Below are 57,671 nucleotides of genomic sequence, written 5' to 3' on the forward strand. Positions count from 1 at the left end.
CCTGACGGGCCATCAGCCGGTGAGCATAGGTGACCGGTGCGGGCATCAGCACGTCGGTTTCGTTGGTGGCGTAACCGAACATGATGCCCTGGTCGCCGGCGCCCTGTTCAAGCGGATTGGAGCGGTCAACACCCTGATTAATATCCGGAGACTGTTTGCCGATGGCGCTCAGCACTGCGCAGGACTGCGCGTCGAAACCCATATCGGAACTTACATAACCGATCTCCCTGACGGTTTTACGGGTCAACTCTTCAATATCAACCCACGCATTGGTGGTGATTTCGCCGCCGACCAGCACCATGCCGGTTTTCACGTAGGTTTCACAGGCCACGCGTGCTTTGGGATCCTGTGCCAGAATAGCGTCCAATACGGCGTCAGAAATCTGATCGGCAATTTTATCCGGATGACCTTCGGAAACGGACTCGGATGTAAAAAGGTGTTTAGCCATTTCTCTTCTTCTACCTTCAAAAGACGGGTTAGAAAATTACTGCGTGGCGCCAGGGAGAAGGTGGTGACCGACAAATCCTTGGGCAGCGAAAGCTTCCTGCTACGCCCTCTCAGGCAAAGCCGTTAAGCAGCATTGTGGTGTATAAGTATAGATGGATTAACATCTGGACGTCTATTTTAGGCCAGAGTGAACCCGCTTTGCCAGTAGTTTTTGTATCCGCCTTCCGGCAGGGATAACACGATGAAGTGCCGAACCACGGCAGAGTAGGGAAGTTGAAACAGTTGTTAGCGAAATTTCGTTTTGCATTTTACCCCTTTTGGCTGTATAACCTGCGCGCGGCTATGTGTCTCACTTCCGGCCGAGGAGGGCGTGGCGTTTCGTCCCACGCTGTCAGTATCAATACACTGTTAACTTTTCAGTTCTGTCACCGGCAGAACGCGGAGGTGGTTCAGAAATGACCCATGCCAAACCAACTTTTGTTATTCTCGTCGCAGCCGCCACGCTGGTTGCCCGCCGTGCCGTCGTGCGTCGTTTTTGCGCCAGGTCGTGCTGTACCGCGCGTCTTCCTTCCTTTTTGTCTTCGTTTCTTGCCTTTTCCCGAAGTTATTTCACCTTTCGGTGATGTCTTCGGTTCGACTCAGGATTCTCAGCCGCCCGGCGGCATCTGATGACTGAACAAGGGTAACCTGCTGCCTTAGCGGCGCAGGCCGGGTTTCACAGGGAAATACGGATTAATCCGTTATCCCGTCCCACGGAGTTAACTGCGGTGTTTTGCTCTTATACTACTATCAGACCGGAAGTATGTCCGGCTCTGAGCTTTGTGGTCACGCCAAAAATCCCGGCGTGCGGGTTGTTGTTGGTACATGATGCTGCGATAGTGGCTGATGCGGATAACGGCATGCTTCAACAAGGAGGATGCCGTGTCTGAGGATATTTTAAATGATCCGCGGGAAGCGGCTTATCAATTGCGTTCAATGCGGGAGGTTGCCATGAACGATCGTAATGCCAGCAAAATGCTGAGCACTTATAACGTCGCCTATTGGGGGGGCAACTATTATGACGTCAACGAACTGGGGCATATTTCCGTGTGCCCGGACCCCGACGTTCCCGAAGGACGGGTGGATCTGACCGCGCTGGTTGAGCGCATGAAAGAGGAAGGTCAGCGCCTGCCCGCGCTGTTTTGCTTCCCGCAGATCCTGCAACACCGCCTGCGTTCGATTAACGCCGCGTTCCGGCGCGCCCGTGAGTCGTTCGGCTATGAGGGCGGCTATTTTCTGGTGTATCCGATTAAGGTTAACCAGCACCGCCGCGTGATTGAGTCGCTGATTAACTCCGGCGAACCGTTGGGGCTGGAGGCGGGTTCCAAAGCGGAACTGATGGCTGTGCTGGCCCACGCCGGCATGACCCGCTCGGTGATCGTGTGTAACGGCTATAAAGACCGCGAATATATCCGCCTGGCGCTGATCGGCGAGAAGCTGGGGCACAAGGTTTATCTGGTCATCGAAAAGATGTCGGAAATCAAGCTGGTGCTGGAGGAAGCTGAGCGGCTGAACGTGATTCCCCGTCTTGGCGTACGCGCCCGTCTGGCCTCGCAAGGTTCGGGGAAATGGCAGTCGAGCGGCGGGGAGAAATCCAAGTTCGGCCTGGCTGCGACCCAGGTGCTGCAACTGGTGGAAATCCTGCGCAAGGCCGATCGCCTGAGCAGCCTGCAATTGCTGCACTTCCATCTTGGTTCGCAGCTGGCGAACATCCGCGACATCGCCACCGGCGTGCGTGAGTCCGCGCGTTTTTACGTCGAGCTGCATAAGCTGGGCGTGAATATCCAGTGCTTTGACGTCGGCGGCGGTCTGGGTGTGGACTACGAAGGCACCCGTTCGCAGTCTGATTGTTCGGTGAACTATGGCCTGAACGAATACGCTAACAACGTCATCTGGGGCATCGGGGAAGCGTGTAATGAACACGGTTTGCCGCACCCGACGGTCATCACCGAATCCGGACGTGCCGTTACTGCGCACCACACCGTACTGGTGTCCAACGTGATCGGCGCAGAGCGCAACGAGTTCAGCACGCCGCAGCCGCCGGCAGAGGACGCGCCGCGCGCACTGCAAAGCCTGTGGGCGACCTGGGAAGAGATGCAGGAGTCGGGCACCCGTCGCTCGCTGCGCGAGTGGCTGCACGACAGCCAGCTCGACCTGAATGACGTTCACACGCAGTATGCGCACGGCATGCTGGATCTGACCCAGCGCGCCTGGGCTGAACAGCAGTACCTGACCATCTGCAGCCTTATTCAGGAGCACCTGGACCCGAGCAACCGCGCGCACCGTCCGGTGATTGACGAGTTGCAGGAGCGCATGGCCGACAAGCTGTACGTCAACTTCTCCCTGTTCCAGTCCATGCCGGACGCGTGGGGCATCGACCAGTTGTTCCCGGTGCTGCCGCTGAGCGGCCTGAATCAGCCGCCGGAACGTCGTGCGGTGCTGCTGGACATTACCTGCGATTCCGACGGCACCATCGATCATTACATCGACGGCGACGGCATCGCCACCACCATGCCGATGCCGCCGTACGATCCGGAAAATCCGCCGCTGCTGGGCTTCTTTATGGTTGGCGCGTACCAGGAAATCCTGGGCAATATGCATAACCTGTTCGGCGATACCGCCTCGGTCGACGTGTTCGTGTTCGAAGACGGCAACGTGGAAGTTCAGCAATCGGAAGAGGGGAATACCGTCGCCCAGATGCTGGAATACGTGCAGTTAAGTCCGTCCGTGCTGCTGACCCGATTCCGCGATCAGGTGAAAGAGACCGATCTGGAGCCGGAATTGCAGGCGCAGTTCCTGGAAGAGTTTGAGAGCGGATTGTACGGCTACACTTATCTGGAAGACGAGTAACCGGGCTTGAAGCGCGGAAGGTTTGCGGGGATAATCCGTACAACTTTTTACGTTTTACAAAATGCGCATAGTGCGCATGCCGTAAATAGCGCGCATGCCGTAAAATGAATGCTGTAAAAGCGAATAATGATCCCTTCCTCGTCGGGCTAACGACGCGGGAGGGATTTTTTTTTCATCTGTACTTTATCCGGCGGGATGAGATCGGCCCGCGGTGACGACGATTGACAGGAGTGATTATGAGCACTTTGGGAAATAAACCCGATAACTCACTGGTTTCCAACGCGTTCGGCTTTCTGCGTTTTCCGCTGAACTTCCAGCCGTATGACGGCGACGCTGACTGGGTAATTACCGGCGTGCCGTTCGACATGGCCACCTCCGGCCGTGCGGGCGGGCGTCATGGCCCGGCGGCGATCCGTCAGGTTTCCACCAACCTGGCCTGGGAAGGCAACCGCTGGCCGTGGCAGTTCGATCTGCGCGACCGCCTGAAAGTGGAAGACTGCGGCGACGTGGTGTTCAGCTTCGGTGATGCCCAGGACATGAGTGAGACATTGCAGGCCCATACCGAAAAACTGCTGGCGTCCGGCAAACGCTGCCTCACCTTCGGCGGCGATCACTTCGTCACCTTGCCCCTGCTGCGCGCGCACGCTAAACATTTCGGCAAGATGGCGCTGGTGCATTTCGACGCCCACACCGACACCTATGCCAACGGCAGCAAATTCGATCACGGTACCATGTTTTACCATGCGCCGAACGAAGGCTTGATCGATCCTCACCACTCGGTTCAGATCGGTATCCGCACGGAATACGATCGCGACAACGGCTTCACCGTACTGGATGCGGCGCAGGTTAACGATCGCGATGTCGGCGATGTGCTGGCGCAAATCAAAGAGATCGTCGGCGATATGCCGGTTTATCTGACCTTCGACATCGACTGCCTTGATCCGGCCTTCGCGCCCGGCACCGGCACGCCGGTTATCGGCGGCCTGAGTTCCGATCGCGCCCTGAAGTTGGTGCGTGGCCTGCAGGATTTGAACATCGTCGGCATGGACGTGGTGGAAGTCGCGCCGGCTTATGATCAATCTGAAATTACCGCTCTGGCTGCGGCCACCTTGGCCCTGGAAATGCTTTATTTGCAGGCGGCTAAAAAAGGCGAGTAACTACCGCCGATGGCTCCCGGCCAGCGCCTGAAGGCCGGGAGTCACACTTCTTTTCCCTTTCCGTTTTTTTTGTGAATATTTTTGAATAACCCATAAGGTGTAATTCGTTAACAATTCACGATTATGATTAACTCTTAATGCGTAATCCCAGGAATTCCGGGATACTCATTAAGGTGTATTTCCTCTCCAAATAGTTAACTTTTTTGATTTAACTCAAGGCTGCGTTGGTTATTGCTGTTAGCGTGCAGCAATAAAAAAACAAAACCACCAAGCAATTGAGGAATGCAATGAACGTCAACCGCAGACAGTTTTTCCGTATCTGCGCCGGCGGGATGGCAGGTACTACGGTGGCGGCGCTGGGATTCACTCCCGGTGCTGCGCTGGCGGAGACGCGCAACTATAAACTGCTGCGCGCCAAAGAAGTCCGCAATACCTGTACATACTGTTCCGTTGGCTGCGGGCTGCTGATGTACAGTCTTGGCGATGGATCTAAAAATGCCAGGGCATCTATTTTCCATATCGAAGGAGACCCGGATCATCCGGTAAGCCGCGGCGCGCTGTGCCCGAAAGGCGCGGGTCTGCTCGATTACGTTCACAGTGAAAACCGTCTGCGTTATCCGGAATACCGTGCGCCCGGCTCCGACAAGTGGCAGCGCATCAGCTGGGATGAGGCATTAAACCGCATCGCCCGCCTGATGAAAGACGATCGCGACGCCAACTTCGTTGAAACCAACGCGCAGGGCGTTACGGTTAACCGTTGGCTCTCTACCGGTATGCTGTGCGCCTCGGCGGCCAGCAACGAAACCGGGATGCTGACGCAGAAGTTTGCCCGTTCGCTGGGCATGCTGGCGGTTGATAACCAGGCGCGTGTCTGACACGGACCAACGGTAGCAAGTCTTGCTCCAACATTTGGTCGCGGTGCGATGACCAACCACTGGGTTGATATCAAAAACGCCAACGTCGTCGTCGTGATGGGCGGTAACGCTGCTGAAGCGCATCCGGTCGGATTCCGCTGGGCGATGGAAGCCAAAAACAACAACGACGCCACGCTGATCGTGGTCGATCCCCGCTTTACCCGTACGGCGTCGGTGGCCGATATCTATGCGCCGATCCGTTCCGGAACCGACATCACCTTCCTGTCGGGCGTGATCCTGTACCTGATTTCCAACAACAAGATCAACGCCGAATACGTGAAGCATTACACCAACGCCAGCCTGCTGGTGCGGGATGATTTCAGCTTCGACGACGGGTTGTTCAGCGGCTATGACGCCGAAAAACGCCAGTACGACAAAACCAGCTGGAACTACCAGTTCGATGAGAACGGCTTCGCTAAGCGCGACGAGACGCTGCAACATCCGCGCTGCGTGTGGAACCTGCTGAAGCAGCACGTTGCGCGTTATACGCCGGACGTGGTGGAAAACATCTGCGGCACGCCGCAGGCGGATTTCCTCAAGGTGTGCGAAGTGCTGGCCTCCACCAGCGCCGCCGATCGCACCACCTCTTTCCTGTACGCCCTAGGCTGGACCCAGCATACCGTCGGCGCGCAGAACATCCGTACCATGGCGATGATCCAGTTGCTGCTCGGCAACATGGGCATGGCCGGCGGCGGCGTTAACGCGCTGCGCGGGCACTCCAACATTCAGGGGTTAACCGACCTCGGCCTGCTGTCCACCAGCCTGCCGGGTTATCTGACGCTGCCTTCTGAAAAGCAGCCCGATGTGGAAACCTATCTGGCGGCCAGTACGCCGAAGGCTACGCTGCCCGGACAGGTTAACTACTGGAGCAACTATCCCAAGTTCTTCGTCAGCCTGATGAAGGCGTTTTATGGCGATGACGCGCGCCGGGAAAACGGCTGGGGGTATGACTGGTTGCCGAAGTGGGACCAGGCCTATGACGTGATGAAGTATTTCCAGATGATGGAACGCGGCGAAGTGACCGGCTATTTCTGCCAGGGCTTCAACCCGGTGGCGTCATTCCCGGATAAAAACAAGGTCGTCGCTTCGCTGAGCAAGCTGAAGTACATGGTGGTGGTTGATCCGCTGGTGACCGAAACCGCTAACTTCTGGCAGAACCACGGCGACATGAACGACGTCGATCCGGCGCAGATCCAGACCGAAGTGTTCCGTCTGCCTTCTACCTGCTTCGCCGAAGAAGACGGCTCCATCGCCAACTCCGGCCGCTGGTTGCAGTGGCACTGGAAAGGCGGCGAGCCGCCGGGAGAAGCGCGCACCGACGGTCAGATCCTGGCCGGCCTGCTGCACCGCCTGCGCAAGATGTACCGCGAGGAAGGCGGCAAAGGCGCCGAGCCGTTGCTGAAGATGCGCTGGGACTACCTGATGCCGGATCATCCGGAAGCAGACGAGGTTGCGCAGGAGAACAACGGCGTGGCGCTGGAAGATCTCTATGACGCCAACGGCGTGCTGGTGGCGAAAAAGGGCCAGTTGCTGGACTCCTTTGCCCAATTGCGCGACGACGGCAGTACGTCTTCCGCCTGTTGGATCTATACCGGCAGCTGGACGTCGAAAGGCAACCAGATGGCGAACCGCGACAACAGCGATCCGTCCGGTTTGGGCAATACCCTTGGCTGGGCCTGGGCGTGGCCGCTTAACCGCCGCATCATCTACAACCGTGCCTCCGCCGATCCGCAGGGTAAACCGTGGGATCCGAAGCGGATGCTGATTGAATGGAACGGCAGCAAGTGGGTCGGGAACGATATCCCCGACTACAGCGCCGCCGCGCCGGGCAGCGGCGTTGGTCCGTTCATCATGCAGCCGGAAGGGATGGGGCGCCTGTTCGCTATCGATAAGATGGCCGAAGGTCCGTTCCCGGAACACTATGAGCCGTTCGAGACGCCGCTGGGCACCAACCCGCTGCATCCGAAGGTGGTGTCCAACCCTGCGGCACGTATTTACGATGCGGACGCCAAGCGTCTCGGCGACCACAGTGAGTTCCCTTATGTGGGAACCACGTACCGCCTGACGGAGCACTTCCATACCTGGACCAAGCATGCCCGCCTCAACGCTATCGTGCAGCCGGAGCAGTTCGTCGAGTTGAGCGAACAGTTGGCGGGCAAGAAAGGCATTGTCAACGGGGATACGGTGAAGGTCAGCAGCAAACGCGGCTTTATCCGGGCGAAAGCGGTGGTGACCCGCCGTCTGCAAACCCTGAAGGTCAATGGTCAGGACGTGGAAACCATCGGTATCCCGATTCACTGGGGATTCGAGGGCGTAACGCAGAAAGGCTATATGGCCAACACCCTGACTCCGTTCGTCGGTGACGCCAACTCGCAAACGCCGGAGTACAAGGCGTTCCTGGTCAACGTGGAAAAGGATTAAGGAGCCGAAATTATGTCCATGCAATCTCAAGACATTATCAAACGTTCGGCTACCAACGGCATCACGCCGCCGCCGCAGGCGCGTGATTACAAGGACGAGGTCGCCAAGCTTATCGACGTTTCCACCTGCATCGGCTGTAAGGCCTGCCAGGTGGCCTGCTCGGAGTGGAATGATATCCGCGCCGAAGTGGGGCACTGCGTCGGGGTGTATGACAACCCCGCCGATCTGAGCGCCAAGGCCTGGACGCTGATGCGTTTTACCGAGACGGAACAGAACGGCAAGCTGGAGTGGCTGATCCGCAAGGACGGCTGCATGCACTGCGCGGATCCGGGCTGCCTGAAGGCATGCCCGTCCGCCGGGGCGATCATTCAGTACGCCAACGGCATCGTCGATTTTCAGTCGGAACACTGCATCGGCTGCGGTTATTGCATCGCGGGCTGTCCATTCAATATTCCGCGCCTCAATCCGGACGACAACCGGGTGTACAAGTGCACCCTGTGCGTGGACCGGGTGAGCGTGGGGCAAGAGCCTGCCTGTGTGAAAACCTGCCCAACCGGCGCCATTCACTTTGGCACCAAGACGGAAATGCTGGAGCTGGCGTCACAGCGCGTGGAGAAGCTGAAACAGCGCGGTTATGCCAACGCCGGGATCTACAATCCTCAGGGCGTGGGCGGAACCCACGTGATGTACGTGCTGCATCACGCGGATCAGCCCGAGCTGTATAACAATTTGCCGAAAGATCCGCATATCGATCTGTCGGTTAACCTGTGGAAAGGCATACTGAAGCCGCTGTCGGTAGCGGGATTCATCGCCACGTTTGCCGGCCTGATTTTCCACTACGTGGGTATCGGCCCGAACAAGGAAACCGATGATGACGGGGAGGAGGATCATCATGAGTAAGAGTAAAATGATTGTCCGCACCAAATTCATCGATCGCGCCTGTCACTGGACCGTGGTGATTTGCTTCTTCCTGGTGTCGCTTTCCGGCATTGCGTTGTTCTTCCCGACGTTGCAGTGGTTGACGCAAACCTTCGGTACGCCGCAGATGGGGCGTATCCTGCATCCGTTCTTCGGCGTGCTGATTTTTATCGCTCTGATGTTTATGTTCTTCCGTTTCGTGAAGCACAACATCCCGGAGAAAGAAGATCTGCCCTGGATTAAGGGTATCGTCGAGGTGTTGAAAGGCAACGAGCACAAGGTAGCGGACGTCGGTAAATATAACGCCGGGCAGAAGATGATGTTCTGGAGCATCATGAGCATGATTTTCGTGCTGCTGGTGACCGGCGTCATTATCTGGCGGCCGTACTTCGCCGACTTTTTCCCGATGACGGTGGTGCGTTACTCGCTGCTGATTCATGCGGCGGCGGCAATCGTGCTGATCCACGCCATCCTGATCCATATGTATATGGCGTTCTGGGTGAAGGGCTCGATTAAAGGCATGATTGAAGGTAAGGTCAGCCGCCGCTGGGCGAAGAAACACCATCCGCGCTGGTACCGTAAGGTCGAGGCTGAGGAAGCGAAAGAAAAATAGCTACCCCGGGCGGATTTTAAACCGGCATTTGACTCAGAGGGCTGCACACCGCGCAGCCCTCTGTCTTATCACAATTAACGTCTTGTCAGAGATAATACCGGAGTGAGGCCGGTGTTACAGATACTGAGGGTAAACGCCCTGGGGGACAGTAATTTGTCCCACTAATGTTTTACCTCCGTTACTCACATCGTAGACTTTGACATCATCACCAGCAACAGCGCGCTGCTTAAGCGTGATGAACGCGCTTGTCTGTCCTATCCCATAAATGTTTACATTATCTTTTGTACTTTGAGAGACATACGGAGTGGGTTGGTTAAGCCCGGCAACGTATTTGTCATTAATATAGAAATGATAGTTACAGGGAACCAATGCTTTTATTGTCAAAGAAATCTCGCCACTAATGACATTAAAATCACGCAGGGGTTCTTCCTGGGTTAACAGTCCAATCTGCAATAGGGTACGTGTTGCCGTCAGGCTGGCCTGAACATTTTCTGTGCTGCCCGCCTTTTTCACGATCGTGATGATATCGTTGGTTTTTAAGTCGACAACGTCCGTCGTTACGGTTGTTACGCCATTTGATGACGCATATTTACCCTTGTTTATTTTGCCTGCCGTAATTTGGGCGACCGTATTGCCGTTGACACGAACATCATAACTATTGGCGCGGAAGTCATTTTCATCCAGATTAAACCTGATGCCCCAGTTAGAGTTCATGGTTCCCGTATTGCTCGCGTCGAAATTCAGCGACAAATAGGATAATTTCAATTCAGAAACCGTGCTGTCTCCGTCTCCACCGCCCTCATCGTCGCCGCCATCACCTCCTTCTTCCGGTTTTAACTGTGCAACGACAGCACCCAACTCATGTTCCGGCGTATCACCACTGATGTCCCAGATAATGGCGCCGCCAAAGCCCTGTTCAAGAATATAATCAACCTTGGTTTGGACAGACGTAGCATCGTCATAGGTCAGGAATTCTTTGGTTTTCGCGTTGTAGAGATAAGGGACTTTAGACTCGTTGTCCCAGTAACGTGTATATTCGCCGCTGGCCAGCTTCTGCTTCAGTAAATAGTACGGATTGGTGCCGGTAAACTGATCGGAATCATCCCAGGCGCCGTGTACGGTGGCGGAACCTGCGGCAAACAGGCCCGGCAACCCTTTGACGAGTTCCTTCGGCTCCACGCTGCCCCAGCCGCGACCATAGAACGGAACGCCCATCATCAGCTTGTTCTTCGCGACGCCCCAGGTTTGGTTATACTCCTTCATGGTCGAGGCAACGTTCAGCAGCGGATCGCTGTCTTTACCGTTGGCAAACAGCGGGGCGTTGTGCCCGGTGATCGGATCAAACGCGCCGTGAATGTCGTAGGCCATGACGTTGACGCTGTCCAGCAAGCCTGCGGTAACCGACGGATTGATGTACTGAATATTATTGTGATTGGTGGTGACGGCGGCGGAAAGTTGATAATACTTATCCTGCGATTTACCCAGCGTATCCAGTTTGCTGCGCAGCGTCTGGATCAGTTTGGTGAACTGCGTTTTCTCCGCGTCGGAGTCCGGGTATTCCCAGTCAACGTCCACCCCGCCAAAGTTATACTTCTGCATGAAGTTAATCATGTTGTCGGCAAGCGTATTAATGCCGGCATCTGTTGCGGTGGCCGCCTCGAAAACCCCCTCCTGGGAGTTATTCCAGCCGCCGAATGAAATCATATAGACAACCCCGTTTGCTGCGGCCATTTTGCCCAGGTTCGGCAGCGTTCCCATTGCCAGGGCGGCGTTGGCATCCTGAATACGGATCTCCCCGTTACTGCTGACAATACCAAACCCGTAGTTCAGGTGCGTTAATTGAGAGAAGTTAACTTTATCCGCAGTAAAATTATTATGTGCGTCGTAAACGCCCCATTCGGGGAAATAGCCGATGACTTTACGCTGGTTGGCTACTTTTGATTTTTCACTGTTCTGGAAATCTGTTGCTTTTTGGCCTGTCCAGGGCGTGAAATTGAAAGTGGCTAATGTTTTAACTGAAATGGTTCCCAGGTTTTGCCATACTTCGTTGCTTCCCGGGATTTCACCGGCGCTGGCGTACCATTTGTTACTCCAGTAAGAACCGTTATAACGCACCACTGTACCTGCCGTCGCATAATTCAGCGTGGGGTCATAGTCGATGGCTTTAATTGCGGTGTCGTCTTTTGTTGCGACGATAACGCTCACTTTTCCCGGAAAACTATTTTGTGAGGCGTCTGAATAGGCGACCCAGCTACTGCCATTATCTTTGGAAAGCATTTGACTGGCGTCAAGACCGGTAATGGTATTGGCATCGTCATTCATTGTCAGGGTAGCGGCTGATGTGGAGAATGACAGCACCAGTCCCGCCAGAAGCATTGCTGACGTTGATTTATTTAATCGCATATATACATCCCATTATGATTTACATTCTATTGCCAATAAATATTTGCTTATTGGTATCCTTTCAAAAATAAATGAGGTCGATTATTTCAATGAATCGAACCTCCTTATTAAAAGAATGAAGTATGGTGATTAATTTTATCGTTTAGTATTTATTTTATGAATTAGTAGAAACAGGACCAAAAACAGAGACGGCAGAATCATATATCAACGAATGTTAAACAATCAATACTCCGGCTAATAAATTCACTACTATTGCAATACAGTCAATTAATAAAATCTTCCGTATTAATAAGGCTGTGGTTAAATAAATTAAGAAAATAAATATTATAATGGAGGGAGGTGGCGATTATTTTATTGGCTTGAGGGATAAGTTTTTCTTTTATATTTTCTGTGAATGAATAGAAACAGAAAACGATGATGGCAGATTTTATTTGCGGATTTGCCTGCCCCATAAAAAACGGCTCCGTTCGGAGCCGTTGCGATTAAAAGCCGGAAGAGGACTATTTCCCTTCTTTAGCGATACGGGAGCGAATGTGGTCAGCACGCTCTTTTGACGGCGGGTGGCTGTCGAACATGCTGCTCTCGCGGCCTTTGTCCAGATCGGCCAGCTTGTCGAAGCTGGTGGCGAGACCGGTGGTGTCAATTTTACGCTTCTTCAGCAGATCGAAGGAGAAATCATCTGCTGCGGTTTCCTGCTTCTGGGAGAACTGCGCGTTGATGAACTGCTCAGAGATGTCGGCCAACTGAGTCTGGGACAGCTGAGCCGCGATGCCGCCGGTGGAGGCGATGGCGGTACGGGCCGCAACGGTCGCATAGGCAACCTGCATTCTCTTACGGGAGTGACCCAGCGCAACGTGGCCCATTTCGTGGCCCAGTACGCCTTCTACTTCATTGTCGTTCATCATGTCCATCAGGCCGCTGTATACGCGTACGCAACCGTTAGCCATCGCCCAGGCGTTGACGTCTTTGGTTTCGTATACTTTGTAGTTTACCGGCGTACCTTCGATGGTGTCGCCCAGCGCCTTCGCGATCTTGTTCAGACGCTTGGTGTAGGTGCTGTTAGCGGCGGCGATTTTGTTTTTCTGGTCCATGGCTGCACAGGATTCTTCACTCAGCGCTTTAACATCGCTGTCGGACAGGGTTGCTGCCTGGAAGGCCTGAGCCCCGGACTGCATCAATCCTTGCGTATTCATGTTCTGACACCCGCTCAGCAAAGCTGCTGTACCCAGCGCAATGAGCGAAAATTGAAGCTTCTTCATGATATCTTCCTTTTTTATATAAAGTTACAGTCACTGTCAGGTCTGTTCAAAAACTGTGGTAGTGTAGCCAGTACGAATTTCTGTGTCATGAGAATATGCGCACTTTTTGTATGTAGATCGGGATTAATTTGCTGAGTGTATCTTTAATTCCGCATAAAGATTGCCGTTCTCATGCCGGGTCTGAGAAAATACCCGTCCTGTTTTGTTTCAATAATCCGAAGTGGAGTAGAACATGTCCTCTCGTAAAGAGCTTGCCAACGCGATTCGCGCACTCAGTATGGATGCGGTGCAGAAAGCTAATTCCGGTCACCCGGGCGCCCCGATGGGGATGGCCGACATAGCGGAAGTTCTGTGGCGTGATTATATGAACCACAACCCGACTAATCCGGGCTGGGCCGATCGTGACCGCTTCGTGCTGTCTAACGGCCATGGTTCCATGCTGATTTATAGCCTGTTGCACCTGACCGGTTATGATCTGCCGATGTCGGAGCTGGAAAACTTCCGTCAACTGCACTCCAAAACGCCGGGCCACCCGGAATACGGCTATACGCCGGGTGTAGAAACCACGACCGGTCCGCTGGGCCAGGGCATTGCCAACGCCGTTGGCATGGCTATCGCCGAGCGCACCCTGGCGGCACAGTTTAACCGTCCGGGCCATGACATCGTCGATCACCACACCTATGTGTTCATGGGCGACGGCTGCATGATGGAAGGCATCTCCCACGAGGTTTGCTCTCTGGCCGGCACGCTGAAGCTGGGCAAGCTGATGGCGTTCTATGACGACAACGGTATCTCCATTGACGGTCATGTTGACGGCTGGTTCACCGACGACACCGCCAAACGTTTTGAAGCCTATGGCTGGCACGTGGTGCGCGGGGTAGACGGACACAATGCTGACGCCATCAAGGCCGCGATCGAAGACGCGCGCAAGGTGACGGACAAGCCTTCCCTGCTGATGTGCAAAACTACCATCGGTTTCGGTTCCCCGAACAAAGCCGGTACGCATGACTCCCACGGCGCGCCGCTGGGCGAAGCCGAAGTGGCCGCAACCCGCGAAGCGCTGGGCTGGAAATACCCGCCGTTCGTGATCCCGCAGGAAATCTACGCCGACTGGGACGCCAAAGAAGCCGGCAAAGCGAAAGAAAGCGCCTGGGATAAGAAATTCGCCGCGTATCAGTCTGCGTTCCCGGAACTGGCTGCGGAGTTCTCCCGTCGCATCAAGGGCGAGCTGCCGGCTAACTGGAATCAGGAAGCGCAGAAGTTTATTGAACACCTGCAGGCGAATCCGGCGAAAATCGCCAGCCGTAAAGCCTCCCAGAACAGCCTGGAAGCATTCGGTAAAGTGCTGCCGGAATTCCTCGGCGGCTCCGCCGACCTGGCGCCGAGCAACCTGACCATGTGGTCCGGTTCCAAACCGATCAATGAAGACCAGGCCGGTAACTACATTCACTACGGCGTGCGCGAATTCGGCATGACCGCCATCATGAACGGTATCGCGCTGCACGGCGGTTTCATTCCTTACGGCGCGACGTTCCTGATGTTTATGGAATACGCCCGTAACGCAGTGCGTATGGCCGCGCTGATGAAGATCCGCAACATTCTGGTGTACACCCACGACTCTATCGGTCTGGGCGAAGACGGCCCGACTCACCAGCCGGTTGAGCAGATGGCCAGCCTGCGTGTGACGCCGAACATGAACACCTGGCGTCCGTGCGACCAGGTTGAGTCCGCCGTTGCCTGGAAATTCGCTATCGAGCGTAAAGACGGCCCGTCCGCGCTGATCTTCTCCCGTCAGAACCTGGCGCAGATGGATCGTGATGCGCAGCAGCTGGCGAATATCGCCCGTGGCGGTTACGTACTGAAAGACTGCGCCGGCCAGCCGGAGCTGATTCTGGTTGCTACCGGTTCAGAAGTGGAGCTGGCAGTTAATGCGGCCGATCAACTGAGCGCGGAAGGGCGCAAAGTGCGCGTGGTGTCCATGCCGTCAACGGAAGTGTTCGACAAGCAGGATGCCGCTTACCGCGAAGCGGTGCTGCCGTCTGCGGTCAGCGCCCGCGTGGCGGTGGAAGCTGGTATTGCCGACTTCTGGTACAAGTACGTGGGTCTGAACGGCGCCGTGGTGGGAATGACCACCTTCGGTGAGTCCGCACCGGCGGATAAGCTGTTCAAAGAGTTCGGCTTTACGGTAGAAAACGTGGTCGCTAAGGCGAAAGCGTTGCTGAAATAAGCCCGGATTTACGAGTGAACAGACGGGGCCGCATTGCGCGGCCCCGTTTTTTTACAGACGTACCAGTTTTTTCACTTCCAGTTTGGCGAGTTTCCCGTTCAGTTCCGCGAGAAAGGCGTCATGATACGGCATCGCCATATGTTCTTTCAGAGCCTGCTCCGATTTCCAGCGTTCGATAAATACGAAGGAACCGGGGTGCTCTGTTTCTTCGTGCAGGTCGTACTGAATGCATCCCGGCTCGGTATGGGTTGGGGCCACCATGGCCCGCACTGCCTTATCCACGGCGGCGCGGTGTTCCGGTAAAGCGACAATCAGGGCAACAACATTAACTTCGCTCATTTGTCTCTCCTGCACTGCTGAACATCGTAGGACATAGCGTAATAAGCATAGATGCCTGCGAAGTAACGCACATTTTTTTCCTGACGGTATTCATCGGCGGGAGGTTTTTTCCGGCCTGCGTTCCTTTTATACAAAAAGTGCGTAAGCTGTGGGGAAATCATTCGATAAACTCAGTGACAGACCTATTAAAGCGGGGATGGGTAAATGGATTTGCTGCGTTTCATTTTGCGGTTGCCTTTTATGCTGGTGCGCGGCGTATGCCGGGTGCTTGGTTTTCTCTGGCGGCGCGTGCTGCTCAGAATTCTGAAACCGCTAATCGGCGATTTTCAGTGGCAATCGCCCGGCTGGCTGCGTGTCGTTGCCGGTGCGGGAGCGCGTACGGAGCAGTGGGTCGGGCGCCATGCGCTTGGCGTGACGTCGGGTATCATTCTGCTGCTCGCTGCGGGCGCGGCGGCGTGGTACGGCTACAACGCTTATCTGAACCGCCCCAAACCTATCGAGCCGGCGCCGCTGGTAGTGAAACACAGCGATATTAAAGTGATTCCCCCGTCATTCCCCAACTACCGGAGTGAGACGCCAAAACCCCAGGTCGTTATGCTGCGTTTTTCCGAACCCGCCGCGCCCATCGAACAGATTGGTAAAGCGGTGACAACGGGCGTTACGCTGGCTCCCCCGCAGGAAGGCGCGTGGCGCTGGCAGGATGAAAAAACGCTGGTATTCACCGCCGCCAAACATTTCCCCCTCGGCGAACGTTATCAGGTGCAGCTTGATACCGGTGCGCTGTTGGCGCCCCAGGTAAAGGTCAGCGAAAACAAACTTTCCTTTACGGTGCCGGCGTTCACTGCCCGTATCGTGGGGGATGAGTTCTATCAGGACCCGCAGGATCCCAGTAAGAAGAATGCAATTTTTCACATCCGTTTCAACGCACCGGTAGAGGTCACGAGCTTTGAGCGCCAGATCTCGCTGACGACCACGGAGGCCAGGAAACCGCTGCGCTATACCGTGAATTACGATGAGAAACGCCTGGAGGCCTGGGTTCGTTCTGAACCGCTGGCGCTGGAAAACGACGCCAGCCGCGTACTGCTGGAGATCGGCAAAGGCGTGAAAGCGGCGGTGGCAGGAAATGCGACCAGCAGCGCGCAGCGTGAAACCGTGGCGGTACCGGGCGTTTACAGCCTGAAAGTAGACGATGTGGAAACCACCGTCGTGGAGAGCGGCGACAGTTCTCCCGGCCGGCGGGCGCTGATGGTTTCCGTTAATGATGCGGTTAAAGATAAAGATATCCGCCAGGCGGTGAAGGTCTGGTTGTTGCCGCAGCACAGCGAGAAGCAAAAGGAAGCCGGGAATGATCGCCCGGACGCGTTCTATTCCTGGTCGCTGGGCGACATCGATAATGATGTGATTGCGCGAGCCCAAACCCTGACGCTGAACATGGATGACGCGGAACAAGAATACCAGCCAGCGTTCAGTTTTAACTACGATGCCCCGGCCAACCGCTGGCTGCTGGTTGAGGTTGATAACGTCATGACTTCCGCCGGCGGCTACCGCCTCAAGGACAGCGTTTACCGCGTGGTGCAGGTGCCTGATTTCCCGCAAACGCTGCGCTTCGTTTCCGACGGTTCTCTGCTTTCCATGCACGGCGAGAAACGCATCACCGTTGCAACGCGCAACGTGCCGGGTATGAAGCTGGATGTGCGCCGGGTGATTCCCGGTCAGTTGCAGCACATTGCCTCGTTTAAGAGCGGTATTTTTACCTCGGTAGACTTTAACCGCCTGGGAGCCGAATATTTTACCGAACACTTTCAGGAAAAGGTTGCGGTGAGCGGCGAAGAGAACGGCGCCCTCAATTATCAGGGGATCGATCTTTCCCGCTACCTGGCGTCCGATGCACATGCGCGGCGGGGGATTTTCCTGCTCACGCTGACGCCGTGGGACCCGGAAAAACAGGCCCGTCAAACCGAGGCGGATGAAGAAGAGCGTGAGGAAGAAGAAGAGGAGTCGCCCGCAGACTCCCGCTTCATCGTCGTTACCGATCTGGGCATCATCGCCAAGCAATCCATCGACGACGGGCGTGACGTTTTCGTGCAGTCCATCTACTCCGGCCAGCCGGTGGAGGGCGCTAAGGTTTCCGTGATCGCCAGAAACGGCACGCCGCTGTTTATCCGCACTACCGGCGCGGACGGGCATGCCGCATTCCCGTCGGTCAGGGCGTTCTCGAACGAAAAAACACCGGTGATGCTGCTGGTGGAGAAGGAGGGCGACGTTTCCTTCCTGCCGTTCCGCGTGTATGACCGCAGCCTGGATTTTTCCCGTTTTGATACCGGCGGAGAGGTTAACTCGCGCGATCCGCGCGCGCTGGGCAGCTACCTGTTCTCCGATCGCGGGGTATACCGTCCCGGCGATACTTTCAATATCGGCATGATCACCCGTACCGCGGACTGGTCTACATCGCTGGATGGCGTTCCCCTGCGGGCAGAGATCCGCGATCCGCGTGATACGCTGATGCAAACCGTGCCGGTAACGCTGGATAAAGCCGGCTTCAACGAAGTGAGCTATACCACGGAGGAAAATTCTCCGACCGGCGAGTGGAGCGTCTACCTGTACCTGAACGGTAAGAACGAGGATGACTCCCGCCTGCTGGGTTACACCACGGTGAACGTGAAAGAGTTTGAGCCTGACCAGATGAAGGTGGCGCTGACGCTGACGCCGGATCGCAAGGCCGGATGGGTGAAACCGCAGGAACTGAAGGCGGTCATCGATGTTCAGAACCTGTTTGGCACACCGGCCCAGGAACGGCGGGTAACATCCAAGCTAACGCTGCGTCCGGTCTATCCGCACTTTGATAAATATCCGGATTACGCGTTCTATGAACATCGCACCAATAACGACGGGTTTGAAAGCGAGCTGGAGGATCAAAAAACCGACGCTGACGGTAAGGCGGCGATCCCGCTGGATTTGAAGTCTTACGCGGATGCCTCTTATCAGCTGCAACTGTTGTCGGAGGCCTTCGAACCGGGCAGCGGGCGCTCTGTGGCCGCTACCGCGCGCACCCTGGTTTCGCCGTATGATTACCTGATCGGCGTGAAAGCGGACGGCGATCTGGATTACGTCAACCGTGATGCGAAACGTACGCTGCACATTATCGCCGTGAACCCGTCGCTGGAGCCGGTGGCGCAGCCTGACCTGACGATGACGCTGGTGGAGCGGAAGTATATTTCCGTGCTGACCCGCCAGGATTCCGGCGTTTATAAATACCAGTCGAAACTGAAAGAGGAAGAAATCGCGACTCAGCCTCTGTCGGTGACGGCGCTGGGCAGCGATGTTCCGCTGGCGACCGACAAACCGGGCGATTACGTTCTGGTTGTGAAAAACGGCGCGGGTCAGGTGCTGAACCGGATTGATTACAGCGTGGCGGGTAATGCCAACGTCAGCCGTTCGCTGGACCGCAACGCGGAACTGAAGCTGAAGCTGAACAAAGGCGAATACCGCCCCGGCGAAGAAATTGAGATCGCGATTAACGCGCCTTATACCGGTGGCGGTCTGATCACCATTGAGCGCGACAAAGTGTATGCGTGGCATTGGTTTAATACCGATACCACCAGCTCCGTACAGCGCATCAAAGTGCCGGAGGACATGGAAGGCAACGGCTACATCAACGTGCAGTTCATCCGCGATATTCACTCGGATGAAATCTTCATGAGCCCGCTCAGCTATGGCGTTATGCCGTTTCGCATCAGCAACGATGCGCGCCGCGCGCCGCTCACCCTGGACTCTCCGGAAGTGATTAAGCCGGGCGAGAATCTGTCGATTAAAGTGACGACGGATGGACCGCAGCGCGTTGCCGTATTCGCCGTCGATGAAGGAATTTTGCAGGTGGCGCGCTACCGGCTGAAAGATCCGCTGGAGTATTTCTTCCGTAAGCGCCAGCTGGAAGTGGACAGCGCGCAGATTCTGGACCTGATCCTGCCGGAGTTCAGTAAGCTGATGTCGCTGACTGCCGCGCCGGGAGGCGATGGCGGAGAGGGGATGGATCTGCATCTCAACCCCTTCAAGCGTAAGAAAGATAAGCCGGTTGCCTACTGGTCTGGCATTACCGATGTTAACGGGGAAGCCGAGTTCAGCTATCCGCTGCCGGATTATTTCAACGGTAAGATCCGCGTGATGGCGATTTCGGTTACGCCGGAACGTATCGGTCGCGCCCAGCGCTACACCACAGTGCGCGACGACGTCATCATGACGCCGAATGCCCCGGCGACGATCACGCCGGGGGATGAGTTTGACGTCAGCGTTGGCGTCGCCAACAATCTGCAGGATTTGCAGGGCGCCAAAGCCGATGTGAAGGTAACGGTGACGCCGTCCGGACAGTTCCGTGTGGTCGGGGAGCCGTCCCATACCCTGTCGCTGGCGGAGAAGCAGGAAGGGCTGGTGACTTTCCGCGTGCTGGCGCTGAATGCGTTGGGCGAGGGACGTTTGACCTTTACCGCGGCCTATGGCGATAAGTCCAGCCGGCGCACGGTGACGACGTCGGTACGGCCGTCTACGCCTTATCGCACCGTGTCGGTGATGGGGCGCATGGCTGGACAGGAGCAGAAGGTGAGCGATCTGCGCCAGATGTTTGACGCCTACGCCAAACGTCAGGCGATGGTATCGCATTCGCCGCTGGTGCTGGGCAACGGGCTGGCGAAATACCTGGCGGATTATCCCTATACCGGGTCTGAGCAACTGATCAGCCGGGCGATTCCGCTGATTATGCAGGACAAACATCCGGAGATGCGCTCTGCGCTCAGCCAGGCCGATATCCGCGAACAGCTCCGCAACACCCTGAGCACCCTGCGCGCGCGGCAAAACTCGCGCGGAGCGGTAGGGCAGTGGCGCTCGTCGCCGCAGACCGATCCGTTCGTGACGCTCTGGACGGTGCAATATCTGCTGGAGTCTAAAGAGGCCGGTTACCCGGCGCCGGACGGTATGTTGCGCGATGCCAATACCTACCTGCGGGCGATGGCTGCCGATGATGCCATGCGCGATCTGTACGGACTGCGTCTGCGTGCCGCCGCGGTTTACCTGCTGACGCGTCAGGGGGAAATCACCACTAACAGCCTGGCTGCCGTGCAGGCGCTGTTGCAGCGCAACGGTGGGCAGGAAGGGGCGTCTGACCTCGCTTCTCTCTACCTCTCAGCGTCTTACCGTATGCTGAAGATGGATGATGAGGCCAATCGCCTGCTGGCTCCGACCTGGAAACAACTGGGGGGAGCTTACGACAAAGCCTGGTGGACGCAGAATTACTACGATCCGCTGGTGCAGGATGCGACCCGGCTGTACCTGATCGTGCGTCATTTCCCGGAGAAAGCGCGCGAAATCCCGCCGCAGGCGCTGGAGAATATGGTGATAGCCCTTCAGGAGCAGCGTTACACCACCTACTCTTCCGCCATGAGCATTTTGGCGCTGGAGGGGTATTCCTCTGCGATACAGGCCGAGCAGGATGAGAGCAAACCGCTGACCATCAGCGCTGCCGGCGCGGAACAGGGGGGGCAGCTTCAGCGGATTTCCTCGTTGCGCGGTATGATTGCCGCCGGTGACTTCACTTCACAGGCGCGGACGATTGCGTTCAATAATCCTTCTCCGCTGCCGGCCTGGTATGTGGTTACGCAGGCCGGTTACGATCTGCAGCCGCCGCAGAAGGCCGTTTCACGCGGGTTGGAAATCGTGCGCGAATACACCGATGAGAAGGGCACTCCGGTTACGCAGGTGACGCTGGGGCAGAAAATCAATGTCCACCTGAAAATCCGGACCAATTCGGACAAAGCGGCCGGTGAGCTGGCCATCGTCGATTTGCTGCCGGGCGGTTTCGAGGTTGTTCAGCAGACTGCGCCGTCGGGGGATGCCGAAGAGGGCGACAACAACGCCGGCTGGCGTTCGCCGGTGATGGCCGCAGGTTCCAGCTGGGAGCCGGAGTTCACCGATGTACGTGAAGATCGGGTGATTTTGTTTGGTTATGGCCGTGAGAAGCTACAGGAGTTTATCTATCAGATTAAACCCACCAATCCGGGGACGTTTGTGATTCCGCCGACGTTCGCGGAAGCCGTGTATAACCGTGATGTTCAGGCGCTGTCGGCGGGCGGCGGCACGCTGACCGTAACGGCGCCGCAGTAGCGTATAACGCCCGGAAGGTTGATTTATGCCGTCCGGGCGTAAGCAGGTCTGAGTGATGAAAAGCGGTGCTTTCAGGCGGATAGTGAGTAATTTACTGGTGGGTGCCGGGCTGGTGCTGCTGGTCTGTCTGGCATTTCGCCTGTGGCCGCATCCCTCCTTATCGCAGGGAATGCCGCTGTCTGCGCTTTATCTCGATCGTAACGGCGAACTGATACGCCTGACGCTGGCGCGCGACGAGCGTTACCGGCTGTGGACGCCGCTGGAGGACGTTTCGCCGCTGGTGGTGCAGGGAATTCTGCTGCATGAGGATCGCTGGTTCTATTATCATCCCGGCTTCAACCCGGTTAGCCTGGCGCGCGGCTTTTGGCGCAGTTACGTTCTGGGCGCGCGGCAGCAGGGCGGCTCGACGTTGACCATGCAGTTGGCGCGCATGTACTGGCGTCTGAATACCCGTACTCCGCAGGGAAAACTGTGGCAGGTGGTTCGCGCTATACAACTGGAGCTGAGCTATTCCAAACGCGAGATTCTGGAAGCCTACCTGAACTATGCGCCTTACGGGCGCAACATCGAGAGCATCGGTGCGGCAAGCTTAATCTATTTTAACAAACCGCCGTCGCGCCTGGTGCTGTCCGAAGCCTTAACGCTGGCGGTGCTGCCGCAGTCCCCCAGTTACCGTATCGATCCCAGCACCGGCGTGGCGGGCGCGGCGCTGACGAAAGCGCGCAATCAGCTTTTCCGGCGCTGGCAGCGGCAGCATCCCGCACAGCCGGAGCAGGAAGTGCTGTTCCGCCTGCCGTTGACGCTGCGCCAGCCGGAGAAACTGCCCTATACCGCGCCGCATTTCGTGGAGCAATTGCAGCGGCAACTGCGCGCTGAATGGCGCACGGATACTGTTATTCGTACCACGCTGGACAGTGATTTGCAGCGTCTGGTGGAAAAACAGATCACCGCGTTTATTACCCGTAACGCCCGGCGGGGGATCCGTAATGCGGCTGTCATTCTGGTGGACACGCGCGATATGGGCGTACGGGCGCTGGCCGGATCGGCGGATTACTATAACCGGGAAATTCAGGGGCAGGTTAACGGCACCCATGCCCGCCGTTCGCCGGGGTCTACCCTGAAGCCTTTCATCTATGCGCTGGGGCTGGAACAGGGTATCCTGCACCCACAGACTATCCTCAAAGACGTACCGGCGGCCTTCGGCGCTTACGCTCCGGAGAATTTCGATCGCCGTTTCCTCGGGCCGGTGTCAGCCACGAATGCGCTCAACTACAGCCGCAACATTCCGGCGGTTTATATCTCTTCCCGCCTCCGTCAGCCCAACCTCTACCAGTTTTTACGCATGGCCGGCGTGGCGGATATGGCGAGCGAAAAACATTATGGACTGTCCCTGATTCTGGGCGGCGGAGAGGTGACGGCGCAGGAACTGGCGCGGATGTACGCCATGCTGGCAAACCGTGGTCAGCTGTCGCCTCTGGTGATGGAACTGGGGCGCAAAGCGCCGCCGCCGGTGCGCTTACTGAGCGACGAAGCCAGCTTTATTACCCTGGATATGCTGCGTCAGCACCGCCGCCCCGGCGATACGCTGGCTCAGGCGCCGTCTTCATTGCCCGTCTACTGGAAAACCGGCACATCGTGGGGCTTTCGCGATGCCTGGAGCGCGGGTATTTTCGGCCCCTATGCGTTAGTGGTGTGGCAAGGCAATTTCGACGGGCGCGGTAACAACGCGTTTGTCGGCGTGGATGCGGCGGCTCCGCTGTTTTTTAACATCATCGATGCGATTAGCGCGGACTACCCCGACCTGCGCGAGCCGAAGCGTGCGCTGCCGGAAAACGTGCGGCGGGTGGAGGTTTGCCTGACGAGTGGGGACTTGCCCACTCCCTGGTGCCAACAGCGCGGGCAGACCTGGTTTATTCCCGGCAAGTCGCCGATTAAGGTGGACACCGTTTATCGCCCGGTAGTGCTGGACAAGCGGACCGGCGAGGTAGCCTGCCCGCCTTACGATCCACAGGAAACCCGGACGGAGGTCTTTGAGTTCTGGCCCTCCGATCTCGCCAACGTGTTCGCGCAGGCCGGGCTGCCTAAACGGGTTCCGCCTTCTGCGAGCCACTGTCGCGACGGCGGCGGGCAGGTTGCCGGCGATGCGCCGCAGATTACCTCGCCGCTGCGTAATATCACCTATACCCTGCGCCGCTCTACCCAGCGTCAGGAGCGTATCGTGTTCAGTGCTGTCACGGATGCGGATACCAACACCCTTTATTGGTTCGTCGATGATATTTATCTGGGCAGTTCCGCCAGCCGGGGAGCGGTGTCCTGGCGTCCGGCGCGCAGCGGCCAGTTTCGGGTGCGCGCCATTGACGATCACGGCCGGGCGGACGGGCGTACCATCCGGGTGGAATGGGTTAACTGAAGCCGGAAAGCGTGATTTGGGTACACTTTTAGTGCGGCATTATTCACTTTATAGTGGCAATATTAAGTGTTTTTTCGTAATCTCAGGATATTAGCTGAAGCGTTTCAGGTGGCCTGTTTACGGGATATTCTGATTACCCTTCCCGTGAAAATCACCGCTGAGCGCGATTTTCACGTTTGACCGAATATGCAGTATGCTGGCGGGCGGGGAGCGGTAAAGCAGAGCGGCAGCCGTTTCATTTCGTGATATAGTTGACAGTATCGTCGATTGATTTTTCCGTCACGATTCCGCACCGCAAATACGTCGGGCGGAGTAGGGCAACCATCTGATAACGCGTTGGTCTGTCGTGACAACGAACGCGGCGTTACCGGCTGCGATGAGTAAGGGCGCCGGCGGCGCCCGTTAGCGGTTTACAGCCCGCTGCGGTTTTTCGGCCGCGGCGCTCAAGCAACTTTATGGAATCAACGAGAGGGTTCACCATGTCTGTAATTAAGATGATCGATCTGGATCTTGCTGGTAAACGTGTTCTGATCCGTGCGGATCTGAACGTACCGGTTAAGGATGGCAAAGTTACCTCTGATGCACGTATCCGCGCGTCTCTGCCGACCATCGAACTGGCTCTGAAGCAAGGCGCCCGCGTAATGGTAACTTCCCACCTGGGTCGTCCGACCGAAGGCGAATATAACGAAGAATTCTCCCTGCTGCCGGTTGTGAACTACCTGAAAGATCATCTGAGCGCGCCGGTTCGTCTGGCAAAAGATTACCTCGACGGCGTTGAGGTTGCTGAGGGTGAACTGGTTGTGTTGGAAAACGTACGCTTCAACAAGGGCGAAAAGAAAGACGACGAAGCGCTTTCCAAGAAATATGCTGCGCTGTGCGACGTTTACGTTATGGATGCTTTCGGCACCGCGCACCGCGCTCAGGCCTCTACTCACGGCGTAGGCCGCTTCGCGCCGATCGCCTGTGCCGGCCCGCTGCTGTCCGGTGAGCTGGAAGCACTGGGTAAGGCGCTGACCAACCCGGCGCGTCCGATGGTCGCCATCGTCGGTGGTTCTAAAGTTTCTACTAAACTGACCGTGCTGGATTCCCTGTCTAAAATCGCCGATCAGCTGATCGTCGGCGGCGGCATCGCGAACACCTTCGTTGCCGCCCAGGGCCACAATGTCGGTAAATCCCTGTACGAAGCTGACCTGATCCCGGAAGCGAAAAAGCTGCTGGACACCTGCGACATTCCGGTTCCGACCGATGTGCGCGTAGCCACCGAGTTCTCTGAAACCGCAGCGGCTACCCTGAAGTCCGTTAACGACATCAAAGACGACGAGCAGATCCTGGATCTGGGCGATGTCTCCGCACAGAAACTGGCTGACATCCTGAAAAATGCCAAAACCATTCTGTGGAACGGCCCGGTCGGCGTATTCGAATTCCCGAACTTCCGTAAAGGCACCGAAATCGTTGCCCACGCCATCGCTGACAGCGCTGCGTTCTCCATTGCAGGCGGCGGCGATACCCTGGCGGCGATTGACCTGTTCGGCATCTCCGATAAGATCTCCTATATCTCCACCGGCGGCGGCGCTTTCCTTGAGTTTGTTGAAGGGAAGAAACTGCCTGCGGTCGTGATGCTGGAAGAACGCGCCAAGCAGTAAGAAAAACCGACGGGAGGCTCTGGCCTCCCGTTATCCTGTCAGAACTGACTTACCTCTGTCGTTTTCAGGTTCTGGCAACGTTGATTGATTTTGATATTTACCGCCACGAAACAGGACAATGTGTTATGTCTAAAATTTTTGATTTCGTTAAACCGGGTGTCATCACGGGTGATGATGTTCAGAAGGTATTCCAGGTAGCTAAAGATAATAACTTCGCGCTGCCGGCAGTTAACTGCGTAGGTACCGACTCTATCAACGCCGTGATTGAAGCCGCTGCGAAAGTCCGTGCTCCGGTTATCGTTCAGTTCTCCAACGGCGGCGCCGCGTTTATCGCCGGTAAAGGCCTGAAGGCCGAAGGCCAGCAGGCTGCCATTCTGGGCGCTATCTCCGGCGCGCACCACGTTCATCAGATGGCCGAACACTACGGTGTGCCGGTTATTCTGCATACCGACCACTGCGCCAAGAAACTGCTGCCGTGGCTCGACGGTCTGCTGGATGCCGGTGAGAAGCACTTCGCCGCGACCGGTAAGCCGCTGTTTTCTTCCCACATGATCGATCTGTCTGAAGAGTCGCTGGAAGAAAACATCGAAATCTGCTCTAAGTACCTGACCCGCATGGCTAAAATCGGTATGACCCTGGAAATCGAACTGGGTTGCACCGGCGGTGAAGAAGACGGCGTGGACAACAGCCACATGGACAGCTCCGCGCTGTACACCCAGCCGGAAGACGTGGATTACGCGTACACCAAGCTGAACGCCATCAGCCCGCGTTTCACCATCGCGGCCTCCTTCGGCAACGTACACGGCGTCTACAAGCCGGGCAACGTTAAGCTGACGCCGAAAATCCTGCACAACTCGCAGGAATACGTTTCCAAGAAACACAACCTGCCGCACAACAGCCTGGACTTCGTATTCCACGGCGGTTCCGGCTCTACCGCAGCTGAAATCAAAGAAGCCGTCAGCTACGGCGTAGTGAAAATGAATATCGACACCGATACCCAGTGGGCTACCTGGGAAGGTATTCTGAACTACTACAAAAAGAACGAAGGCTATCTGCAGGGCCAGCTGGGTAACCCGGAAGGCGAAGACAAGCCGAACAAGAAATACTACGATCCGCGCGTTTGGCTGCGTGCTGCCCAAACCAGCATGATTGCCCGCCTGGAACTGGCGTTTGAAGAACTGAACTGCAAAGACGTTCTGTAATCTTCTCTGCACTTATTAAAGGCTCCTGAGGGAGCCTTTTTTATTCACTAAATATCCTAATTTCTGCGTTGCCAGCCTGAATAGTTTGAATTTACGCCGGATTGTCCGTTACTCTTACCGGGTATGGAATTCACTTGCATGAATGATATTTTTTATAAATCAGGATTAATTTAATGAAAAATGAAAACTTCGACGTCGTTGACAGCATTAATAACGCGGGAAGTTGGCTGGTAAAAAATGAAGACCTGCTGATTCATTACGCCGTTAATATTGTTGCCGCCATCGTTATTCTTATTGTCGGTAGTATCGTGGCAAAGATCGTTTCCGGTACCGTTATCCGCCTGATGAAGGCGCGCGGCGTGGATATCACGGTCGCCAATTTCCTGGCCGCGCTGGTGCGTTACGGAATTATTGCCTTCACCATTATCGCTGCATTAGGGCGCATCGGGGTACAGACCGCGTCGGTGATCGCGGTGCTGGGTGCCGCTGGTTTGGCCGTCGGCCTGGCGCTGCAAGGCTCCTTGTCCAACTTTGCCGCCGGGGTGCTGCTGGTGCTGTTCCGCCCGTTCCGCGCCGGTGAGTTTGTCGACCTGGGCGGTGTATCTGGTACGGTAAGGGACGTTCAGATTTTCTCTACAACATTACTGACGTCGGACAATAAAACCATTGTGGTACCTAACGGAAAAATTATCGCGGGTAATATTATCAACTATTCGCGCGAGCCAAACCGGCGTGTGGATATCGTGGTGGGTGTGGCCTACGATGCCGATATCGACGTTGTGAAAAAGGTCCTGGGCGATATCGTCGCGAACGACAAGCGTATTAAGCATGATAACGGCGTAACTATTCGCCTGAACGAAATGGCGCCGTCTTCGCTTAATTTCGTGGTACGCGTCTGGACAACGAATGCGGAATATTGGCCGGTCTATTTTGACCTGATGGAAAATTTCAAACGGGCGCTGGATGCCAATAGCATCAATATTCCATTCCCGCAGATGGATATTCACGTTCACCAGGTCGCGAAGCAGGCGGATCAATAACCTCCTGCATGATAACCCGCGTGCTGCGCGGGTTATCACTCTCCGGGCATCCGCGCCATAAGATCTGCTAATCATCCATAAGAATCATCCATTTCCCCTTATTTCATCTTCGTCGTAGTATCTGCGCATTCCGTAAAAATTAGCGTCTTGATATAACGAGGTATATGCATGTTGTCGGTTTATTTTCAGGGGTTTGCGCTCAGCGCCGCCATGATTTTGCCGCTGGGGCCGCAAAACGCGTTTGTGATGAGTCAGGGGATTCGCCGTCAGTATCATATGATGATCGCCGGGTTGTGCGCCCTCAGCGACATCATTCTGATTTGCGCTGGGATCTTCGGCGGCAGCGCGTTGCTGAGCCAGTCCCGTTTGCTGCTGATGCTGGTCACCTGGGGCGGCGTGGTGTTTCTGTTGTGGTACGGCTGGGGGGCGTTCAGAGCGGCGCTCAGCGCCAGTGAAGTCCAGGCCGGCAGCGAGGCGGTGCAGCAAAGCCGCTGGCGGCTGGTGGTGACGATGCTGGCGGTCACCTGGCTGAATCCGCACGTTTATCTGGATACTTTCGTAGTGCTGGGCAGCCTGGGCGGGCAACTGGCGGCGGACGTGCGTAGCTGGTTCGCCCTGGGGGCCGTCAGCGCCTCCGTTGTGTGGTTCTTCTCCCTGGCCTGGCTGGCGTCGTGGATGGCGCCCTGGCTGAGCACGCCGCGTGCGCAGCGCATTATTAATATCCTGGTGGGCATTATTATGTGGACGATTGCATTCCAGCTGGCGCGCCACGGTATGAGCTATTTCTCCTGATATTACGGAGGATTCTGGAAGAATCTTGCAGCAGAGGGTTGATAAACTGCAAAAATTCTCTGTTGCAGCGGCGCCCCGTTAGCGGTATCACTGTGACGTTGTTATTTTTGCACAGCATGTCTGATTAGAAAGGAGACACCATGAAGCTGAAAGCACTCGCGATTGCCGCAATGCTGGGACTGGGCGCTGCCGCCACGGGATTACAGGCCGCCGAACTGCCGGAAGGGCCGCACGTCGTGACGTCAGGAACCGCCAGCGTTGAGGCGACGCCGGACATCGCCACGCTGACCATTGTGGTGACCGCATCAGCCAAAGATGCCGCCGGGGCTAAAAATGAGGTGGATGCCCGGGTTGCCAAGTACTTCGATTTTCTGGAGAGCAGCGGCATTGAGAAGAAAGATATTAACGCTGCCAACCTGAGCACGCAGCCGGAGTATGACTACCTGAAAGACGGTAAATCCGAGCTGAAAGGCTATCGCGCGGATCGTCAGGTTCAGGTCATCGTGCGTCAGTTAGACAAGCTGAATACCATTCTGGACGGCGCCCTGAAAGCGAACCTGAACGAAATCCGCGCCGTTGAGCTGGGCGTAGCCAAGCCGGATGCTTACCGCGAAGAGGCGCGCCAGAAGGCGATTGCCAATGCCATCGCCCAGGCGAAGTCGTTGGCGAAAGGGTTTGATATGCAACTGGGGCAGGTATACAGCATCCGTTATCATGTGTCGAACTATCAGCCGATGCCGGTAACCCGCATGTATATGGCGGCCGACGCCGCGCCGAAAACCAGCGCCGGGCAAACTTATGAACAGCAGTCCATTCACTTCGACGATCAGGTGGATGTGGTGTTCAGCCTTACCAAGTAATTCCGCTTCACGGCCTCCTTTACGGAGGCCGTTTCTTTAGTCCTGCCGTAATACCTTATGACCGTGGCTGAGCAACGCGTCGGTGACGCGGCGCATCATCCGGCTTTCCGGCGCAAAACGATGCCAGTACAGCATACGGCGCTGCAACAGGCCGGGCGTCAGGTTAATCAACGTTCCTTCGCTCAGTTCTCTTTCGATTTGCAGGTGCGGGATCATACAGCAGGTGGTGCCCTGCAATGCCAGCTGTACGAAGGCTTCAGACGAGTTGACGATGTGACACGGCACGCTGCCGGGCGGCAGCTCAAAGTTCTGTTGCAGGAATGCCTGATGCATGTCATCGAGGTGATCAAACGCCACTACCGGCGCTTTCAGCAGCGAAGAGCGGGTGACGCCGTTGGGGAAATAGCGCGCGGCGAATTCCGGCGAGGCGACGAACAGGTAGTCCAGCGCGCCAAGGCGGTCGACCAGGCAACTGGGCAACGGCTGAGGCTGGATACTGACGGCGCCGACTACTTCACCGCGGCGCAGGCGTTCCTGGGTTCGGGTTTCGTCTTCCACCTGAAGGTTCAGGCGCAGCGGGGAATCACTCAATACCGGGCGCAGCGCGGGCAGCAGCCAGGTGGCGAGACTGTCGGCGTTGACCGCCAGGGAAAGCAGCAGCGGGCCGTCGCTGCTGCTGTCGGTGCCCAGCCACTCTTCTTCCAACAGTTCCACCTGATGCAACAGAGCCAGCAGGCGCTGCCCCTGCTCCGTCGGACGTGGCGGAACGGTACGCACCAGCAGCGGCTGGCCGAAGAGATTTTCAAGCTGTTTAATGCGTTGGGACACGGCCGATTGCGTTATACAAAGTTTTTGGGCCGCGCGCTCAAAACCACGTTCGCGTATAACTGCATCCAATGCCTGTAGTGTCCGGTAGTCCGGGCGTTTCATCGCGAGTCTCACTTCCTCTGAATTTATTCTTTTTATTGCTACAGGCAATATGCCACATTTTTGCATTTTGCTGCGCGTTTTTGTCGCAATTATCTCCCTCAAGGCAGGAAAATCGCTTCAGCCGCTGCTGCCGGCACGCAGTCGGCGTAGATAATTGCGTCAGCGGGCCTATAATACGCACACGTTTTCGTTGCATACGTTATAGGACTCTGACATGACGCAGGATGAACTGAAAAAAGCCGTTGGCTGGGAAGCGCTGAAGTTTGTAAAGCCCGGAACGATCGTCGGTGTGGGAACCGGCTCCACTGCGGCGCACTTTATTGATGCGCTGGGCACAATGAAAGGGCAGATTGAAGGCGCGGTATCCAGTTCGGACGCGTCGACCGAGAAGCTGAAAGCGCTGGGTATTCCGGTGTTTGACCTTAATGCGATTGATAGCCTGGATGTGTATGTCGACGGCGCCGACGAGATCGACGGCCACATGAACATGATCAAAGGCGGCGGCGCCGCGCTGACGCGTGAGAAAATCGTGGCGGCGGTGGCGAAAACCTTCGTCTGTATCGTTGATGCTTCCAAGCAGGTGGACGTGCTGGGCAAGTTCCCGCTGCCGGTGGAAGTGATTCCGATGGCCCGCTCCTACGTGGCCCGCGAGCTGGTGAAGCTGGGCGGCGTGCCGGAGTACCGTCAGGGCGTGTTAACGGATAACGGCAACGTGATTCTGGACGTCCATAACCTGAAAATCCTGGACCCGGTGGCGTTGGAAAACAAAATCAACGGCATCGCAGGCGTGGTGACCGTCGGGCTGTTCGCCGGTCGCGGCGCGGATGTCGCGCTGGTCGGTACGGCCGATGGCGTGAAAACGATCAAGGCTTGACGGGTAAAACGCCCGCCGTGAAGCGCGGGCGTTTTCTCTATGATGAAAGATCAAAACAGCGTGATTTAATTTTTTTCATATCCGCCGTAATTTAGTGACATATATCACATATCCCGCCTGCGGCTAACTTTCCCGCTGACACTTCCTCCGGACGCAGTATTTTTCGCCAAAAAAGCCGGCGCTGACTAACCCTTGTGCTGTTAGGATAGCAATCGATTGGCTTGCCCGGCCCGGAAATTTTGTTATGTTGACAGAAGGTTGTGAGAAAAACGGTAGTTAAAAATAACATTGATGTTTCATCGTATAGGGTTGGGTCATGTCAAAAGTTTCTTTGGAGAAAGACAAGATTAAGTTCTTGCTGGTGGAAGGGGTTCATCAAAGCGCCGTGGATATCCTGCGCGCTTCCGGCTATACCAACATTGAATATCACAAGGGGGCGCTGGATGATGAGTCGTTGAAGTCGGCTATCCGTGACGCGCACTTCATCGGTATACGATCCCGGACCCACCTGTCCGAAGAGATTTTCGCCGCGGCGGAAAAGCTGGTTGCAGTTGGCTGTTTTTGTATCGGAACCAATCAGGTCAACCTGGAGGTTGCGGAACGCCGAGGCATTCCGGTGTTCAACGCGCCGTTCTCCAACACCCGTTCCGTGGCGGAGATGGTGCTGGGCGAGCTGCTGCTGCTGCTGCGTGGCATTCCGGCGGCCAACGCCAAGGCGCACCGCGGGCAGTGGTTTAAAAACGCGAACGGCTGCTTTGAGGCGCGCGGTAAGAAGCTGGGCATCATCGGTTATGGCCATATCGGCACACAGCTGGGGATTCTGGCCGAAGGCATCGGCATGAACGTTTTCTTTTATGATATTGAAAACAAACTGCCGCTCGGTAACGCGCAGCAAGTGCGTCATCTGTCCGACCTGCTCAACATGAGCGATGTGGTGACGCTGCACGTGCCGGAAACCGCATCGACCAAGAATATGATCGGCGCCGCTCAACTGTCGTTGATGAAACCCGGCTCGATCCTGATCAACGCTTCGCGCGGCACCGTGGTGGATATTTCTGCATTGTGCAATGCGCTGTCAAGCAAGCATCTGGCTGGGGCGGCTCTCGACGTCTTCCCGGAAGAGCCGGCAACCAACGACGATCCGTTCAATTCGCCGCTGTGTGAATTCGATAACGTGCTGCTGACGCCGCACATCGGCGGTTCGACGCAGGAAGCGCAGGAAAACATCGGCGCGGAAGTGGCCGGTAAGTTTGTGAAATACTCCGACAACGGTTCAACGCTTTCCGCGGTGAACTTCCCGGAGGTTTCTCTGCCGGAACATGCGACCAACGTCAGCCGTCTGCTGCATATTCATGAAAACCGCCCGGGCATCATGACGCAGCTTAACCAGATCTTCGCCGAAGAAGGGGTGAACATTGCCGCGCAGTACCTGCAAACCAACGCGCGGATGGGCTACGTGGTTATCGATGTTGAAACGGAAACCGAGCGTGCGCAGGCGGCATTGCTGCGCATGAAGGCCATTCCCGGCACTATCCGTGCCCGTCTGCTGCACTGATTTTACCTTCCGATGAATGACAAAGCCGGCTTGACGCCGGCTTTTTCTTTTTGTTTGCGGATCGTCACCAGCGATAGTGCGCGCCGGGCGTGATGATTTCCGGCAGAGGTACGTCCCAGCTTTGTGCGGGCAGGGTTTCGACCCGCTGACAGTCGTGGGCCAGGCCGACAGGGTACGGCCCGCCGTGTTGCCAGTTTTGCAGCGTTCTGTCGTAGAAGCCGCCGCCCATCCCCAGCCGTTGCCCCTGTTCGTCAAAAGCGACCAGCGGAGTGAGGATGATATCCAGCGCGTTGATTGGCAGAACGTGGCGTACGTCGAGGCGCGGTTCGCGGATGCCAAAGCCATTGGTGGTCATTGGCGTATCCGGCGCGTAGGTCAGAAACAGCAAATGCCCCGGACTGAACGGATGCACGACCGGCAGGCAGACGTGTTTACCGGCCTGCCAGAGACGTTCGATTAAAGGTTGGGTATTAAGCTCGCCGTCAAATGACAGAAAGACAGCGATGTTTTTTGCTGCCTGCATGCGCGGATGCCCGATAACCCGCTCAACGATGCGTTCGGCCGCCTGATGCTGTTCACGCGGGCTGAGCGCACGACGTCGCGCCCGTACTTCACGGCGGATAGCATCACGGGAAACGGGAAAAGCATCATTGATTGCTGTCATAAGCAACGCTCAGAAACAATACAGGGAGTGCTAAAAAGGGGGAATCTCCGAGATGCCGTCGCAGGCTGTAACCCTTGAACCCTGGGTTCAAGGTGAACATAGCGTCGCAGCCTTAAGGCTTCTCGGAAACCGAGCGTGCTCACCGACCACGGATCGCTACATTCTTGTGGTATGAAATATCGGCTCAGGGGACTGGCCCACCGACAAACACCTCAGAGAAATCTTGGATTCGTCTACTGCTTTGAACTTATCCTAACACATTTCTGACCATTGAAAAGCAAATTTTGGTAAAAAATTTCTTTGTGAAATAATAAGTTACAATCAATCAAACTGTGCGCTCTGGCGCTCAGTGATCTTACCCTGTTCCAGCAACGCCTGTTCAATGGTCTGCTGCAACATCCGGATTCTTTGTTCCATATTGGCGGCATAATCGCGGGTTTTCAATCGCTCCTGCGCCAGTTCGTGACATACGTTCAATGCCGCGATAAAAACCAACTGTTCCGTATTGGTGACTCTAGTGCGAACTTTAAGATCTTGCAACCGCTGGTTGAGGTCTTCCGCCGCCTGGTTCAACGCATCCTGTTGTTCCGGGGGGCAATTCACTCTCAATGTGCGGCCAAAAATTTGAATATCTACCGGTTGTGCCGACATACCACCTTCCTGCCTAATTTTTCACGCTTTCTGATACGGGCTTCCGGATCGGAAGGCGCAACTATATCTACCTCGCCGCTGTGATACAACCCTTTCCCCTGTCGTTTTTTGACCGGAAATGCCCATTTCTGGTATAGCGACTGACCTTGGTGGTAGCATAACATGAACTTTCCCTGCCAACGATGACCATTGTATGTCTATTGAGAATACTTTACCTGATTACGCGGCGCTCAACCGCGCCCTGCAACAGCAAAGCGTCGCCCTGACGGCGGCGGAAATGCACGGTTTGCTGAGTGGTATTCTGTGCGGCGGCAACCGTGACGCCAGCTGGAAGACGTTGCTGCACGACCTGACCAACGAAGGCGAAGCCTGGCCGCTGGCGTTGTCGCAGCCGCTGGACGCGGTTTATCAGTCAACGCGCGAGTCGCTGGAAGATGACGGTTTCGGTTTTCAGATGATGCTGCCGGACGGGGACGACGTTTCGGTCTTTGAGCGCGCCGATGCGCTGGCGGGATGGGTGAACCATTTCCTGCTGGGGCTGGGCGTGATGCAGCCTAAGCTGGATAAGGTCCGCAACGAAGTCGGCGAAGCGATCGACGATCTGCGCAATATCGCGCAGTTGGGTTACGACGAAGACGAAGATCAGGAAGAACTGGAACAGTCTCTGGAAGAGGTGGCGGAATATGTGCGCATGGCGGCAATGCTGTGTCACAGCGAGTTCGTTCAGCAACAACCGCTGGCGCCGGAGAGCCGTAAACCCACATTGCACTGAACAATATTGCACTGAACAATCACCGGCGGGGAAACCTCACCCCGCCTGAACGATAAATATCTGCTTTTATCAGGAGAAGGTCATGACCCTGCAAGAGTTTCAGCGCCGACGTAAATCATTGCTGGCTAAAATGGCGCCCGGCAGCGCCGCGTTATTTTTCGCCGCGCCGGAAAGCATTCGCAGCGCGGACAGCGATTATCCCTATCGTCAAAACAGCGATTTTTGGTACATGACCGGCTTTAACGAACCGGAAGCCCTGTTACTCCTGATAAAAAGCGATGAAACTCACAGCCACAGCGTGTTGTTTAACCGCGTACGCGATCTGACCGCGGAAATCTGGTTCGGGCGTCGCCTGGGGCAGGAGGCTGCGCCGGAGAAGCTCGGTGTCGATCGTGCCCTGCCGTTCGGCGACTTGGGCGAGCAGCTGCATCTGCTGCTCAACGGACTAGATACGGTCTACCACGCGCAGGGCCTTTACGCCTATGCCGACGCGATCGTCTTCGCCGCGCTGGAAAAATTGCGCAACGGCGCCCGGCAGAATTTCAAAGCGCCGGTTTCGCTGACTGACTGGCGCCCCTGGGTGCATGAGATGCGTCTGTTCAAGTCACCGGAAGAAGTGGCGCTGATGCGCCGGGCGGGCGAGATTTCCGCGTTGGCCCATACCCGCGCGATGCAGGCGTGCCGTCCGGGGATGTTCGAGTATCAGCTCGAAGGCGAAATCCATCACGAATTTAACCGTCACGGCGCCCGTTATCCCTCCTACAACACCATCGTGGGCGGGGGCGAAAATGCCTGTATTCTGCATTACACCGAAAATGAATCCGAGCTGAAAGACGGCGATCTGGTGCTGATCGACGCCGGATGTGAATATCAGGGCTACGCCGGCGATATCACCCGTACCTTCCCGGTCAACGGCACGTTTAGCCCGGCGCAGCGCGCGATTTACGACTTAGTGCTGGCGTCGATGGATAAAGCGTTTGAGGTTTTCGGGCCGGGAAGCAGCATCCGCGAGGCGCATGAAGCGGCGGTACGCGTGATGGTTGAAGGGCTGATGGCGCTGGGCGTGATGAAGGGCGACCTGGAAACATTGATCGCCGAACAGGCGCACCGTCAGTTCTTTATGCACGGGATCAGCCATTGGCTGGGGCTGGATGTGCACGATGTCGGTGATTACGGCAGTTCCGCGCGCGACCGTATTCTGGAGCCGGGAATGGTGCTGACCGTGGAGCCGGGGCTGTATATTGCGCCGGACGCGGATGTGCCGCAGGAGTATCGCGGCATCGGCGTGCGTATTGAGGATGACATTCTGATCACCGTGGATGGGTTTGAGGTGCTGACCAAAGACGTGGTGAAAAAAGCGGATGATATTGAGGCCCTGATGGCCGCTGCCAGGTAACCGGCATGAAAATGATCATAGTGGGAGGCGGAATGGCCGGCGCGACGTTGGCGCTGGCCGTTTCCGCCCTGAGTGAAGGGCGCATCGGTATCGAGCTGGTCGAGGCGGTGTCGCCTTCCGGCCGGGCGCACCCTGGGTTTGACGCCCGCGCCATCGCATTGGCGCAGGGCACCTGTCAGCAACTGGCGCGCATCGGTGTGTGGCAGGCACTGCAGTCGTGCGCGACGCCGATTGACAGCGTGCACGTCAGCGATGGCGGTCACGCCGGCTTCGTGACGATGCAGGCTTCCGACTATCAGATTCCCGCGCTGGGGCAGGTGGTGGAGCTGCATCAGGTCGGCAGCCGTCTGTTTCGCCTGCTGGAGAAAGCGCCGGGCGTAACGCTGCACTGCCCGGCCAGCGTGGTCGGCGTTCAGCGCGAGACCGGCTCGGCAACGGTGGAACTGGATAACGGCACGCGGCTCAGCGCCGATCTGCTGGTCGCCGCGGACGGCTCTGCTTCGCCGCTGGCGCATCATTGTCAGGTGCGCTGGCGGACGGAGGAGTACCATCAGATCGCCGTGATCGCCAACGTGCTGACTTCGCAGGCGCACCAGGGGCGGGCGTTTGAGCGTTTCACCGCCAACGGCCCGCTGGCGATGCTGCCGATGAGCGAAGGGCGCAGTTCGCTGGTGTGGTGCCATGCAGCGCAGGATCAACACGAGGTGGACGGCTGGAGCGACGCGGAATTCCTGCGTCGCCTGCAACGCGCGTTCGGCTGGCGTCTGGGCACCCTGTTGCGCGCAGGAACGCGCCACAGCTACCCGTTGCGCCTGACCACCGCCGAACAGCATATCAGCCACCGCCTGGCGCTGGTGGGGAACGCGGCGCAGACGCTGCACCCCATCGCCGGGCAGGGGTTTAACCTGGGTATGCGCGACGTTATCGCGCTGGCGGAAACCGTTACCGCCGCGGCCATGAACGGCGAAGACATCGGCAGCCATCAGGTGCTGGCGAAATACCAGCGCAGCCGCGCCGCCGATCAACGCGACACCATCGGCATGACGGACGGCCTGATCCATCTGTTTGCCAACCGTCTGGCGCCGTTGGTTGTCGGGCGCAATCTGGGCCTGATGGCGATGGAAATGGCGCCGCCGCTGCGCGATATACTGGCCCACCGCACGCTGGGGTGGGTTGCTGCGCATAAGCAGTAAAGGTACGACATATAAACGGCGCTGTTTGGCGTGCGCAATCCTGTAATGCACAACATGCCCCGCCAGACAACCTGATGTAACGAAAAGGAAAACCAACAATCATGCAATCATTCGACGTGGTGATCGCCGGGGGCGGAATGGTCGGGCTGGCGCTGGCCGCCGGCCTGCAGGGCAGCGGGCTGCGTATTGCGGTGGTGGAAAATCGCCTGCCGGACACGGTGACGCCCGCGGATGAGCCGTCCCTGAGGGTTTCCGCGATTAACGCCGCCAGCGAGCGTCTGCTGCAACATCTGGGCGTGTGGCAGGACATCCTCTCGTTGCGCGCCAGCGCTTATCAGGGCATGGAGGTCTGGGATTGCGACAGCTTCGGGCGCATTGCTTTCCGCGCCGACGAATACGGCCATCCGCACCTCGGCCATATCATCGAGAACAGCGTTATCCAGCAGGCGCTGTGGCAAAAGGTCAGCCAACTGCCCGACGTTACGCTACTGGCGCCGGCGTCGTTCGCTCAGGTTGCCCGTGGTGAAAACGAAGCGTTTGTCACTCTGGATAGCGGCGAAATGCTGACCGCCCGCTTGCTGGTCGGCGCCGACGGCGCCCGCTCCTGGCTGCGTCAGCAGGCAGATATTCCCCTGACCTTCTGGGATTACCGCCATCATGCGCTGGTCGCAACTATTCGCACCGCAGAGCCTCATGAAGGCTGCGCGCGCCAGGTTTTTCATCATGACGGCATCCTGGCGTTTCTGCCGCTCAGCGATCCTCATTTGTGCTCCATCGTTTGGTCGGTTGCGCCGGACGAAGCGCAGCGGCTGGCTGCCCTGCCGGAAGAAGATTTTAACCGCGAGCTGGCAGTCACGTTCGACACCCGGCTGGGGTGCTGCGAACTGGTCAGCGAGCGCGGGGTTTACCCGCTGACCGGGCGCTATGCCCGCAGTTTTGCCGCGCACCGGCTGGCGCTGGCGGGCGACGCTGCGCACACCATTCATCCGCTGGCAGGACAGGGCGTTAACCTGGGCTTTATGGACGCCGCCGAACTGGCTGCCGAAATCCGCCGTTTGCACAAGCAGGGGAAAGATATCGGCAGTTACCTCTATCTGCGCCGCTATGAACGTGCGCGCAAATACAGTGCGGCGGTGATGCTTATGGCGATGCAGGGCTTCCGCGACGTGTTTGCCGGCGGCAATCCGGCGAAAAAATTGCTGCGTGACGTCGGGCTGACGCTGGCGGATAACCTGCCCGGCGTGAAGCCCCGTTTGGTGCGCTACGCCATGGGATTGCAGGATTTGCCAGACTGGCTGCGCGTTGCTTCCTGAATGGCGCGGCGGTTTGAAATATTCTAATAACAGCGCCTTTTTTGGATTACTTTTTTTTATGCCGGATTCGTTAACATCCGGCATTTTTTATTCGTGTTTGCCGCCCCGCATTATATAACTTCACAGAAATGACGCGGAAATTGTGCGTTATGTGCCGTTTGGCGCAGTTTTCCAGATGAAACTTCTGCACTATTCCCTTCTGAAAAATCACTTTATTCTGCTGTTACGTTTATTTTAACTTATGGTTAATCGCCTGATTCGGTGATACCGTCTTAGGCAGGATAACGTTTGCGTCGTGATGCTTTCCGCCTCTGCGCAGGGCATGACGACGGATTGTTTGTTTCCGCGCCGGTGAACCTCCGGGCCCCATCCGGATGACTCATCTGCGTGCTCTCACTGTTTCTCATGCGTCGTTGGCGCATACCAAGGAGGAAGGGGTAAGAATGGCAAGCAAGACTCCGCTTTATGATCAACACGTCGCCAGCGGCGCCCGCATGGTCGATTTCCACGGCTGGATGATGCCGCTGCACTATGGCTCCCAGATGGATGAACACCACGCCGTGCGTCAGGATGCCGGCATGTTCGATGTTTCCCATATGACCATCGTCGATATGCACGGCGCGCGTACCCGCGAATTTCTCCGTTACCTGCTGGCAAACGACGTCGACAAACTGACGCAGCCCGGCAAAGCCCTCTACACCGGCATGCTGAATGCCTCCGGCGGCGTGATTGATGACCTGATCGTCTATTACCTGACCGATGAGTATTACCGCCTGGTGGTGAACTCCGCCACGCGCGAGAAAGATCTGGCGTGGATCGGGGAGCATGCCGGGCCTTACCATCTTGAGATCACCGTGCGCGACGATCTGGCGCTGATCGCCGTTCAGGGGCCGCAGGCCAAAGAAAAGGCCGCCACGTTGTTCAGCGCGGAGCAAAAGCAGGCCGTCAGCGGCATGAAGCCGTTTTTCGGCGTGCAGAGCGGCGAACTGTTTATCGCCACGACCGGCTATACCGGTGAAGCGGGCTATGAAATCGCCTTACCGAAGCAGGACGCGGTGACTTTCTGGCAACGTCTGGAACAGGCAGGCGTGAAGCCTTGCGGTCTGGGCGCGCGTGATACGCTGCGTCTCGAAGCGGGAATGAACCTGTACGGCCAGGAGATGGACGAGGGCGTTTCCCCGCTGGCGGCCAACATGGGCTGGACCATTGCCTGGGAGCCGGCGGATCGTGACTTTATCGGCCGTGCGGCGCTGGAACAGCAGCGTGAAAAAGGCACGGAGCAGTTGGTCGGCCTGGTGATGACCGAGAAAGGCGTATTGCGTAACGGCCTGCCGGTGCGCTTCACTGACGATCACGGCAAGCCGTGTCAGGGGATTATCACCAGCGGTTCATTTTCCCCCACCCTTGGTTTCAGTATCGCGCTGGCACGGGTGCCGGCCGGTATCGGCGATGAGGCGATCGTTGAGATTCGCAATCGCGAAATGCCGGTGCGGGTGGTGAAGCCCGGCTTTGTACGTAACGGGAAAAGCCTGGTGTAATGACGCCGGGTAATAATTTATTAAGCATCTGATAAACACACTTCCAGGAGAGGATGGCGATGAGCAACGTGCCAACTGAATTGAAATATACCGAATCGCATGAGTGGGTCCGCGCTGAAGGCAACGGCGTTTACTGCGTCGGGATCACCGAGCATGCGCAGGAGCTGCTTGGCGACATGGTTTTCGTTGACCTGCCCGAAGTGGGCACACAGTTCAGCGCCGGGGACGACTGCGCGGTCGCCGAGTCTGTGAAGGCGGCTTCCGATATCTATGCGCCGATCGACGGCGAAATCGTTGAAGTGAACGGCGAGCTGGACGGCGCGCCGGAGCTGGTGAACAGCGCGCCTTACGCTGAAGGCTGGCTGTTCAAGATTAAGGCGTCTGATGAATCGCAGATCGGCGGCCTGCTGGACGCGGCGGCTTATCAGGAAAGCATCGACGACTGATTGCCCGCCCGGCTATCTTCCCGCCGCTGCGGCGGCGGGTGAGATTGATGACCAACCTGTCTGCGACGCAGCAGGCAGGTTTGTTATGGATTTCTTTTGTGTTCCTTATGTCAGGAATTTCTCCATTTCAGGAATAAACAGCCCATGACCCAGACACTCAGCCAGCTTGAAAACAGCGAAGCGTTCATCGCCCGTCATATCGGCCCCTCTGCCGGACAGCAGAGTCAGATGCTGGAAACCCTCGGTGTGAAATCACTGCGCGACCTGATCGCGCAAATCGTGCCCTCTGATATTCAGCTGCCCGCGCCGCCGGCGGTGGGCGACGCCGTCACCGAACATCAGGCGCTGGCTGAGCTGAAGGCGATCGCCGAACAAAACCAGCGTTACAAATCCTTTATCGGCATGGGGTACTACGGCGTGCAGATGCCGCCGGTTATCCTGCGCAACCTGCTGGAGAATCCGGGTTGGTACACCGCCTACACGCCGTATCAGCCGGAAGTGTCGCAGGGGCGCCTGGAAGCATTGCTGAACTTCCAGCAGATGACGCTGGATCTGACCGGCATGGATCTGGCCTCAGCCTCGCTGCTGGATGAGGCGACCGCGGCAGCGGAAGCGATGGCGCTGGCCAAGCGCGCCAGCAAGCTGAAAGACGCCAATCTCTTTTTCGTGGCCGACGACGTTCACCCGCAAACCCTCGACGTGGTGCGTACCCGGGCGGAAACCTTCGGTTTTGAGGTGATCGTCGATAAGGCGGAGAAAGCGCTCGAGCATCAGGGCGTATTCGGCGTGCTGTTACAGCAGATCGGCACCGGCGGCGATGTACATGATTACGGCGCGCTGATGGCGGATCTGAAAGCGCGTAAAGTGATTACCTGCATGGCGGCCGACATTATGGCGCTGGTGCTGCTGGAAGCGCCGGGCAAGCTGGGCGCGGACGTGGTGTTCGGCTCTGCGCAGCGTTTCGGGGTGCCGATGGGCTACGGCGGCCCGCACGCGGCGTTTTTCGCCTGCCGGGATGAATTCAAGCGCTCTATGCCGGGCCGCATCATCGGCGTGTCGCGCGACGCCGCGGGCAACACCGCGCTGCGTATGGCGATGCAGACCCGTGAGCAGCATATCCGCCGTGAAAAGGCCAACTCCAACATTTGTACTTCGCAGGTACTGCTGGCGAACATCGCCGGTTTCTACGCGGTTTATCACGGTCCTGAAGGGCTGAAACGCATCGCCGGCCGCATTCACCGCCTGACCGACATCCTGGCCGCCGGCCTGCGCCAGAAAGACGTGGCGTTGCGTAACCATACCTGGTTCGACACGCTGAGCGTGGTGGTGAAAGATAAGGCCCAGGTGTTGGCCCGCGCGCTGAGCTACGGCTTCAACCTGCGCAGCGATCTGCCGGGCGCGGTGGGCGTTTCCCTGGACGAGACGACCACCCGTGAAGACGTGGAGGCGTTGTTCAGCGTGCTGCTGGGCGAAGGCCACGGGCTGGACATCGAGACGCTGGACGCGCTGGTCACATCCGACAGCGCCGGCAGCATTCCGGAGCAGTTGCTGCGCACCGGTGAGATGTTGACGCATCCGGTGTTTAACCGTTATCACAGCGAAACCGAGATGATGCGTTATATGCATCGTCTGGAGCGTAAGGATCTGGCGCTGAACCAGGCGATGATCCCGCTGGGTTCCTGCACCATGAAGCTTAACGCGGCGGCGGAGATGATCCCAATCACCTGGCCGGAATTCGCCGAGCTGCATCCTTTCTGCCCGCCGGAACAAGCGATGGGGTATCAGACGATGATTTCCCAGCTTTCCCAGTGGCTGGTATTGCTGACCGGCTATGATGCGGTGTGCATGCAACCGAACTCCGGCGCGCAGGGGGAATATGCCGGGCTGCTGGCGATTCGCCGTTATCACGCCAGCCGCAACGACCACGGGCGTCATATTTGCCTGATACCCAGCTCAGCCCACGGCACCAACCCGGCTTCCGCCCAGATGGCGGGCATGAGCGTGGTGGTCGTGGCGTGTGATGCGCAGGGCAATATCGATCTGCACGATCTGCGCCTGAAGGCGGAGCAGGCCGGCGATGCGCTTTCCTGCATTATGGTGACTTACCCGTCCACCCACGGGGTGTATGAAGAAACTATCCGTGAAGTGTGCCAGATCGTTCATCAATACGGCGGCCAGGTTTATCTGGACGGCGCCAACATGAACGCGCAGGTTGGGATCACCACGCCGGGCTACATCGGCGCGGATGTTTCGCACCTGAACCTGCACAAAACCTTCTGCATCCCGCACGGCGGCGGCGGACCGGGCATGGGGCCGATCGGCGTTAAAGCGCACCTGGCTCCGTTCGTTCCCGGCCATACCGTGGTGCAAATCGATGGGCTGACCACCACGCAGGGCGCGGTGTCCGCTGCGCCGTTCGGCAGCGCGTCGATTTTGCCAATCAGCTGGATGTACATCCGCATGATGGGCGCGGAAGGGCTGAAGCAGGCCAGCGAAGTGGCGATCCTGAACGCCAACTATATCGCCGGGCGCCTGAAGCAGGCTTATCCGGTGCTGTACACCGGTCGTGACGGCCTGGTGGCCCACGAGTGCATTCTGGATATCCGTCCGCTGAAGGAGCAAACCGGCATCAGCGAAATGGATATCGCCAAGCGCCTGATCGATTACGGCTTCCATGCCCCGACCATGTCCTTCCCGGTTGCCGGTACGCTGATGGTGGAGCCGACCGAATCCGAGAGCAAGGCTGAACTGGATCGCTTTATTGATGCGATGCTGGCGATTCGTGCGGAGATCGATCGCGTCAGCAGCGGTGAATGGCCGCTGGATGACAACCCGCTGGTGAATGCGCCGCATACGCAGAATGAGCTGACGGCGAACTGGGAGCACCCGTATTCACGCGATCTGGCGGTATTCCCGTCCGCGGCGACGCGCGAGAATAAGTATTGGCCGACGGTGAAGCGCCTGGACGACGTTTACGGCGACCGTAACCTGTTCTGCTCTTGCGTACCGATTTCAGAATACGAGTAAGTTTCTGTCCCGCAATAATCCACGGCCCGTGATCGCTTCACGGGCCTTTTTTATGCTTCCTTCCCGCTTTCTCTTCCATTATTCAACTGACTGTCTATGTCCGTTTCATCAAAATTATTTATGGCTCAAATTTGCAGGTTGTGAAACGTGGGATCTTTAAAAATGAAACATTGTTTTTAAAACATGAAGAGGATCATTATATTCTTTGTGTGTTTGCCACCTGAGAAGTGCCTGCGGCAAAAACGCAAAGGTTTTGGTCTGGGTGTCGCTTTACTTTAGTGGCATGGCGGGTCTGCTGGTTAAAAAGGACCCGATTGCGATCGCTCCGCACGGATAACTCGGAGAGCAAAGTAATGAAGACACGTAAGATAGGCTTAATAAATTACCTGGCCTACGGTTCAGGAGATTTTCTCGGTGCAGGGACGACGGCGCTGACGGCGGCCTGGCTGCTCTACTTTTACACCACGTTTTGCGGGCTGACCCCGATCGAGGCAACGTTCATTTTTGCCATGGCCCGGGTGGCGGATGCCGTGGTAAGTCCGCTGATGGGGTTTCTGACCGACAATTTCGGCTCCAGCTGGCTGGGTAAACGCTTCGGGCGCCGTAAGTTTTTTATTTTGCTGGGTATCCCGCTGGTCTTTAGTTACAGCCTGATGTGGGTCGGCGAAATGAGTTATTGGTATTACCTGCTGACCTATCTGTTTTTTGACGTGGTGTACACCATGATTCTGGTGCCATATGAAACCCTGGTGCCGGAAATGACCGACGACTTCAAACAGAAAACCAAGTTTTCCGGGGCGCGTATCGCGCTGGCGCAGCTGTCGGCGATTCTGGCGGCGTTCCTGCCCGGCATTCTCCTTTCTCACTTCGGTAAGGACAACGCGGTGTCCTTCTTCTATGCCAGCCTGGTGTTTTCGGTGATTTGCGCGCTGGTGCTGACGCTGGTCTATTGCTTCACCTGGGAGCGCCCGCGCGATCAGATGTCGGAGGCGGCGAAGCGTGCGGAAGAGGAGCAGAGCAGGCTGACGCTGGGGCAGCGCATCAAGCGGCTGAACGTTGAACTGACGTCCACGCTGCGCATCCGCATTTTCCGTCAGCACCTCGGGATGTACCTTGGTGGCTATATCGCGCAGGATGTTTTCAACGCCGTCTTCACCTATTACGTGGTGTTTGTGCTGATGCAGAGCGCCACGACGGCGTCTAACCTGATGGGCACCATGGCTATCATGCAGTTTATCGCCGTCATCGGCATGATCCCCCTGTGCATCCGCTTCGGTCCCGCGCCTTCCTACCGGCTGGTGGTATTGGTGTTCGGTTGCAGCGCCGTTTCCTATGCTTTGCTGTATTACAGCGGAATGGCGGACGTTTTTGCCCTGTTGCTGCTGGTTTCCGCCATCGCGGGGTTAGGGCGCGGCGGGATCAACTACGTTCCCTGGAATACCTACACCTACATCGCCGATGTGGATGAAATCATCACCGGGCAGCGCCGCGAAGGCATTTTCGCCGGCATCATGACCCTGACGCGCAAAGCATCGCAGGCCGGTGCGGTGATGCTGGTCGGCATCGTGATGCAGTTGTCCGGCTTTGTTTCCGGCCAGAGTGAGCAATCGCCGGCGGTCAGCCACACCATTCTGATGATATTGAGCGTTGGCACGGTCTGCGTGCTGTGTGTCGGCTTCTTCATCTCCCTGCGTTTTCGTCTGAATCTGCAAACGCACCGGGTATTGAATGAGGAAACGGTAAAAATGCGCCAGGCCGGACGCATCGTTCCGGAGCAGATCGCTCCGGAGGCCAGGGCCACCGTCGAAATGCTGGCGGGCATGCCTTACGAGTGCCTGTGGGGAAACAATAACATCGGCTACCTCAATCGTCACAAGCCGGCGGCCAAAGCGCTGACCCGACTGGAGCGTGCGTGAGTTTTTCTTTGAACTGAAGGAGTTGTCATGATCGTCTATCCGGTAAAACACAGCCCGTTACTGCGTCAGCCTGAACGTTTTATCGATCGGGATGAGCTGAAACGGTTGATCCATATCCTGACGGATAACCTGATCAATATTAAGGATGATACCGGCGAGTTCCTGCTGCGCCTGGATGACGGACGGGTGATCGACACCAAAGGCTGGGCAGGCTGGGAGTGGACCCACGGCATCGGGCTGTATGGTATCTACCAGTATTACCGCCAGACCGGCAATGAGCGCATGTGCAACATCGTGGACGACTGGTTCTCCGCGCGTCTGGAAGAAGGAACGCCGACGAAAAACGTTAACACCATGTGTCCTTTCCTGACGTTGGCTTACCGCTATGAGGAAACCCGGGATCCGCGCTGGCTGCCTTATCTGGAGCGATGGGCGCAGTGGGTGATGTATGACATGCCGCGTACGGAAAAACGAGGGCTGCAACACATCACCCTGGCAGAAGAAAACCATCAGCAACTCTGGGACGATACGCTGATGATGAGTGTGCTGCCGCTGGCGAAGATCGGTAAGTTGTTAAAGCGTCCTGAGTATCTGGAGGAGGCGAAATACCAGTTTATGGTGCACACCCAGTATCTGATGGAACGGGAAAGCGGACTGTGGTTCCACGGCTGGAGCTTCGAGGGCAACCATAATTTTGCCCGCGCGCGCTGGGCGCGCGGCAATAGCTGGATCACGATGGTGATCCCCGAACTGCTGGCGCTGCTGGACCTGCCTGAAGGCGACGCCACGCGTTGCTTTATGCTTCAGGTACTGGAAAGTCAGGCGGAAACGCTGCGCCGTTTGCAGCATGACAGCGGGCTGTGGCATACCCTGCTGGACGATCCGGATTCGTACACCGAGGCATCCGCCACTGCGGGCATTGCGTATGGTCTGCTGAAGGCGGTGCGGATGCGTTACCTGGACGCGCGCTATGCCGAAACGGCGGATAAAGCGGTTAAGGGCATTATTTCCCATATCAGCGGCGACGGCGAGCTGAGGCAGGTTTCATTCGGCACCGGGATGGGGCATGACCTTGATTTTTATCGCCGGATACCGCTAACCTCCATGCCGTACGGGCAAGCGATGGCGATTCTGTGCCTGACGGAGTATCTGCTGACCTACCTGTAACCCTGCGGGCGTGGTACTCACGCCCTCTGCCGAACCGGTTATGCAGGACATCCTGCTGGCCGGTTTTCCTCTTTTCATTTCTGCAATATGAGATTTTCTAATCCACTTCCGGGCAAAGGCTCTGCGGGGGATATCCGTGTCTGATTATCTATTTTGTTACTTATCATATAAATATGTGATTATCTTCATTCATTAGCCAAAGTTATTATCACTTTTATTCATGCGGTTATTCCCCAAGCCGGCGCTGGAACGGGGTAAAGTTTGTGATAGAGTTCTCACTGTGAAACAGGATGATTTGGTGATTTTCTGCTGCATGGCAAGGGATATCTGCCTGGTTTTTCCTTTCTGATTCTGTTCCGTCACACACCATAACGTTGACGCGTGAACCACACGCGCGGGTGCTTTTTGCTTTACGGGGTAATGCCATGATGGATCTTCTGGATAAATGGGTGAATCAGGTTAACAGCCTGCTTTGGGATGAGTTGTTGATTTTTTTACTGGTCGGTACCGGCATTTATTACACGCTGCGTCTCGGTTTTATTCAGATCCGTCATTTTGGTACGGGGTTAAAGTCTTTGTTCGGCGGCATGACGATGTCGGGCGGCAAAGCCGACAAACAGGGTATGAGTTCTTTTCAGGCGGTGGCGACCGCCATCGCCGGTCAGGTCGGCACCGGGAACCTGGCCGGTCCGGCTACGGCGATTGTCGCCGGCGGCCCCGGCGCGATTTTCTGGATGTGGGTGTCGTCGTTCCTCGGAATGGCAACGATTTACGCCGAAGCGATTCTGGCGCAGAAATTCAAATCCAAAGATAAAAACGGCCAGACGGTCGGCGGCCCGGCGTACTACATCGAGCAGGGGCTGAAGTGCCGCTGGCTGGCCTGCCTGTTTGCCGTGCTGATCATCCTGGCGCTGGGGCTGATCGGCAACATGGTGCAATCCAACTCCATCGCCGCAGCGTTCGAAGGTTCGCTGGGAATTCCCGGCTGGGTGGTTGGCGTGGTGCTGGCGATTATCACCGCCTGCGTAATTATGGGCGGCATCCGCAGCATTGCGTCGTTTACCGAGAAGGTAGTGCCGACCATGGCCGTGTTTTACCTGGCCGGGGCATTACTGATTCTGGCGCTGAATGCGCACTATATTTTGCCGGCGTTCAAAGCGATTTTCGTCGCGGCTTTTAATCCCAGCGCGGTGCTGGGCGGAGGCGCGGGCATTGCCATTCAGCAGGCGATGCGTTTCGGGATTGCGCGCGGCCTGTTTTCCAACGAGGCCGGTATGGGGTCCACGCCGCATGCCCATGCGGTGGCGAAAGTGGCCCGTCCGGAGCAGCAGGGCTTCATCGCCATGATGGGCGTGTTCGTGGTGTGCGTGATCGTTACGCTGACCGCGTTGGTCATTATCACCTCCGGCATGAAGGCCTGGGACGCCGGCGGCCAGGTACAGCAGGCGTTTACCGGCGTGTTCAGCGGTAAGGGCATCGCGGTAACGCAGCAGGCATACTCGTATGTTTTCGGCCATGCCGGCAGCCTGTTCATTTCGGCGTCGTTGTTCTTCTTTGCCTTTTCCACCATTATTGGCTGGTATTACTACGCGGAAACCAACGTGCGTTACCTGTTTAACTCACAAACGGCGGTGCGCATTTATCAGCTGCTGGTGATCGCGTTTATTTTCGTGGCGTCGTTCTTTAAGGTCGATCTGGTGTGGAACATGGCGGACATGTTTAACGGCCTGATGGTGTTGCCGAACCTGGTGGCGCTGATTTTACTGTCGCCAATCGTTATCCGGCTGACCAGGGCGATAACCCGCCAGCCGGAAACGGCGTCAGAGGCGGAATAACCAGAGAACGCCCCAGGGCAGAGGCCGTGCTTTCACCGCACGGCCTTTGCCGTTTCAGACGTAGAGATAAATCGCGAAGAAGTGGCACATGCTGCCGCCCAGCACGAAGGCATGCCAGATGGCGTGATTGTAAGGTATGCGCTTACTGACATAGAAGATTACGCCCAGCGTATAGACCACCCCGCCGATCGCCAGCAGCGTCACCCCGCCGAGAGAGAGTTTCATCGCCAACTGATAAATCACGATCAGCGAGAGCCAGCCCATCACCAGGTAAGTCACCACCGACAACACCTCAAAACGATGGGTGAAGGCCAGCTTGAACAGCACGCCCAGCAGCGCCATTCCCCAGATAATCCCCATCAGCCATTTGGCGAGCAGGGAATCAAGCCCGACCAACAGAAACGGCGTATAGGTGCCGGCAATCAGCAGGTAGATGGCGCAGTGGTCGAAGGTTTTCAGCCAGCGCTTGGCGCCCTGGTGCGTGATGGCGTGATACAGCGTTGAGGCGAGAAACAGCAGAATCATGCTGCCGCCGTACAGGCTGTAACTGGTGATTGCGGTAGCGCTGGCGCCGTCGCTGACCGCCTGCACTAACAATAAAACCAGACCGACGATGCCAAATATAAATCCGATGCCGTGGCTGATGCTGTTGGCAACTTCTTCTGCCAGCGAATATCCCTGCTGAACGATTTTTGCCATAGTGCGCCTTACCTCAATGATATGTAACGGGTCTTATTATTGATGCATGTACGGCGGCGTGACGGAAACTGCCGTTGGCCGCAAAGTAGACAGAAACAGGTTATCTGAGAATTATTCCAGTGTACACGTGTAAGCTTAAAAAAATGTGTAAATGCCTGTGTTGTCCGTTTGCCATGCGCCGGCGGTACAAAATAGATGGCGCTGAAGTGTTGCAATAATCACATGATTCGGCGTAATTGTCGGTTTCTTCAAAATCCGCCGGTAACGAAAACTTATTGATGTGAATGGATTTTGAGCTGATTTTTTCTTTATCTTTAATTTTCAATTAATTGTGGTTTTCCTTTTATTTCCTCACGCTAAATATATTTGACCGATAACACAGAGTTTGTAGAATCCGCCTGCAATTCATTTCTTTTATTGAGATGGCAATCGATTGCGTGATTGAGAAATTAATCTGTGATCACAGTTTTTTGTGACCAATGATTTCTATAATGGCGTCGTTAAACGGCTGACTCAGGGTTTTTAGCAGGCTGTTTGTTGTTCAAATAACATATTTCCTCCGGCTGGGATGTTCTCTATTTGCGTGGGTAATCAAATGAAAAAAGCACTTATTGCAGCAGGCGCTCTGATGGCGATGTCATACGGCATGCCCTCTTTTGCCGCCAATGATGATAAAAGCGGCGAATTCGTTTCTGACTGGTGGCATCAGAGTGTGAACGTGGTGGGTAGCTATCACACGCGCTTCGGGCCGAAGCTTAATAACGATGTTTACCTTGAGTATGAGGCGTTTGCCCACAAAGACTGGTTCGATTTTTACGGCTATATCGATGTGCCCAAATTCTTCGGCACCGGCAATACGCCGGATAAAGGCATCTGGGACAACGGCTCGCCGATGTTCATGGAAATTGAGCCGCGTTTCTCCATTGATAAGCTGCTGGGCGTCGATCTGGGATTTGGTCCGTTCAAAGAGTGGTACTTCGCCAACAACTATATTTATGACATGGGGAACGGCGACGCCGGTTCACGCCAGAACACCTGGTACATGGGGCTGGGAACGGATATCGACACCGGTCTGCCGTTCTCCCTTTCCGCCAACGTCTATGCCAAATACCAGTGGCAGAACTACAACGCGGCCAACGAATACGGCTGGGACGGGTATCGCTTCAAGGTGAAATACTTCGTGCCGCTGACGTCGTTGTGGGGCGGCAACCTGAGCTATATCGGATTCACCAACTTTGACTGGGGTTCCGATCTGGGCGATAAGGATTTCCGCGACAATAACGGCCGTAAAGCGCGTACCAATAATTCCATCGCGTCCAGCCATATCCTGGCGCTGAACTACGATCACTGGCACTACTCATTCGTGGCGCGTTACTTCCATAACGGCGGACAGTGGGCAGACGGCGCAGAGCTGAACTTCGGCGACGGCGACTTCAAGGTGAAGTCAACGGGCTGGGGGTACTACCTGGTCGTTGGTTACAACTTCTGATTTTCTCCCGCGTTATTCCCCCCTTTTCCGGCGGGGAATGACGCGGGCAGCACCGGTTACTCTTCTTCGTTAAGCGAATAAGGCAGCGGCTGGATCGACAGGGAGCTGCTGCCGTCGTCACGCACGCGCAACACGCTGTCAGGCGCTAAGTCGTTATTGAGAACGGCCTGCACGCTGAGCGTTCCGTCACTCAGTTTTACCGCCGCCAGCACGCTGCCGGTGCGGCGCCAGTTATCGCCCAGCTTCAGCTCCAGTTCGTCGCCCGCCTGCGGAATGACGGAGGCGTTGCCGCTCAGCAGGTAAAGCGCGCGCTTGTTGGCCCCGCGGTACTTTGCCCTGGCGACCGTCTCCTGCCCGGTATAGCAACCTTTGGTGAAACTGATTCCGCCCAGCGCATGCAGGTTTACCGCCTGAGGAATAAACTGCGCGCCGTTTTCCTTGTCGATAACCGGGTTACCGGCCTCGATTTCCAGCGCCAGCCACTGCTGGCCGTCGCTGAGCTGCGCCTGACCTTCCAGCTTATCAACGAGCTGTGCCGCCAGTTCTGGAGTGGCGACTAACAAATAGCGCTCCGCCGGCGCAGAGAAATGGAGCAGGGTATTGCCTTCATGCTCAACGACCGGATGTTCCGCCGTAGGACGCTGCGGAAACCAGGCGGCCAGCGCCGCACCGGCCTGAAAACCGGCGACGCCGAGCAGAATCGCGTCTTCGTCCGCTGCGATGGTCACTTTGGAAAATACCGCGTATTTCTTCAGCTCAGGCAACTGGGTTTTCAGCATGCTGCGGCGTTCCACGTAGGAGAAGCCGTCGTTGCGGTGGAACAGACGTAAATCGCTCCACATTTTTCCTTTGGCGTCACAGTGGCCGCACAGGGTATGCGCGTCGGCGGGCAGGGCGTCGAGATCCGCTGTCAGCTGGCCCTGCAGATATTTAACGGCGTCGGGGCCGGTGACGTTGACCAGCGCCCAGTCGTTCAGGGATATCAGCGTCAGGGGAAGATGGCTCGCCGCTACGGGTTGGCGCGGAGAAAAAGGGTATTTAAGGGTCATGATGTGTTCCTGCTAAATAGGGCACGGCGTGCCGGCCCAGATGGCTGAACCGGATTGCTTCATGGTAGATAGCTTCATGTTAAAAGAGGGCGGAAAGAATGCAAACGGAAATCTTTCTGGAACCGGCTTCCCGATCCGGTGTTTGGCAGATTTAACGTACCGGCGCATTTTGCTATCCTTGACAGTTCGTGTTGCCCGGCATTTTCTTTTCTCCGCATCAGGGTATATTGCACCGGCGTTATCGGTGCCGCCCCGGAAGTGTGGCCGGCGTCTGTGTTAATCAGAAGAGGTTCCTTTAAATCATGGATATTGATAATAAAGCACGGATCCACTGGGCATGCCGTCGCGGTATGCGTGAGCTTGATGTTTCTATCATGCCTTTTTTCGAGCATGACTATGATTCGCTGAGCGATGAGGAAAAGCGCGTTTTCGTGCGTTTACTGGAATGTGATGATCCGGACCTGTTTAACTGGCTGATGAATCACGGGGCACCTCAGGATGAGGATATGAAGCGCATGATTGCGCTGATTCAGACGCGAAATCAAGCCCGTGGCCCTCTGGCGTTGTGATATCCGGGTTTCGTGGCGTACGCAGCTGGTTTTTCTGCTCGGTCACGGCGCCCTGATTTTACTGATCCTGCTGTCGCCTTGGCCGGAAAGCTATGGCGTTTACTGGCTGCTTCCGCTGGTGCTGCTGGTATTCGCCTGCATCCGCAGCCAGACGCTGATTGCGAAAAATCAGGGAGAGCTGAGTCTGGCGCCGGAAGGGGAGCTACGCTGGAAAGGGACGTCGTGGGTACTGTGCCGGACGTATCACATGAGCGATTTCGGCGTGCTGTTGTCGCTCAGGGCGAAAAATACCGGCCGGAGCAAGCGCCTGTGGCTTGCCGCGGACAGTATGCGGCCCGATGAGTGGCGCCGGTTGCGTCAGTATCTGCTGTTCCCCGGCTCTGTTTCGCCGGAAATGTGAAATGAAAACGCAGGCGATCACAGCAGCGCGTCGATCTCCTGCATGATCTGAATACACCACTGTTGCAGCCGTTCGTCGCTCAGGTCGTATTGGTTTACCTCATCCAGCGCCAGCCCGACGAAGCGTGTGCCGTCCGGCGTAAGCGGTTTGGGGCTGGTGAACTCATAACCTTCGGTAGGCCAGTAGCCGACGAACGTGACGCCCAGCGGCGCCAGGCGATCGTGCAGCATGCCCAGGGCGTCGAGGAACCATTCGCCGTACCCCAGTTGGTCGCCCATGCCGAACATAGCGACGATTTTTCCTTTCAGGTTCAGCTCAGGCAGCCGCTCCCACACCGCTTCCCAGTCTTCCTGAATTTCGCCGAAATCCCAGGTGGGGATGCCCAGAATCAGGATATCGTACGTTTCCATCAGGTCGGGTGAATCATCTTTCAGGTTATGCAGCGTAATCAGCTCTTCGCCGAGCGTCTCGCGGATTTTTTCCGCCGCCATTTCGGTGTAGCAGGTGCTGGAACCATAAAACAGACCAATTTTCATACCGTATCACTATTCCGTATTACTATTGCGTTGTCAGGGCCGGGCGGCAGTGTACCAGATTTGAATCCTCCGCAGGCATCATGCACACTAAGCGACGGAATGTAACAGCGGTAACTAACAGGGTGGATGCGTGCAGCAGCAGGATCAGGCTCTTATCGAACAGTTTCTTGATGCGATATGGCTGGAGCGAAATCTGGCCGAGAATACGCTGGCGTCCTATCGTCTGGATTTGCAGGCGTTGGCCCAGTGGCTGGCGCACCACGGCTCCTCGCTGGAACAGGCCGGAACTGAAGAGCTTCTGGGGTTCCTGGCCGAGAGGGTGGACGGCGGTTACAAGGCCAGCAGTTCAGCGCGTTTGCTGAGTGCGATGCGCCGCCTTTACCAATATTTTTACCGGGAAAAAATGCGCGCGGACGATCCTTCCGCGTTGCTGTCATCGCCAAAACTTCCCCGCCGCCTGCCCAAGGACTTGAGCGAAGCGCAGGTGGAATCGCTGTTGCAGGCGCCGGACACGGAAACGCCGCTGGAATTACGCGACAAGGCGATGATGGAAGTGCTGTATGCCACCGGGCTGCGGGTTTCCGAGCTGGTGGGGCTGACGCAGGGCGATGTCAGCCTGCGTCAGGGCGTGGTGAGAGTGATTGGTAAAGGCAACAAAGAACGTCTGGTGCCGCTGGGCGAAGAGGCGGTGTACTGGCTGGAGAACTATCTGGAATACGGGCGCCCCTGGCTGGTGAACGGGCAGACCGTCGACGTACTTTTTCCCAGCAGCCGGGCGCAAAAGATGACCCGCCAGACCTTTTGGCACCGGATCAAACATTATGCGGTGCTGGCGGGGATCGACGGCGATCGCCTCTCGCCGCACGTTTTGCGTCATGCATTTGCCACACATTTGTTGAACCATGGCGCGGATCTCCGTGTCGTACAAATGTTACTCGGGCACAGCGACTTATCGACGACCCAAATTTATACTCATGTAGCCACAGAACGGCTGAAGCAGCTACATCAACAACACCATCCGCGGGCCTGACGGCCGTGGAACGGAAAGGAAGAATCGGATGAAAAAAGGTTTGTTTGTACTCTCTCTTTTGGCGGCAACAATCACCGGCGCCGCCCATGCCGATGATGCAAGCATCATGCAGGCACTGAAAGGGTTGGGTATCAATAAGGCGGAGATTAAGCCTTCTCCCGTAGCAGGGCTTCAGACGGTATTTACCGATAACGGCGTGTTGTACGTCACCAGCGACGGCACGCATATTCTGCAGGGGCCGATGTATGACGTCAGCGGCAAAATGCCGGTCAACGTGACGAATCAACTGCTGAACCAGCGTCTGGAGAAGCTGGAACCGGAGATGATCGTCTATAAAGCGCCGAAAGAGAAATACGCCATCACCGTTTTCACCGATATCACCTGCGGCTACTGCCACAAGCTGCATTCGCAGATGAAAGAGTATAACGACCTTGGGATCACCGTGCGTTATCTGGCCTTCCCACGCCAGGGGCTGAGCTCGCAGGCGGAGAAGGACATGCAGTCGATCTGGTGCGTGGCCGAGCGCAACAAGGCGATGGACGCCGCGATGAAAGGCGACAGCATTTCGCCGGCGACCTGTAAGTCGGATATCAAAAAGCATTACGAACTGGGCGTTCAGTTCGGCATTCAGGGGACGCCCGCGCTGGTGTTGAGCAACGGCATGGTGATTCCGGGCTATCAGGGGCCGAAGGAGATGCTGGCGATGCTCGATGCCCAGTCCCAGTTACTTAAAGCGTCGGGTGGTTAACGACGTTGATTGTTTCTACTCATCTTCGCCGCCGTGAGGCGGCGGATTGCTCCGCACTGCCCGACGACCTTCATCCGTTATTACGGCGCCTGTACGCCAGCCGCGGCGTGCGTTCCGTCGCCGAACTGGAGCGCGGCGTGCGCGGCCTGCTTCCCTATCAGCAGCTTAACGGCATCGACCAGGCGGTTTCCCTGCTGCATCAGGCGCTGCAAGAACAACAGCGCATCGTCATCGTCGGGGATTTCGACGCCGACGGCGCGACCAGCACCGCGCTTTCCGTTCTGGCCCTGCGCAGCATGGGCGGCGGCAACGTGCAGTATCTGGTGCCCAACCGCTTTGAAGACGGATACGGCCTCAGCCCGGAGGTGGTCGAACAGGCCGCAGCGATGGGGGCGGAGCTTATCATGACCGTGGATAACGGCATTTCCTCCTTCGCCGGCGTGGAGGCTGCGCACCAGCGCGGTATCCGCGTGCTGGTTACCGATCACCACCTGCCGGGCGATGTTTTGCCGGCAGCGGATGCGATGGTGAATCCTAACCTGGCAGACTGCCCGTTTCCGTCCAAGTCGCTGGCCGGCGTCGGCGTCGCATTCTACCTGATGCTGGCATTGCGCACGCACCTGCGTGACAGCGGTTGGTTTGAGCAGCGGGCGCTGGCGGTGCCTAACCTGGCCGAACTGCTGGATTTGGTGGCGCTGGGCACGGTGGCTGACGTCGTGGCGCTGGACGGCAACAACCGCATTCTGGTGCATCAGGGGCTGAACCGTATCCGGGCCGGGAAATGCCGGCCGGGGATCCGTGCCCTTCTGGAAGTAGCGAAGCGCGATGCGCGTCAGCTGGTGGCTAACGATCTGGGCTTCGCCCTGGGGCCGCGGCTGAATGCGGCGGGGCGGCTGGACGACATGTCTATCGGCGTGGCTCTGCTGCTGTGCGACGATATGGCGCAGGCGCGTGCGTTGGCGAACGATCTCGACAGCCTGAACGCCGCGCGGCGCGAGATCGAGCAGGGCATGCAGGTCGAGGCGCTGCAGATTTGCGACGAGCTGGAGCGGACTTCCGCGCAGATGCCTTACGGGCTGGCGATTTACCATCCGGAGTGGCATCAGGGCGTGGTCGGCATTCTGGCCTCGCGCATCAAGGAACGTTTTTACCGCCCGGTAATCGCATTCGCACCCGCCGGCGACGGCATACTGAAAGGCTCCGGCCGTTCGGTGCAGGGGTTGCATATGCGTGATGCGCTGGACCGGTTGGACACGCTGCATCCCGGCCTGATGCTGAAGTTCGGCGGTCACGCCATGGCGGCCGGGCTGTCGCTGGAAGAGACGCGTTTCGATGAATTCCGCGCGCGCTTTGCCGAACTGGTCGGCGAATGGCTGGATGCTTCCCAACTGGAAGGCGTGATTTGGTCTGACGGCGAACTGACCGCGCAGGAACTGACGCTGAACGTCGCTGAAGTGCTGCGTGATGGCGGTCCCTGGGGGCAATCCTTCCCGGAGCCGACCTTCGACGGCAAGTTTAAAATATTGCAGCAGCGCCTGGTCGGGGAGCGCCATCTGAAACTGATGCTGGAACCGCTGGGCGGCGGGCCGATGCTGGACGGTATTGCTTTTAACATTGATACCACCCAATGGCCGGATAACAGCGTACGGCAGGTCGAACTGGCCTATAAACTGGACATCAATGAGTTCCGCGGCAACCGGAGTGTACAGCTGCTGATTCAGCATCTTTGGCCGTCGTGAGCGGGCGGGCGCAAATCGGCGTATGGTAAAGGAGGATCGGATCCTCCTGAGTTGGCGCCATTTGATGCCTTTCGCCCCGCAGTTGCTATATTCTGTAGGTGTAATCCGCTAGAATTGCATGCTTTGCTGCATAACGTATCCAATCACCACTAACGAAAGAACTCTGAAAACATGTTTGAAATTAATCCGGTAAAAAACCGAATTCAGGACCTGTCTGAGCGGACAGAGGTTCTGAGGGGGTATCTTTGACTATGATGCCAAACAGGAACGTCTCGAAGAAGTAAACGCCGAGCTGGAACAGCCCGACGTGTGGAATGAGCCGGAACGCGCTCAGGCGCTGGGTAAAGAGCGCTCTTCCCTGGAAGCCATCGTAGATACCATCAACCAAATGACGCAGGGGCTGGAAGATGTTTCCGGTCTGCTTGAGCTTGCCGTTGAAGCTGACGACGAA

The 57,671-nt window shown here is 56.8% G+C and carries 44 protein-coding genes and 1 other RNA gene (2 of these 45 cut by a window edge); 32 read left to right on the plus strand and 13 right to left on the minus strand.

Going from position 1 to position 57,671, the window contains the following annotated elements; genetic code table 11:
* Window positions 1-448 carry the 5' portion of a methionine adenosyltransferase gene (gene metK, locus C8D90_RS06815; protein ID WP_115457670.1) on the minus strand. Its footprint begins 707 nt before the window's first position, so 448 of the gene's 1,155 nt are visible here — the first part of the coding sequence; its start codon is at window positions 446-448; its stop codon lies off the left edge, out of view.
* 920 nt (window positions 449-1,368) lie between these two features.
* Here metK and speA point away from each other — a divergent pair.
* The 5 genes from speA to fdnI all read left to right on the plus strand — a co-directional run bounded on the left by speA (window position 1,369) and on the right by fdnI (window position 9,359).
* A complete protein-coding gene (gene speA / locus C8D90_RS06820; RefSeq protein WP_115457671.1) occupies window positions 1,369-3,336 on the plus strand; it encodes a biosynthetic arginine decarboxylase in 1,968 nt (655 codons plus the stop codon).
* Between the two features lie 236 nt (window positions 3,337-3,572).
* Window positions 3,573-4,493 carry an agmatinase gene (speB, locus tag C8D90_RS06825; protein ID WP_115457672.1) on the plus strand — a complete coding sequence of 307 codons (921 nt, stop codon included), beginning with the start codon at window positions 3,573-3,575 and terminating at the stop codon, window positions 4,491-4,493.
* A gap of 287 nt (window positions 4,494-4,780) precedes the next feature.
* A complete protein-coding gene (gene fdnG, locus C8D90_RS06835; RefSeq protein ID WP_147291336.1) occupies window positions 4,781-7,828 on the plus strand; it encodes a formate dehydrogenase-N subunit alpha in 3,048 nt (1,015 codons plus the stop codon).
* Window positions 7,829-7,840: 12 nt separating this feature from the next.
* Window positions 7,841-8,728 carry a formate dehydrogenase subunit beta gene (gene fdxH, locus C8D90_RS06840; protein WP_115457675.1) on the plus strand — a complete coding sequence of 296 codons (888 nt, stop codon included), beginning with the start codon at window positions 7,841-7,843 and terminating at the stop codon, window positions 8,726-8,728.
* A complete protein-coding gene (gene fdnI, locus C8D90_RS06845) occupies window positions 8,721-9,359 on the plus strand; it encodes a formate dehydrogenase-N subunit gamma (protein ID WP_115457676.1) in 639 nt (212 codons plus the stop codon). Before fdxH ends, fdnI begins: the two co-directional genes overlap by 8 nt.
* Window positions 9,360-9,473: 114 nt before the next feature.
* Here fdnI and C8D90_RS06850 read toward each other — a convergent pair whose 3' ends face one another.
* The 3 genes from C8D90_RS06850 to loiP all read right to left on the minus strand — a co-directional run bounded on the left by C8D90_RS06850 (window position 9,474) and on the right by loiP (window position 13,021).
* Window positions 9,474-11,762, minus strand: a complete 2,289-nt coding sequence (locus C8D90_RS06850) for a glycoside hydrolase family 18 protein (RefSeq protein WP_115457677.1) — start codon at window positions 11,760-11,762, stop codon at window positions 9,474-9,476.
* 263 nt (window positions 11,763-12,025) lie between these two features.
* Window positions 12,026-12,214, minus strand: coding sequence for a hypothetical protein (locus tag C8D90_RS06855; protein ID WP_115457678.1), 189 nt, complete (start codon window positions 12,212-12,214; stop codon window positions 12,026-12,028).
* Between the two features lie 48 nt (window positions 12,215-12,262).
* Window positions 12,263-13,021, minus strand: a complete 759-nt coding sequence (loiP, locus tag C8D90_RS06860) for a metalloprotease LoiP (RefSeq protein WP_115457679.1) — start codon at window positions 13,019-13,021, stop codon at window positions 12,263-12,265.
* Window positions 13,022-13,253: 232 nt separating this feature from the next.
* Between loiP and tkt the strand changes: the two genes are divergently transcribed.
* Window positions 13,254-15,248 carry a transketolase gene (gene tkt, locus C8D90_RS06865; protein WP_115457680.1) on the plus strand — a complete coding sequence of 665 codons (1,995 nt, stop codon included), beginning with the start codon at window positions 13,254-13,256 and terminating at the stop codon, window positions 15,246-15,248.
* Window positions 15,249-15,299: 51 nt separating this feature from the next.
* On the opposite strand, the gene C8D90_RS06870 is transcribed toward tkt, so the two are convergent.
* Window positions 15,300-15,587 carry a putative quinol monooxygenase gene (locus C8D90_RS06870; RefSeq protein WP_115457681.1) on the minus strand — a complete coding sequence of 96 codons (288 nt, stop codon included), beginning with the start codon at window positions 15,585-15,587 and terminating at the stop codon, window positions 15,300-15,302.
* Window positions 15,588-15,791: 204 nt separating this feature from the next.
* On the opposite strand from C8D90_RS06870, the gene C8D90_RS06875 reads away from it, so the two are divergent.
* From C8D90_RS06875 to C8D90_RS06905, 7 genes are all read left to right on the plus strand, one after another.
* A complete protein-coding gene (locus C8D90_RS06875) occupies window positions 15,792-21,737 on the plus strand; it encodes an alpha-2-macroglobulin (protein WP_115457682.1) in 5,946 nt (1,981 codons plus the stop codon).
* Window positions 21,738-21,792: 55 nt separating this feature from the next.
* Window positions 21,793-24,147, plus strand: coding sequence for a penicillin-binding protein 1C (gene pbpC, locus C8D90_RS06880; RefSeq protein ID WP_115457683.1), 2,355 nt, complete (start codon window positions 21,793-21,795; stop codon window positions 24,145-24,147).
* A gap of 479 nt (window positions 24,148-24,626) precedes the next feature.
* Window positions 24,627-25,790 carry a phosphoglycerate kinase gene (pgk, locus tag C8D90_RS06885; RefSeq protein ID WP_115457684.1) on the plus strand — a complete coding sequence of 388 codons (1,164 nt, stop codon included), beginning with the start codon at window positions 24,627-24,629 and terminating at the stop codon, window positions 25,788-25,790.
* A gap of 125 nt (window positions 25,791-25,915) precedes the next feature.
* Window positions 25,916-26,992 (plus strand): class II fructose-bisphosphate aldolase, encoded by a 1,077-nt coding sequence (fbaA, locus tag C8D90_RS06890; RefSeq protein WP_115457685.1) that lies wholly within the window; start codon window positions 25,916-25,918, stop codon window positions 26,990-26,992.
* Window positions 26,993-27,165: 173 nt separating this feature from the next.
* A complete protein-coding gene (mscS, locus tag C8D90_RS06895; RefSeq protein ID WP_115457686.1) occupies window positions 27,166-28,032 on the plus strand; it encodes a small-conductance mechanosensitive channel MscS in 867 nt (288 codons plus the stop codon).
* Window positions 28,033-28,200: 168 nt separating this feature from the next.
* Entirely contained in the window at window positions 28,201-28,824 is a 624-nt protein-coding gene (gene argO, locus C8D90_RS06900) for an arginine exporter ArgO (protein ID WP_115457687.1), read from the plus strand.
* Between the two features lie 140 nt (window positions 28,825-28,964).
* Window positions 28,965-29,684, plus strand: coding sequence for an oxidative stress defense protein (locus C8D90_RS06905; protein ID WP_115457688.1), 720 nt, complete (start codon window positions 28,965-28,967; stop codon window positions 29,682-29,684).
* Window positions 29,685-29,720: 36 nt separating this feature from the next.
* Here C8D90_RS06905 and C8D90_RS06910 read toward each other — a convergent pair whose 3' ends face one another.
* Entirely contained in the window at window positions 29,721-30,614 is an 894-nt protein-coding gene (locus C8D90_RS06910; protein ID WP_115457689.1) for a LysR family transcriptional regulator ArgP, read from the minus strand.
* 214 nt (window positions 30,615-30,828) lie between these two features.
* Between C8D90_RS06910 and rpiA the strand changes: the two genes are divergently transcribed.
* A complete protein-coding gene (gene rpiA / locus C8D90_RS06915; RefSeq protein ID WP_115457690.1) occupies window positions 30,829-31,488 on the plus strand; it encodes a ribose-5-phosphate isomerase RpiA in 660 nt (219 codons plus the stop codon).
* 316 nt (window positions 31,489-31,804) lie between these two features.
* Window positions 31,805-33,043, plus strand: a complete 1,239-nt coding sequence (gene serA / locus C8D90_RS06920) for a phosphoglycerate dehydrogenase (protein ID WP_115457691.1) — start codon at window positions 31,805-31,807, stop codon at window positions 33,041-33,043.
* 64 nt (window positions 33,044-33,107) lie between these two features.
* On the opposite strand, the gene C8D90_RS06925 is transcribed toward serA, so the two are convergent.
* The 3 genes from C8D90_RS06925 to zapA all read right to left on the minus strand — a co-directional run bounded on the left by C8D90_RS06925 (window position 33,108) and on the right by zapA (window position 34,358).
* Window positions 33,108-33,707 (minus strand): 5-formyltetrahydrofolate cyclo-ligase, encoded by a 600-nt coding sequence (locus C8D90_RS06925; protein ID WP_115457692.1) that lies wholly within the window; start codon window positions 33,705-33,707, stop codon window positions 33,108-33,110.
* A 40-nt stretch (window positions 33,708-33,747) separates the two neighbouring features.
* A non-coding RNA gene (gene ssrS, locus C8D90_RS06930) (6S RNA) lies at window positions 33,748-33,929 on the minus strand.
* A 99-nt stretch (window positions 33,930-34,028) separates the two neighbouring features.
* Complete coding sequence (zapA, locus tag C8D90_RS06935; protein WP_115457693.1) at window positions 34,029-34,358, minus strand: cell division protein ZapA; 330 nt, start codon at window positions 34,356-34,358, stop codon at window positions 34,029-34,031.
* Window positions 34,359-34,551: 193 nt separating this feature from the next.
* Between zapA and C8D90_RS06940 the strand changes: the two genes are divergently transcribed.
* From C8D90_RS06940 to bglB, 9 genes are all read left to right on the plus strand, one after another.
* Window positions 34,552-35,130: a YecA/YgfB family protein gene (locus C8D90_RS06940; protein WP_115457694.1), complete on the plus strand. Its 579-nt coding sequence runs from the start codon at window positions 34,552-34,554 to the stop codon at window positions 35,128-35,130.
* 82 nt (window positions 35,131-35,212) lie between these two features.
* Window positions 35,213-36,526 carry a Xaa-Pro aminopeptidase gene (gene pepP / locus C8D90_RS06945; RefSeq protein ID WP_115457695.1) on the plus strand — a complete coding sequence of 438 codons (1,314 nt, stop codon included), beginning with the start codon at window positions 35,213-35,215 and terminating at the stop codon, window positions 36,524-36,526.
* Between the two features lie 5 nt (window positions 36,527-36,531).
* Window positions 36,532-37,719 (plus strand): 2-octaprenyl-6-methoxyphenyl hydroxylase, encoded by a 1,188-nt coding sequence (gene ubiH / locus C8D90_RS06950; protein ID WP_115457696.1) that lies wholly within the window; start codon window positions 36,532-36,534, stop codon window positions 37,717-37,719.
* A 101-nt stretch (window positions 37,720-37,820) separates the two neighbouring features.
* Entirely contained in the window at window positions 37,821-39,032 is a 1,212-nt protein-coding gene (gene ubiI, locus C8D90_RS06955; RefSeq protein ID WP_115457697.1) for an FAD-dependent 2-octaprenylphenol hydroxylase, read from the plus strand.
* A 443-nt stretch (window positions 39,033-39,475) separates the two neighbouring features.
* A complete protein-coding gene (gcvT, locus tag C8D90_RS06960; RefSeq protein ID WP_115457698.1) occupies window positions 39,476-40,570 on the plus strand; it encodes a glycine cleavage system aminomethyltransferase GcvT in 1,095 nt (364 codons plus the stop codon).
* 59 nt (window positions 40,571-40,629) lie between these two features.
* Entirely contained in the window at window positions 40,630-41,016 is a 387-nt protein-coding gene (gene gcvH / locus C8D90_RS06965; RefSeq protein WP_115457699.1) for a glycine cleavage system protein GcvH, read from the plus strand.
* 144 nt (window positions 41,017-41,160) lie between these two features.
* Window positions 41,161-44,043, plus strand: a complete 2,883-nt coding sequence (gene gcvP / locus C8D90_RS06970) for an aminomethyl-transferring glycine dehydrogenase (RefSeq protein ID WP_115457700.1) — start codon at window positions 41,161-41,163, stop codon at window positions 44,041-44,043.
* Window positions 44,044-44,396: 353 nt separating this feature from the next.
* On the plus strand, window positions 44,397-45,959 hold the full coding sequence (locus C8D90_RS06975) for an MFS transporter (RefSeq protein WP_115457701.1): 1,563 nt from the start codon (window positions 44,397-44,399) through the stop codon (window positions 45,957-45,959).
* Between the two features lie 27 nt (window positions 45,960-45,986).
* Entirely contained in the window at window positions 45,987-47,126 is a 1,140-nt protein-coding gene (gene bglB / locus C8D90_RS06980; protein ID WP_115457702.1) for a beta-galactosidase BglB, read from the plus strand.
* 226 nt (window positions 47,127-47,352) lie between these two features.
* Here bglB and C8D90_RS21945 read toward each other — a convergent pair whose 3' ends face one another.
* Window positions 47,353-47,553, minus strand: coding sequence for a hypothetical protein (locus tag C8D90_RS21945; RefSeq protein WP_147291337.1), 201 nt, complete (start codon window positions 47,551-47,553; stop codon window positions 47,353-47,355).
* Between the two features lies 1 nt (window position 47,554).
* Between C8D90_RS21945 and C8D90_RS06985 the strand changes: the two genes are divergently transcribed.
* A complete protein-coding gene (locus tag C8D90_RS06985) occupies window positions 47,555-48,961 on the plus strand; it encodes an alanine/glycine:cation symporter family protein (protein ID WP_115457809.1) in 1,407 nt (468 codons plus the stop codon).
* Window positions 48,962-49,015: 54 nt separating this feature from the next.
* Here C8D90_RS06985 and trhA read toward each other — a convergent pair whose 3' ends face one another.
* Window positions 49,016-49,660, minus strand: coding sequence for a PAQR family membrane homeostasis protein TrhA (gene trhA, locus C8D90_RS06990; RefSeq protein WP_115457703.1), 645 nt, complete (start codon window positions 49,658-49,660; stop codon window positions 49,016-49,018).
* A gap of 595 nt (window positions 49,661-50,255) precedes the next feature.
* Here trhA and C8D90_RS06995 point away from each other — a divergent pair.
* On the plus strand, window positions 50,256-51,149 hold the full coding sequence (locus C8D90_RS06995) for a nucleoside-specific channel-forming protein Tsx (protein WP_115457704.1): 894 nt from the start codon (window positions 50,256-50,258) through the stop codon (window positions 51,147-51,149).
* Window positions 51,150-51,205: 56 nt separating this feature from the next.
* Here the strand turns inward: C8D90_RS06995 and ygfZ are convergent, their stop codons facing one another.
* Window positions 51,206-52,198 (minus strand): tRNA-modifying protein YgfZ, encoded by a 993-nt coding sequence (gene ygfZ, locus C8D90_RS07000; RefSeq protein WP_115457705.1) that lies wholly within the window; start codon window positions 52,196-52,198, stop codon window positions 51,206-51,208.
* A 302-nt stretch (window positions 52,199-52,500) separates the two neighbouring features.
* Here ygfZ and sdhE point away from each other — a divergent pair, with 302 nt between their 5' ends.
* Window positions 52,501-52,767 (plus strand): FAD assembly factor SdhE, encoded by a 267-nt coding sequence (gene sdhE / locus C8D90_RS07005; RefSeq protein WP_115457706.1) that lies wholly within the window; start codon window positions 52,501-52,503, stop codon window positions 52,765-52,767.
* Window positions 52,748-53,167 carry a protein YgfX gene (locus C8D90_RS07010; protein WP_115457707.1) on the plus strand — a complete coding sequence of 140 codons (420 nt, stop codon included), beginning with the start codon at window positions 52,748-52,750 and terminating at the stop codon, window positions 53,165-53,167. The genes sdhE and C8D90_RS07010 overlap by 20 nt, the downstream gene beginning before the upstream one ends.
* Window positions 53,168-53,184: 17 nt before the next feature.
* On the opposite strand, the gene fldB is transcribed toward C8D90_RS07010, so the two are convergent.
* Entirely contained in the window at window positions 53,185-53,703 is a 519-nt protein-coding gene (fldB, locus tag C8D90_RS07015) for a flavodoxin FldB (RefSeq protein ID WP_115457708.1), read from the minus strand.
* Window positions 53,704-53,833: 130 nt separating this feature from the next.
* Here fldB and xerD point away from each other — a divergent pair, with 130 nt between their 5' ends.
* The 4 genes from xerD to prfB form a co-directional block, all read left to right on the plus strand.
* Window positions 53,834-54,733 (plus strand): site-specific tyrosine recombinase XerD, encoded by a 900-nt coding sequence (gene xerD / locus C8D90_RS07020; RefSeq protein WP_115457709.1) that lies wholly within the window; start codon window positions 53,834-53,836, stop codon window positions 54,731-54,733.
* A 28-nt stretch (window positions 54,734-54,761) separates the two neighbouring features.
* On the plus strand, window positions 54,762-55,481 hold the full coding sequence (gene dsbC, locus C8D90_RS07025; RefSeq protein ID WP_115457710.1) for a bifunctional protein-disulfide isomerase/oxidoreductase DsbC: 720 nt from the start codon (window positions 54,762-54,764) through the stop codon (window positions 55,479-55,481).
* Window positions 55,482-55,486: 5 nt separating this feature from the next.
* Window positions 55,487-57,220 carry a single-stranded-DNA-specific exonuclease RecJ gene (gene recJ, locus C8D90_RS07030; protein WP_115457711.1) on the plus strand — a complete coding sequence of 578 codons (1,734 nt, stop codon included), beginning with the start codon at window positions 55,487-55,489 and terminating at the stop codon, window positions 57,218-57,220.
* A 171-nt stretch (window positions 57,221-57,391) separates the two neighbouring features.
* A protein-coding gene (prfB, locus tag C8D90_RS07035) for a peptide chain release factor 2 (RefSeq protein WP_115457712.1) occupies window positions 57,392-57,671 on the plus strand; the annotation gives its coding sequence in 2 pieces (ribosomal slippage) (window positions 57,392-57,466 and window positions 57,468-57,671; 1,098 coding nt in all); it runs 819 nt beyond the window's last position.

Source organism: Enterobacillus tribolii (assembly GCF_003363015.1).
Taxonomy (GTDB): domain Bacteria; phylum Pseudomonadota; class Gammaproteobacteria; order Enterobacterales; family Enterobacteriaceae; genus Enterobacillus; species Enterobacillus tribolii.

Excerpts from the sequence above, each read along its gene's own strand:
- speB (WP_115457672.1), top strand. The coding sequence starts at position 3,573 with ATGAGCACTTTGGGAAATAAACCCGATAACTCACTGGTTTCCAACGCG.
- fdxH (WP_115457675.1), top strand. The coding sequence starts at position 7,841 with ATGTCCATGCAATCTCAAGACATTATCAAACGTTCGGCTACCAACGGC.
- fdnI (WP_115457676.1), top strand. The coding sequence starts at position 8,721 with ATGAGTAAGAGTAAAATGATTGTCCGCACCAAATTCATCGATCGCGCC.
- C8D90_RS06850 (WP_115457677.1), bottom strand. The coding sequence starts at position 11,762 with ATGCGATTAAATAAATCAACGTCAGCAATGCTTCTGGCGGGACTGGTG.
- C8D90_RS06855 (WP_115457678.1), bottom strand. The coding sequence starts at position 12,214 with ATGGGGCAGGCAAATCCGCAAATAAAATCTGCCATCATCGTTTTCTGT.
- loiP (WP_115457679.1), bottom strand. The coding sequence starts at position 13,021 with ATGAAGAAGCTTCAATTTTCGCTCATTGCGCTGGGTACAGCAGCTTTG.
- tkt (WP_115457680.1), top strand. The coding sequence starts at position 13,254 with ATGTCCTCTCGTAAAGAGCTTGCCAACGCGATTCGCGCACTCAGTATG.
- C8D90_RS06870 (WP_115457681.1), bottom strand. The coding sequence starts at position 15,587 with ATGAGCGAAGTTAATGTTGTTGCCCTGATTGTCGCTTTACCGGAACAC.
- C8D90_RS06875 (WP_115457682.1), top strand. The coding sequence starts at position 15,792 with ATGGATTTGCTGCGTTTCATTTTGCGGTTGCCTTTTATGCTGGTGCGC.
- pbpC (WP_115457683.1), top strand. The coding sequence starts at position 21,793 with ATGAAAAGCGGTGCTTTCAGGCGGATAGTGAGTAATTTACTGGTGGGT.
- pgk (WP_115457684.1), top strand. The coding sequence starts at position 24,627 with ATGTCTGTAATTAAGATGATCGATCTGGATCTTGCTGGTAAACGTGTT.
- fbaA (WP_115457685.1), top strand. The coding sequence starts at position 25,916 with ATGTCTAAAATTTTTGATTTCGTTAAACCGGGTGTCATCACGGGTGAT.
- mscS (WP_115457686.1), top strand. The coding sequence starts at position 27,166 with ATGAAAAATGAAAACTTCGACGTCGTTGACAGCATTAATAACGCGGGA.
- argO (WP_115457687.1), top strand. The coding sequence starts at position 28,201 with ATGTTGTCGGTTTATTTTCAGGGGTTTGCGCTCAGCGCCGCCATGATT.
- C8D90_RS06905 (WP_115457688.1), top strand. The coding sequence starts at position 28,965 with ATGAAGCTGAAAGCACTCGCGATTGCCGCAATGCTGGGACTGGGCGCT.
- C8D90_RS06910 (WP_115457689.1), bottom strand. The coding sequence starts at position 30,614 with ATGAAACGCCCGGACTACCGGACACTACAGGCATTGGATGCAGTTATA.
- rpiA (WP_115457690.1), top strand. The coding sequence starts at position 30,829 with ATGACGCAGGATGAACTGAAAAAAGCCGTTGGCTGGGAAGCGCTGAAG.
- serA (WP_115457691.1), top strand. The coding sequence starts at position 31,805 with ATGTCAAAAGTTTCTTTGGAGAAAGACAAGATTAAGTTCTTGCTGGTG.
- C8D90_RS06925 (WP_115457692.1), bottom strand. The coding sequence starts at position 33,707 with ATGACAGCAATCAATGATGCTTTTCCCGTTTCCCGTGATGCTATCCGC.
- zapA (WP_115457693.1), bottom strand. The coding sequence starts at position 34,358 with ATGTCGGCACAACCGGTAGATATTCAAATTTTTGGCCGCACATTGAGA.
- C8D90_RS06940 (WP_115457694.1), top strand. The coding sequence starts at position 34,552 with ATGTCTATTGAGAATACTTTACCTGATTACGCGGCGCTCAACCGCGCC.
- pepP (WP_115457695.1), top strand. The coding sequence starts at position 35,213 with ATGACCCTGCAAGAGTTTCAGCGCCGACGTAAATCATTGCTGGCTAAA.
- ubiH (WP_115457696.1), top strand. The coding sequence starts at position 36,532 with ATGAAAATGATCATAGTGGGAGGCGGAATGGCCGGCGCGACGTTGGCG.
- ubiI (WP_115457697.1), top strand. The coding sequence starts at position 37,821 with ATGCAATCATTCGACGTGGTGATCGCCGGGGGCGGAATGGTCGGGCTG.
- gcvT (WP_115457698.1), top strand. The coding sequence starts at position 39,476 with ATGGCAAGCAAGACTCCGCTTTATGATCAACACGTCGCCAGCGGCGCC.
- gcvH (WP_115457699.1), top strand. The coding sequence starts at position 40,630 with ATGAGCAACGTGCCAACTGAATTGAAATATACCGAATCGCATGAGTGG.
- gcvP (WP_115457700.1), top strand. The coding sequence starts at position 41,161 with ATGACCCAGACACTCAGCCAGCTTGAAAACAGCGAAGCGTTCATCGCC.
- C8D90_RS06975 (WP_115457701.1), top strand. The coding sequence starts at position 44,397 with ATGAAGACACGTAAGATAGGCTTAATAAATTACCTGGCCTACGGTTCA.
- bglB (WP_115457702.1), top strand. The coding sequence starts at position 45,987 with ATGATCGTCTATCCGGTAAAACACAGCCCGTTACTGCGTCAGCCTGAA.
- C8D90_RS21945 (WP_147291337.1), bottom strand. The coding sequence starts at position 47,553 with ATGGCATTACCCCGTAAAGCAAAAAGCACCCGCGCGTGTGGTTCACGC.
- C8D90_RS06985 (WP_115457809.1), top strand. The coding sequence starts at position 47,555 with ATGGATCTTCTGGATAAATGGGTGAATCAGGTTAACAGCCTGCTTTGG.
- trhA (WP_115457703.1), bottom strand. The coding sequence starts at position 49,660 with ATGGCAAAAATCGTTCAGCAGGGATATTCGCTGGCAGAAGAAGTTGCC.
- C8D90_RS06995 (WP_115457704.1), top strand. The coding sequence starts at position 50,256 with ATGAAAAAAGCACTTATTGCAGCAGGCGCTCTGATGGCGATGTCATAC.
- ygfZ (WP_115457705.1), bottom strand. The coding sequence starts at position 52,198 with ATGACCCTTAAATACCCTTTTTCTCCGCGCCAACCCGTAGCGGCGAGC.
- sdhE (WP_115457706.1), top strand. The coding sequence starts at position 52,501 with ATGGATATTGATAATAAAGCACGGATCCACTGGGCATGCCGTCGCGGT.
- fldB (WP_115457708.1), bottom strand. The coding sequence starts at position 53,703 with ATGAAAATTGGTCTGTTTTATGGTTCCAGCACCTGCTACACCGAAATG.
- dsbC (WP_115457710.1), top strand. The coding sequence starts at position 54,762 with ATGAAAAAAGGTTTGTTTGTACTCTCTCTTTTGGCGGCAACAATCACC.